Source organism: Streptomyces sp. NPDC008001 (genome assembly GCF_042958085.1).
In the GTDB taxonomy this organism is placed as follows: Bacteria; Actinomycetota; Actinomycetes; order Streptomycetales; family Streptomycetaceae; genus Streptomyces.
The window spans coordinates 230,159-287,388 of sequence record NZ_JBIBIZ010000001.1; the positions used below are offsets into that span (position 1 = coordinate 230,159).

The window sequence follows — 57,230 nt, forward strand, 5'->3', positions numbered from 1 at the left end:
GGGCCCCCCCCCCCCCCCGGGCGCCGGGGCCGCCGGCCCCCGGGGGCCGGGGGCCCCCCCCCCGCCGGGGCCCCGGCCCCCCCCCCCCCCCGGGGGGGCCCGGGGGGGGGGGGGGGCGCCCCCCCCCCCCCCCACCCCTCGTCACTCACCAGCCCGCTCAGGTGCGACGGCGCTTGAGCGCCTTCCGGATGAAGTGGATCGCCAGGGCGATCAGCGCCACGATGAGCACGATCACCAGGATCAGCACGATGATCAGGAAGATGCCGAGCTTCTTGAAGAAGCCCTTTTTCTTCTTCTTCTCCTTCTTCGGCTTCTTCGCCGCCGTCGTCACGTGGTCCTTCCCGGACCGGTGGTGCGAGGCCTGCAGCGCGTTCGCGGCGCCCGACTGCACAGCGCCCGTCTGCGCGGTGCCCGCGGCCGTGGTCACCTCGGCCCGGCCCTCGGCCGTGACGGCCGCGGCGGCCACGGCGGCCGGGCGGGCCTGCTCCACGGCCTGGGCCGAGGCGGGGGAGACCAGCAGGGAAGCACCCAGCGCCAGCGCCGCGACGACGGCCGCCCGGCGGGCCCGCTGCCACCGCCGCCGTACGACGGGCACCGCCGCACCCGCCCGCTGCTCGTCGTCCATCAGCTCAGCGTTCATTGACGCCCCCATCGGTGTTCCGGGTGTTCTTGCACATACAGATGCCCTCCGGCGGCACCGGCCACGGGGCCGCTCCGCCGGAACGCGGCCCCTATTATCTGCACACCGACAAGCGGCCCAGCAGGGCGCACGGAAGCTCTGGAACCAAACCGGAACGATCGGCTCCTGAGGCTGGGTCACTATCTCGCCGTATGGGCGGATTGGAGCTCCCCATGCCCCCCACGCGCCCCGCGGCCCGGCTGATGCTCGCGCCGCAGTACTCCTCCACGGCCGAACTGCTGGCGGCCGCGGCCCGGCGGCGCGGGATGCGGGTGGAGACCCTGCCCCGCGGCGCGGACATGGCGGACTCCCGGGACGGGGAGGACACAGAGGCCCACTACTACGGCGGCCCGCTCTTCGCCGCCCGGGTCCGCGACCGCCTGGGCCTGGGTCTGCTGGAGCCCGCTGGCGACTGGCTCGCCGAGCTGCCCCGTGCGTTCTCCGGCCGCGCGATCCGCACCGCCACCCTGGCCGAAGCCCGCGCACTCGCACGGCCCGCCTTCGTGAAGCCGCCCACCGCCAAGAGCTTCCCGGCCGCCGTGTACGGCGACGGCAGCGGGCCGCCCGCCGGGCCCGGACTGCCGCTGTGGACGCCCGTCCAGATCAGCGAAGTCGTCACCTGGCACTGCGAGGTGCACCTGTTCCTGCTGGACGGTGAGGTCCGTACGGGCAGTCAGTACGCCGTCTTCGGCCGTCTCGACGCCGTGCCGCTCGGCGGCCACCCGCAACGCGCCGAGATCCTGGACTTCGCCTCCCGGCTGACCGGGGCGGCCGGGCACACCCTGCCCAGCGCGGTCGTCGTCGACGCCGGCCTCATGTCGGCCGGGGGCGGCGCGCCCCGGTGGGCCGTGGTGGAGGCGAACATGGCCTGGTTCAGCAACTGCTACGCCGCCGACCCGTACGCGGCCCTCGACGTCGTCCTGCGCGCCGCGGGCCCGGCGTCCCGGGTGACCGAGCGGGACCGCCCCTTCAGTGGCTGAGACGGCAGCGGCAGTCACCCGCGACGGCCGGTACTGGCGCTACTGGCCGCCGTTGCGGGTCGCCTGCTCCTTGAGTTCCTTGTCCAGCCACTTCAGTACCACCGGGTACTCCTCGCGCCACGTCTGGAAGTTGTGGCCGCCCTCGTCGCGGACGAGCTTGTCGACCCTCACCGGTGGTTTGGCCTTCTGGGCGAACTTCAGGCTGGGGCCGTAGTTGTCCTCGTTCTTGCTGGTGCCCAGGAGCAGGGACACCGGCGGCGGGGGCATGTGCTCCAGGCGCCAGGTGAGGTCCTGCTCGTTCCGGTACGCCTTGCTGCCGGCGTAGAGGTCGCCCGTCTTGCCGTCCTGCCGGGCGAAGTAGTCGGCGGACAGGCCGGCTGCCGCGCCGTACCGGGCGGGATTGGTCATCGCGAGCTTCAGCGCGCAGTAGCCGCCCGTGGAGTTGCCGACGGCGCCCCAGCCGGCGGGGGAGCCGTCGGCGCGGTAGGCGTCGGTCACGGCCAGCGGCAGGTCCTGGTTGAAGAACGTGAGCGCCTGCGGGCCGCCCGGCACGTCCGTGCAGTTGGTGTCGCGGTCGGCGACCACCGAGGGCCGGACGAGCACGTAGATCGTCGGCCTGATCTCCTTCTTCATGATGGCGGTGGAGGCGACCTGCGGGATCTTCAGCTGCGTGATGAGGTTCTTGGAGACCCCCGGCTGGCCGGTGATCGCCACCACCACCGGGAACTTCTCCTTCTCGTGCTCCTTCTGGAAGTACTCCGGCGGCAGATAGGCGTAGCCGTCCATGCCCAGCCCGCTCACCGGGCCGCGGATCTCGATGCGGTCCACCTGGCCGGCCTTCTCGCGGGTCCCCTTGAGGCCGATGGACTCCTGGCCCTTAACGGTGAGCGCGGGCGGCCGCTTGCCGCCGTCCGTGCCGCGCTGCATGACCTGCTTGCTCGACGCGCGGCCCAGCAGCTCGTTCCAGGTGGAGTAGAAGCCGAACTCGTTGTTGGCGGCGACGAGGAGCACCGCGAGGATGCTGACCTGCGTCACCACGAGCAGGCCGATCCGGCCGGCCACCGCGAGCGGGCTCTTACGCGCAGCGCGCGGCCACAGCCACAGGACGAGCACGCTCACCGCGACGGCGATGAGCGCGAGGACGAGCAGGAACGTCTGGGACGTCAGGCCCACGGCAGTCACTCCTCTTGGAGGGTGGTCTCCAGAAGAGAGGGGGATACGAGCGGACGAGGTTGAGTCATTTAACGATGAATTTCAGTTTTTCACTGTATAGGGACATTGCGGAGTGCGCCCGCCGCCGACCTGCCGCCGCCGGCCTGCTACCCGCCCGCCACCGGCTCTCCGAGCAGCATCTCCTCGCGCTCCGGGTCCAGCCCCGGCAGCGGGCGGTCCGGCCGCTGCGGCGCCCGGCCGCCGATCCGCCGCAGCCACGCCCATGTGTCCGCCACGGTCTCCGCCGCGGGCCGGCAGTGCAGGCCCGCCGCAACGGCCTTGGAGGCGTCACCCATGTGCAGTACGTCGTAGAGCTCGCCGGGCGGGACCCACACCGGCAGGTCGGTCCACGGCTCGACGCCGGCGGCGAGGATCCGCTCGGGTGCGGTCCAGCGCAGCTCGGCACCGGAGCCCGTCACCCGGACGCACGCCTCCAGGAGCTCGCCCATGGTGGTGTGGCCGGGCGGGCTCACCAGGTTGTACGGGCCGCCGAGCCCCGCGCCGAGGGCGTCGAGGATCCATTCGGCGAGGTCGCGCACGTCGATGTACTGCAGCCCCAGACCGCGCGGGCCGGGGGCGAGGACGGGCCCGCCGCGGGCGATCCGCCCCAGCCACCACGGCAGCCGGCCCAGGTTCTCGCCGGGGCCGAGGATCAGCCCGGCCCGCACCAGCAGGGCCCGGTCGCCGAAGGCGCCGAGGGCGGCCAGCTCTCCGCCGCGCTTGGCCTCCGCGTAGGCCGCGTTGCCCGCGTCGTCCATGTGGTCCGCGTCCGGCGATCCGCCGACCACGGGCCACTCCTCGTCGTGTCCGGCGGGTGAGGGGTAGACGTACACCGAGCCGCTGGAGACGTAGGCGTACCGCCCGGCGCGCCCGGCCAGGAGCCGCGCCGCGTCCCGTACCGCCGAAGGCGCCCACGACCAGGTGTCGACGACGGCGTCCCACTCGCCGTGGGCGAGGGCGCGCAGGCCGTCCGGTGCGGTGCGGTCGCCGTGCAGGGACGCCGCCCCCTCGGGCGGGGCGTGCCGGCCCCGGTGGAAGACCGTCACCTGCCAGCCGCGGGACAGCGCCGCCTCGGTGACGGCCCGGCCCGCGAACTCCGTGCCGCCCAGTATCAAGAGCCTCATGCCCCCACCCTGCCTCTTGGACCCCGGCTCGGGGAAGAACCCGAGGGGAGCGGGACGGGCGATCGGCGCAGCCGGACGGGCGGTCGGACCGGCGGCCGGGACGGCGGTCGCATACGGAAGATCGCGGCGCGGAAGGAGGGCAACCTTACTTAGAGGGCGAGGAGTTGCTTCCGGTTGCGTCCGGGCTTGGCGAGCGATCTTGTGTGGCGAGATCACTTGCGGCGGCGGCCGGGGGATGTGGGCACTTATCAGGCGGCAAAGGCGAAAAGTCGGACGGCCGTCATCCGGCCGATCTCGGAACGCTCCGCCGCTCGCGGGACCCGTGGGGCGCCGGGGAGCGCGCGCCGGGGAGCCTGCGGCGTGCGCCCATGTTGCCACAGGTCACCGATGCCGCCGCGAAGTCCTGCGACGGAACGGCCCGTCCCGGTCGGCATGATCGCGCGGCGGCCAATTCCGGCCACTACTGCGCGAGTTCAGCCCGCCTCATGCCGAGTGGGCCAGCGAGACCTCCGGGCATGGCGCACTATATGCCTGGGCGGTCGAGAGACCGTTGAGGGACGCAAGTGCCTCTCGATCCGTGGCACCTGTGTGCCCGCCGCCCGCGCTACGCCGTGCGGTCCGGCTCCGGCCGTGCGGCTCGGTCACGGGCGTCGGTGTCCGGGGCCGTGGGGGGATCCGGCAGGCGGTCGGGTGGGGAGGCGCGACCGCCGTGGGGCCGTGCCATTGGGGATCAGTTGGGGATCGACACGATGTGCGGGCCGCGCCGCCGGCCCTGCGCACACGTGTCTTCGGACCGGGGGCCGCGCCGTGCGCGCCGCCCTCCTGGGGGGAGAATCCTATGGGTCGTCCGACCCGTCTTGCCGCAGTGCTGTCTGCGGCCGCTCTGCTCGCCGTCGCCGCTCCGGCCGGCGGCGCCCACGCCGCCGACCCGGCGCCGAGGATCGATCTGCAGGTCCTCGTCGTGGACGACGGCGGACCCGCCACGGAGGCGCTGCGCGCCGAGCTCGACGGCGCGGGAACGCCGTACACCAAGGTGGACCTGACGGACAGCAGCCGGAAGCGCATCGACGAGGCGTTCCTGAGCGACACCGTCGACGGCAGACCGCGGGCCAGGTTCCAGGGCGTCGTGCTGCCCAACGAGAACCCGTTCGGTGCGGGCTCGCCGGAGATGGCCGCCCTGGCCACGTACGAGAAGCGCTTCGGCATCCGGCAGGTCGACGCGTACACGTACGCGAGTCCCAAGGTCGGGCTCACCACCCCCCAGGACGGGGGAGGCTACAGCGGCCCGCTCGACGGGAAGACCGCCCAGGTGACGGCCGACGGCGCCACGGGACCCTTCGGCTACCTCAAGAAAAACGTTCCTTTCGAGGACAACGACACCGCCGTCAACGAGAGCTACGGCTATCTCGCCGCGCCCCTCGCGCAACAGGAACAGGGCGCCTCCTACACCAGCTACCTGGACGCGCCCATTCCAGGCAGCACCGCGCGCGGCTCGCTGATCGGCCAGTACACCCACGACGGCCGCAGCGAACTCGTCGTCACCTTCGTCGCCAACCAGTACCAGAGCCAGTTCCGGCTGGTCTCCCGCGGCATCGTGGAGTGGCTGACCCAGGGCATCCACCTGGGCGCCTCCCGCAACTACTTCGGCGTGCACGTGGACGACGTCTTCGCCTCCGACGACCGCTGGGACGCCAAGCGCAAGTGCACCCCCGGCGACGTCGACTGCCCCGGCAACCCCAGCCCCGACAGCCCGCCGATCCGGATGACGGCGGCCGACGCGCAGTACGCCAAGCAGTGGTCGCAGAGCCACAACCTGCCGCTCGACCTGGCCTACAACGGTGTCGGCAGCGAGGAGTACAAATCGGAGCACGGGGGGACGTACGACCCGCTCCTCGACCAGCTCCGCACCGACCAGAAGTCCTTCCGCTGGATCAACCACACCTACACCCACGCCTTCCTGGGCTGCGTGCAGAACACCACCGTCGTCCCCTGGAAGTGCGCCACCGACCTCCTCGGCAACGTGCGCTGGGTACCCCGCACGACGATCAGCGGCGAGATCGGCAACAACCTGGACTGGGCCGCGCGCCAGGGCCTGAGCCTCGACAGGGACGAGCTGGTGACCGGTGAGCACTCCGGTCTGAAGACCCTTCCCCAGCAGACGAAGGACAATCCCGAACTCGCCCCGTCCCTCACCCAGTACGGCGTCGGCTGGATAGGCAGCGACAACTCGCGCGAACCCCAGCAGCGCCAGGTGGGCCCCGCGCTCACCGTGCCGCGCTACCCGATGAACGTCTACTACAACGTCGGCAAGGCCATCGAGCAGACCGACGAGTACAACTGGCTGTACACGAAGAAGGCCGACGGCGGCAGCGGCACCTGCGAGAACTCGTCCACGACCACCTGCCTCAAGGCCCCGCTGGACGTCAGGAGCGGCTTCACCTCGTACATCGTGCCCCTCGAAGCGCGCATCGCCATGAGCCACGTCCTGGCCAACGACCCGCGGCCGCACTTCATGCACCAGTCCAACCTCGCCGAGGAGCGGATCGGCTACACCGTCCTGGAGAAGGTCCTCTCCGACTACTCCGCCCTCTACGCCGGCAACACCCCGCTGGTCAACCTCCGCATGCGCGACATCGGCGGGGAGATGAGCAAGCGGGCCGCCTGGAGCGCCGCGCTCGCCTCCGGCAAGGCCACCGCCTACCGCATCGGCAGCGTGGTCACCGTCTCCGCACCCGCCGGCACCCAGATCTCCGCCACCGCGCCCGGCGGCACCGTGCGCAGCGACACCAACTCCGCCTTCGGCGAGGCCTACGCCGGCCTGCGCTCCGGCTGGGCCGCCCCCGCCGCCGCCCAGACCCGGCTCGACCTCACCCTGCCGGCAGGCAGCACCCCGGCCGCCCGCGCGCTGACCTCCGCGACCGCCCGCGTACAGCCCCCGGCCGCCACCTCGCTCCCGGTTCCCCAGGGCGTCACCGGACGCGTGCCGTACGGCCCCGGGGCCGCCACCCGGCGCTGACCGGCCCGTCATGACTCCGTGCCGCACCACCCCTTGCACCGCCGACACTGGAGAGAACCGAGTTCTATGCACGGACCGCCTGCCGAAACGGCATCCGACACTCCCGCGGTGACGCTGCTCACCGAGGGAACGTACCCGCACAGCCATGGCGGAGTGAGCGTGTGGTGCGACCAGCTCGTCCAGGGCATGCCCGACGTCGACTTCCGGGTCATCGCGGTCACCGGCACCGGCCGCGAACCGCTGGCCTGGGAACTCCCGCGCCACGTCCGGGGGGTGGAGAGCCACCCCCTGTGGGGACCGCCGCCCCCCGGGCGCGCACCGCGCGGCCGGGACCTGCGCTCCTTCCTCACCGCCTACGAGCAGTTCCTGCTGTCCCTCCTGGACCCGGACCAGGAACGCCACTTCGCCCGCACCTTCTACCGCCTCGCCGACCACGCCCCCTCCGGCACCCTGTCGGCCGCCCTGCGCGGCGAGGCCGCGGCCCGCACCCTCGTCCGCGTCTGGAACCGCTCGCACCTGCACACGGCAGCCGCCCGGCCGACCCTGCACGACGCCCTGCTCGCCACCGACCTGCTGGAACACGCGCTGCGCCCGCTCGCCGCGAACCCGCCCGCCGAAGGCGTCACCCACGCCGTCAGCGGAGGGCTCGCGACGCTGCCCGGCCTGATCGCCCACCACCGGCACGGCACGCCCTTCCTCCTCACCGAACACGGCATCTACCTGCGCGAGCGCTACCTGAGCTTCCGGGCCGAGTCCTACCGGTGGCCCGTCAAGGCCCTCATGCTCGGCCTGTTCCGGCTCCTCGCGGTGGAGAGCTACCGGTGCGCCTCCCTGGTCACTCCCGGCAACCGCTACAACCGGCGCTGGGAGGAGCACGGCGGCACCCCGCCGGACCGCATCCGCACCGTCTACAACGGCGTCGACCCGGCGGCGTTCCCGCCCGCCGGGCCCGAGCCGGAGAACCCGACCCTCAGCTGGGCCGGGCGCGTCGACCCCATCAAGGGCCTGGAGACGCTCATCCGCGCCTTCGCGCTCGTCCGCAAGGAGATACCCGAGGCCCGGCTGCGGCTCTTCGGCGGCACCCCGCGCGGCGGCGAGGGCTACCGCACCGCCTGCGAGAAGCTCGCCGCGGAGCTCGGCGTCGGCGAGGCCGTCGTCTTCGAAGGACGCGTCGACGACATCCGCGACGCCTACGCAGCCGGCAACGTGGTGATGCTCTCCAGCATCAGCGAAGGCTTCCCCTTCACCCTCATCGAGGCCATGTCGTGCGGACGGGCCACCGTCTCCACCGACGTCGGCGGCGTCCGCGAGGCCGTCGGCGACACCGGCCTCGTCGTACCGCCCCGCGACGCCGACGCCATGGCCCGCGCCGCCCTCACCCTCCTGCGCGACCCCGCGCGGCGCGCGGACATGGGGGAGCGGGCCCGCCTGCGGGTGATCGAACAGTTCACCCTCCGGCAGACCATCGACGCCTTCCGCGACATCTACCACGACCTGGCCGGCACCCGCCGGTCCGGCCCCTTCGAACGTCCCCGGCACACACCGGTCCAGCCGGACCCGGCCGTCGCGGACGCCGAGAGACCCGTCATGGCCATGGCCGCGGGCGGTGCGGGATGAGCGGCTTACTGCGCCTCGTACCCGACGAGCCCGAGCCCGCCCACGACCTGGCGGCCGCACCCGTACCGGTGCGGCCCCGGCCGCGGCCCCGCTGGGCGGCCGACCCCGTCGACGAACTCGCCGAGGAACTGGCCGAGGTGTGCGCCGCGGCCGTCCACCCCGACGAGATCGCGGCCGTCCTGGAGGCCGACGGACTCACCGGCGAACAGATCACCGAACGCTACGGGCGCGCCGACGCCTTCGAGCTCGCCGCGGAGCTGTACGCACGCGTGCCCCGCAGCCACCCCGAGCCGGGGCCCCGCCCGGACCCCTGGAAGGTGCACCCCGGCCGGTTCGTCCTGCGGGCCCTGGTGTTCACCCTGCCCGGCTTCGGCTACTCCCTCGCCGCGCCCCTCATGGCCGGCGCCCGGGACGGCTACGGCCTGCCGCAGGGCACCACGGGGCTCGTCGCCTCCGCCCTCGTGGCCTGGGCGTGGAACCAGGCCCTCGCCCACCGCGCCTACCTGCGGCTGGCGACGGGCGGCCGCACCGCGGCCGCCCGCTGCCTGCAGTGGGGCGCCCCGCTCGGCGCCCTCCTGGCCGTGGCCGCCGCCACGGCCCTGCCCGGCCTGGCCGGGGTCACCGCCTTCGCGGCGGGCCAGGCCGCCTACCTCGCCGCGGCCACCGTCCTCCTGGTCCTCGGCCGGGAGAAGCTGCTGCTCCTCACCCTCGCGCCCACCACGGCCGGGGGAGCGGCACTCCTCTTCGTCCAGCCGCCCGCCGCCGTCCGGACCGGCCTGCTCCTGGCCACCGCCTGCGGCGTGCTCGGCACGGCCGCGTACGAGATCCTGCGCGCCCGCCGGGAAGGGAAACCACCCGCACAGCCCGCCCTGTCGCCACTCGCCTCCGTCCCGTACGGCCTGTTCGGCCTGGGCTGCGGCGTGCTGACGACCCTCGCCGCCCTCGGCGACGTCCTGCGCCGCACCCCCGGCGCGACCACCGCCGGAGCCGCCGTCATCGCGCTCACCCTCAGCATGGGCGTCGCGGAATGGCTGCTCTACCGCTGCCGCGGCACCGCCCTCGCGGCACTCGCCCGCTCCACCACCACCGCCGGACTGAAACTCGGCGCCGCGCGCATCCTGGGCCTGTGCGTCGCCGCCTACCTCGCGGCGCTCGCCGTGCTCTCCCTGGCCGCCGGGGCCCTGTGGCCCGACGGCCCGCCGGTCACGGCCGCACGGATGGCCGCCCTGCTCGCCCTGGGCACCGTTCTGTGGACCGGGCTGCTCCTCCAGGCCTTCGGCGTCGCCTGGCCCCCGGCCCTGCTCTGCCTCGGCGCGGCCGGCGCCGAAGCGGCCGCGCTCGCCCTGCGGTTCGCCGCTCCCGTCGCCACCCAGCTCGTCGTCTGTACGGCGGCGTCGGCCGGACTGCTGGCCGCCGCCGGCGCCCTGCTCGGCCGGATCACCGCGCACCGCTGACGCACCGTCCGCTCCGCCCGCTCGGCCCGGTTCCGCCCGCACCGCCCGCACCCTTCGCTGTCCGCCCGTTCCGCTCCGTCCGCTCCGCGCTCCGTCCGCTCCGCGCTCCGTCCGCACAGCGCTCCGCACGTTCCCGCTCCGCCGCGGCGCCCGCCGCGTTCCGCCCACGCAAGGGAGACACCCACATGTCCGCACCCGCACCCGTCGCCGTCACCGGCGCGGAAGGATTCATCGGCTCGCACCTGGTGGAAGCGCTCGTCGCCGCCGGCCACCGGGTCCGCGCGATGGTGCAGTACAACTCCTTCTCCTCCTACGGATGGCTGGAGACCCTCCCCGGCGAGGTGATGGACAACGTCGACGTCGTCCTCGGCGACGTGCGCGACCCCGGCTCGGTCCAGGGCCTCGTCACCGGCACGGAGGCCGTCTACCACCTGGCCGCCCTCATCGCCATCCCCTACTCGTACCGCGCGCCGCACAGCTACGTGGAGACCAACGTCACCGGCACCCTCAACGTGCTCGAAGCCGTCCGCCACCTCGGCATCCCGCGCCTGGTCCACACCTCCACCAGCGAGACCTACGGCACCGCGCAGACCGTGCCCATCAGCGAGGACCACCCCATCAACACCCAGTCGCCGTACGCCGCCTCGAAGGCCGGCGGCGACCGCCTCGCCGACAGCTACCACGCCAGCTTCGACGTGCCCGTCGTCACCCTGCGCCCCTTCAACACCTTCGGCCCGCGCCAGTCCATGCGCGCCGTCATCCCCACCGTCATCGGTCAGGTCGCCGCCGGAGAGCGCACCATCACCCTCGGCGACCTGCGCCCCACGCGTGACTTCAGCTACGTCAAGGACACCGTCGCCGCCTTCCTCGCCGTCGGCACCGCCCCCGCCGCCGACGTCGTCGGACGCACCTTCAACTCCGGCACCGGCGAGGAGATCTCCGTCGGCGACCTCGTCACCCTCATCGGCAAGATCATGGACGCCGAGCTGGAGGTCCGCGCCGACCAGGAGCGCATCCGGCCCGCCGCCTCCGAGGTCATGCGCCTGGTGTGCGACGCGACCCGGCTGCGCGCCGCCACCGGCTGGGCCCCCGCGCACACCCTGGAAGAAGGACTCGCCCGCACGGTCGCCTTCTTCCGCGACCCGCTGAACCTCGGCCGGTACAAGGCCGGCATCTACAACGTCTGACGCGGCGGCACCGCTCGCCGCCCGCACCGGCGTCACCCACGCAGAGAGGAACAGCACCCATGCATGTCGTCATTCTTGCCGGAGGCAAAGGCGTCCGGCTGCGTCCCTACACCACCGCCCTCCCCAAGCCCCTGGTGCCCATCGGCGAGGAGCACGCGATCCTGGAGATCGTGATGCGCCAGCTCGTCAGCTCGGGCTTCACCAGCTGCACCCTCGCCATCGGCCACCTCGGCCACATCATCCGCGCCTACGTCGGCGACGGCTCCCAGTGGGGCATACGCGTCGACTACGCCACCGAGGAGAGCCCCCTGGGCACGATGGGCCCCCTCCTCACCATGCTCGACCGGCTGCCCGAGCACTTCCTCGCCATGAACGGCGACATCCTGACCGACCTCGACTTCGGCGACGTGTACCGCACGCACGTGGCGTCCGGAGCCCCGCTGACCATCGCGACCTACGCCCGGCAGGTGAGCATCGACTTCGGCGTGCTGACCACCGAATCGGACAGGGTCGTCGGGTTCGCCGAGAAGCCCCGGATGGACTACCGGGTCTCCATGGGCGTCTACGGAGTCTCGCGCACCGCCCTCGCCCGCTACACCCCCGGCCTTCCGCTGGGCTTCGACGAACTGGTGCTGGATATGCTCGAGGCCCAGACCCCGCCCCGCGCGTACGACTTCGACGGCTACTGGCTCGACATCGGCCGGCCCGACGACTACGACCGCGCCAACCGGGAGTTCTCCCTGCACCGCGACATGCTGATCAAGGGAGTGTGAACGGCAGGCATGCGCATCATCGTCCTGGGCGGCACCGGCTTCCTGGGCCGGCACGCCGCCGAGCGCCTGCGCGCCCTCCCGGGTGCGCAGGTGCTCGCCGCCGGCCGGTCCCCCCGCGCGGACCTCCCCCTCGATCTGGCCCGCGCGGACGCCGGGCGGCTCGCCTCCGCGCTCCGCGAGGCCGCACCGCACGCCGTCGTCAACTGCGCGGGCGCCGTCGGCGGCAGCGCGGTCGGCCTCACCGGCGTCAACGCCCTGGGCCCCGCCGTCCTGTGCGCCGCGCTCGCCGAGGGCGCCCCCGAGGCCCGCCTGGTGCACCTGGGCTCCGCCGCCGAGTACGGGCCGGGCGACCGGGCCCGCACCGAGACCGACCCCGCGGCGCCGCTCGGCCTCTACGGCGCCGCCAAGCTCGCCGGCACCCTCGCCGTCACCGGCTCCGGCCTCGACGCCGCCGTCCTGCGGGTGTTCAACCCCGTGGGCCCCGGCGCGCCCGCCGCCTCGCTGCCCGGCCGCCTCGCCCGGCTGCTGCGCGACGCCCCGCCGGACGGCCGCGTCCGCGTCGGCGACCTCTCCGCCCACCGGGACTTCGTCGACGCCCGCGACGTCGCCGACGCCGTCGCCCTCGCCGTCACCGCGCCCGGGCCCCTGCCGCCCGTCCTCAACATCGGCAGCGGCACGGCCCGGCCCGTCCGCGCCGTCGCCGAAGGCCTGATCGCCGCCGCGGGCTTCCGCGGCCGGCTCGACGAGGACGGCGACGGCTCGCCCCGCTCCGCCGCCGTGCCCTGGCAGGAGGCCGACGTCTCCCTGGCCCGCAAGGCCCTCGGCTGGAACCCGCGCCGTCCGCTGGCCGAGTCCCTCACCGACCTCTGGGCCGAGACCCTGGGCCTGCCCGGGGAGCGCGTCCGATGACCCCGCCGGGGCCGCCGGGCGGCGGGCGGCTGCTCGTCCCGCTCTACGTCCACCCCGCGGCCGACCCCGCGGCCTGGGCCGCCCTCGCCGGCGCCGCGCCCCGGCTCCGCGGCGTCGTCCTCAACGCCGCCGACGGGCCCGGGCAGCGCCCCGACCCCGCCTTCGGCGCCGCCGCGGACCGCCTGCGCGCCGCCGGCGTCCCGCTGCTCGGCTACGTCGACACCGGCTACGGCCGGCGCGCGCCGCGGGCGGTCGTCGCCGACATCCGCCGCCACCGCCGCTGGTACAGCGTGGACGGCGTCTTCCTCGACCAGGTGCCCGTGACCGCCGCGCCGCTGCCCCACTACCGCCGGCTCGTGCTGCTCGCCAAGGCGCTCGGCGCGGGGACGGCCGTCCTCAACCCCGGCACCCATCCCCACCCCGGGTACGCCCGGATCGCGGACCTCCTCGTCACCTTCGAGGGCGACTGGGAGACCTATCGCCGGGCCGCCATCCCGCCCTGGACCGCCGACCATCCTCCGGCCCGCTTCTGTCACCTCGTCTACGGCGTCCCGCCCGGTGGTGCGGCCCACGTGGCCCGCACGGCGGACGGCCGCGGGGCGGGGGTGCACTGCGCCGTGCCGGGCGAGGGCACGAACCCGTGGCGCTCGCTGCCCTACCTGAACGAGGACCCGTCCCGGCCGGGTGGGCTCGGCCCCGGGAAGGGCGACGCCGGGGACGAGCCGGTCGCGGGCCGGCCGGTGCCGGGTGAGTCCTGGCGCGGGGCGGGCGACGGCGTACTGCCGGCGGACGGCGGCCCGCACGGGCCGGCCCTCTCCTCGGGCCGGGCGTCATCCCACGGGTGGGGTCCGTTCCGGCGCGGGGCGCCCTCGTTCCGGGCGCGCACCTGCGCAGAGCCGCTTCCGGGGAGGGCGCGGTGAAGCGGCGGCAGCGGTCGTGCGCCGCCCTGTTCGCGCTGCTCGTGCTGGCAGCCCTGGCCGGGTGTTCGGCCGGTGAGCCCGATGACGGGCCCGATGACGACCATGGCGACAGGCCCGCGCCCACGACATCACGTGCGCCCGGGTCCGGCTCCTCCGGCGGGACCGGCCGCCCGGGCGGCCCGCACTGGCAGCCCCGCCCCGGTCTGCGCTGGCAGTGGCAGCTCGACGGCAAGGTCGACACCGGTGCCGGCGTCCCCGTCTACGACATCGACGGCTTCGAGAACTCCGCCGGTACGGTCAAGGAGCTGCACGACCGCGGCGCCAAGGTGATCTGTTACGTCAACGCCGGCGCCTGGGAGGACTTCCGTTCCGACCAGAAGGCGTTCCCCAAGCGGCTGCTGGGCGAGCGGAACAAGGGCTGGAAGGGCGAGAAGTGGCTGGACATCCGCCGCCTGGACGAGCTCCGGCCGATCATGGCGGCCCGCTTCGACATGTGCCGTGAGAAGGGGTTCGACGCCGTCGAGCCGGATCTGACGGAGGGTTACCGCAACCGCACCGGCTTCCCGCTGTCCGGGGACGACCAGCTCGCCTTCAACCGGATGCTGGCCCGGCTCGCCCACGACCGCGGCATGGCCGTCGGGCTGAAGAACGACCTCGACCAGATCCCGGCCCTCGTGGGCGACTTCGACTTCGCGGTGAACGAGCAGTGCGCCGAGTTCGAGGAGTGCGAGAAGCTGACGCCGTTCATCAAGGGCGGCAAGGCGGTCTTCCACGTGGAGTACGCCCTGGAGCCGAAGGAGTTCTGCCCCACGGCGCAGCGGCTCGGCCTCAGCTCCATGCGCAAGAAGCTCGAACTGGACGCGTGGCGGGAGCCGTGCGGGTGACGGGCCCCGGCCGACCGGCCGGGCCGCGGCCGGCCTGCCGGGCCCGGTCCGCCGATCAGGCCTCGCCCACGTACACCCATCCGCCGTCCTCGCGCACGAAGCGGCTGTTCTCGTGCTGGGAGTCCGCGTGGCCCCCGGCCGTGTAGTGGGCGCGGAACTCCACCGTCCCCTCCTGGTGGAACGCCGTGCCGCCGGTCGTGCCCAGGATCTCCAGCCGGGTCCACCGCACGCCGGGGTCGAAGTCCAGGCTGCCGGGCCGGGTGGTGGAGTGCCAGGTGCGCAGGAGGTAGGCGGCGTCCCGGACGGCGAACGCGCTGTAGCGCGAGCGCATCAGCCGTTCGGCGGTCGGGGCCGCCTTCCGGCCGTCGTGCAGGGCGCCGCAGCAGTCGCCGTAGGCCGCGCCGAGCCCGCAGGGGCAGGGGGAGGCGGCGGTGACGGCGGGGCGGGGGGACCGGTTTCCGGAGGTTCTGGACATCCTCTGATTGTGCCTGGTCCCCGGCCCTGCCCGGCCCGCCCCGTCGTGAGCGGGCAGGGCTGCGGGGTGCCGCTCAGCCGGCCGCAGGGATGTAAGCGAGCCCGTGCGCGCCCGCCTCGGCCTTCCGGTCGACGTCCAGCGTGGTGATCACGGCCATCCGCTCCAGGTCCACCACGGTCACGGTGCCGGACACGACGTTGGCGACGTAGCCCACCCGGCCGTCCGGTGAGGAGGTGATGGTCAGCGGGAAGCGGCCGACCGGCACCTGTCCGGCGACCTCCAGGGAGCCCGGCGCGAAGACGGTGAGCACCCCGTCCTCATGGGCGCCCAGCACGCCGCCCTCCTCGCCCTCCGCCATCCGCAGCTCGCCGGCGAGGACCGCGCCGGTGACCGTGGTGTGCACCGGGAAGACCACGCCCTGCGTCGGCAGCACGCGCTCCACCTCGTCCGTGACGGCGTCGATCACCCGGATGCCGGGCCGGGCGGCGGGCGCCGTCCCGAAGTCGCTCTTGGGCGCGGCGACGTAGACGTACGCGCCGTCGCGGGAGACGTCCAGCCCCTCGCTGCCCGGCACCGCGACGCGCCCGGCGAACTCGTCCCGCTCCAGGTCCAGGACGGAGACGAACGGAGCCTCCTTGTTCGTGGACCAGCCGCGGCGGCCGTCCGGGGAGATCGCGAACCAGTGCGGGCCGTCGGCCATGACCGGGATCCGCCCGATGCGCCGGCGGGTGTCCGCGTCGAGGATCACGACGCCGCCCGGCGCCGTGTCCGTGGACTCGACGCTGACGTACAGCCGGGAGCGCTCCCGGTCCAGGGCGAGCCCGTGCGGCCCGTGGTCGGGCCCGAGGCCGACGGTGTCGATCACCTTCCGGGCGTCGGCGTCGATGACGGTGAGCTGCCGGGCGCGGCCCTGGTGGGCGCCGTAGTAACCGGACACGTAGGTGCTCGCGCAGTACAGCAGCCGGCGGTCCGGGTCGAAGCACAACTCGTGCGGCTGGGCGGGAACTTCGATGACGTCGAGCCGCTCGTACGTCGCGGCGTCGAAGAAGGTGACGGTCGGTCCGGACTGGCTCACGACGGCCAGGACGTCGCTGCGGTAACCCCTGGTGGTGTTCATGCCCGCATCCTCGGCCGCTTCCCGGGGGCCGTTCCAATGCCGTACGGGCAAGGATGCCTTGCCGCGCGCGCATTCGTGCTGCTCGCGACCGCCGCGGGACGCCGCTGCCGTGGCGGGCGTCACAGCACTTCCCGCCCGGCGGGGCCCGTACTTCCCGTCCCGCGAGCCCGCCATGTGACTCCGTAGGCGGCGCACTGCTGGCGGCGGCGCCCGGCTGCCGGAATCATCTGAACCCCCAACCGTGCCCCCGGGAGGAGTCACCCGTGCTCCACGCGTTCCGCGTACGATCCCGACCGCCGCTCGTCGCGGCCCTGGCCTCACTGCTCCTGACGCTGTGCTGCCCGCCGGCCTCTGCCGTTTCCGTCGCCTCCGCCGCGTCCGTCACGGCTCACGCCGCCTCCTACGATCAGCAGAGATGCGGCAACACCTCCGGCCGGGTGCTGCTCACGCTCGACGACTGGGCCTTCGACCGCTACGAGCGGGCCACCGAGGTCGGCGCCTACCTCCGGGGACGGGGGATCCGCGCGGCGTTCTTCCTCGTCAACGAGTACGCCTCGCAGCACCCGGAGGTCGCCCGGACCCTGCGCCGCCAGGGGCACTGGGTCGGGAACCACACCTGGTCCCACCCCCACTTGACCGGCCTGTCCGACGAGGCCGCCCGCCGGGAGATCCGCGACGGCGTCAGGAGCTCGCTGTTCCGGCCTCCGTACGGGGACTACGGCCCCCGCGAGACCCGCATCGCGGCGGCCCTCGGCGCCCGCGTGTGCACCTGGACCGTCGACACCCTCGACTGGGAGAACACGGACGGCCGCTTCCCCGACCCCGCCACGCTCCGCGCCCGGGTCCGCGACGCCCCCGCCGCGGACAAGCGCGGCGGCGTGATCCTCGGGCACCTCTTCAGCCGCTTCCCTGACGCGCTGCCCGGCATCGTCGACGACCTGCGGGCCCAGGGTTACTCCCTGTGCCGCAACACCGGTCCCACCACGCCGGTGATCGCGGACCCGCTGCGGTGCTGACCGTCCGCCGCACGACGGGGTGTCGCCTTGAAGCTGACAGGACTTCACCTAATGTGAGGAAACACTATGATCCTCACAATTGGCCGGAAGGCGCCCAGGTGGCGGCGGGCGTGAGCATGCCCGTCCGCCGGCTCCTGCGGCACGAGGGCGTGCCGGAGGCGGCCCGCCGCGCCCTGTGGGTGGTGGCGGCCGGCTGCCCGGGGTTCTACTTCTTCCGGTACGTCACCGGCGACCCCGTCATGGCCATGTACGCCATGTTCGGGGCGCTGCCGCTCGCCGTGTTCTGCCGCGTCCCCGGCCCCGCCCAGCAGCGCACCCGCACCCTGCTGGCCGCCCTGCCCGCCGGCTGGCTCCTCGTCACCGCCGGCACGCTCCTCGCCGTCAGCCCCTGGGCCGCGGCCGCCGGCATGTTCGCCGTCGGCTTCGCCGTCTCCTACTGCGGGGTCGGCGGACCGCGGCTGACCGGCCTCGCCATGGCCTTCCAGCTCTTCTACGTGCTGCCCTGCTTCCCGCCCTACGAGCCCGGCACGCTCGGCTCCCGGCTCGCCGGCCTCACCACCGGCATCCTCCTGACCGTCCTGGCCGAGCGGTTCCTGTGGCCCGAACCCGACCCGGTCCCCTACCGCGCCGTCCTCGCCCGGGCGGCGGCGGCCGTGGCCGACTACACCAGCGCCACCGCCTACCACCTCGAGGCGGGGGGCGGCGCACTGCCCGAACAGGAAGCGGCCGACCGCGCCCTCGCCGCCGCCCGCCCCTCCCGCGTGCCCGTCACCGAGCGCCCCGCCTCCCCCTCCGCGCACGACCGGGCCCTCGGCCACACCTGCGCGGCCGTCCGCCACGTGCGCGACCAGCTCGACCGCCTCGCCGACTGCCCCGGCCCCCTGCCGGCCGACCCCGCCGCCGTGACCCTGCTCCGCCACACCGAACTCTCCCTGCGGTCCGTCGCCGAGGAGCTCCGCACCGGCACCGCCGACGCCCACCCCGACCCGCTGCCCGCGGCCCTCGCCGCCTTCGACACCGCCCGCGCCGGCGACCTGCGGGGCGCCCCCACCGAGCGGCTGCGCCAGGACGCCGTCGCCCGGGCGGCCGCCGAAGGCACCCGGCTGGCCACCGAAGCCACCCGCATCGCCCTCGGCAACGGACCCCCCGCGCTCCACCCCTCGCACCCGGGGGCGGACGTCTTCGCGTACGCCACCACACCCCCGCACCTGCTGTGGTGGCGGCGCCTGCGCCTCCACCTCACCCCCCACTCCGTCCACCTGCAGAACGCGCTGCGCCTCGCCGGTGCGCTCGCCTGCGCCCGCCTGGTCGTCGGGGCCCTCGACCTGTCCCACGGCTTCTGGGTGCTGCTCGCGACCCTCAGCCTCATGCGCACCTCGGCGGCCGACACCCGCGCGGCCCTGCGCCCCGCCCTCACCGGCACGGTCGCCGGCGCGGCCGTCGCCGCCCTCCTGCTCTACGCGGTCGGGGACCACCCCCTCGTCTACGCCGTCGCGCTGCCCTTCGTCATCCTCGTCGGCTTCACCCTGGGCCCCCCGCTCGGACCCGCCTGGACGCAGGCCGCCTACACGCTCGCCTTCGTCCTCGTCTTCACCCAGCTCTCCACCGCCGACTGGCGGCTGTCCGAGGCGCGGCTTGTCGACGTGCTCGTCGGCTGCGCGATCGGCGCCCTCGCCGGCCTCCTGGCGTGGCCCCGCGGCGGGCGCGGCGAACTGGGCCGCGACATGGCCGACTTCCTCGCCGAGTGCGCGGTCGCCTGCCGCGCCGTGACCGCGCTGCTGGGCGACGACCGGCTCCAGCGCGACCGCGCCCAGGGCGATCCGCTGCACCCCGCCCGCCGGGCCATGCACCTCGCCGAGGCCTCCTTCGCCCAGTACTTGTCGGAGCGCATGCACCACGCCCGGCCCGGACCCCAGTGGGAAGCCGCCCTGGCCACCGGCCGCGCCGCCGTGCACGGCGCCGAGCTCCTGCTGATGACCCACCAGGAGGGCCTGCGGGTTCCCCTCCCGCCCGGCCCGGCCGCCGCGCTGACCGGGCTCGCGGGGCAGGTGGCGCAGGAGGTGCTGCGCGCCGCGGACTCCCTGCGCAGCAGCGGCCCGCACGAGCCCCGTACGACGGTCTCCCGCTACCCGGCGGAGGAGTCCGGCCCCCTGCACCGGGCCACCGACCGGCAGCCGGGCCTGAGCGATGCCCACGTCCTGCTCATCGTCGACACGGAGGCCTGGCTCACCGGTGTGGCCCACGACGCGGCGCGGACCCGGGCGGCACCGTCCCGGGCGGACGTGCCGGCCACCCGCCGGGGGGATCCGCAGAGGGCGATGGGGAACAGGAGGGCGTTGGGGGACAGAAGGAGATAGCAGGGGGAAGAGAAGCGGTGGCGCGGTCCGTCGCGCCGCCGGCCTCCGCCAGCCGGTCCGCGACCTGCCGGGCCTGGCGCACCACGTTCCGCAGGTGGTTCGCGAAGGGGATGCGGACGTGCGTGCCGACCCCCACCACCCACACGTGCTGCGGCGGCGCCCCCGGCCCGGCCCGGACCCGCAGGTCCGCCTCCAGACGGCGGACGGCCGTGCCCCCGGCGGGTACGCAACCCAGGTGGAGAGCCGACTTCTCCCGGTCCCAGTGGAGGAGTGGATTGCCGAACCCCGTGGCGTTGACGACGTGGTCGAACGTCTCCGGCGCGGCCCCCGGGACCTCCACCCGCCACACGCCGCCCTCGAAGGAGACGGCCCGCGGATACGGGCGGATCATTCGCAGCGCCCCCGAGTCGAAGTGCGCGAGCAGCCGCCGGGCGTTCACGGCGGCCAGGGCGGTCACGTACCGGCCGGTCAGCCGGGCGAACTCGGCCGACAGCTCCTCCACGCGGCCCTCGGGCAGTGCGGGGGCGAGCGCGATGACCTCCTCGATCAGGGGCACCATGACGTCCGGCCAGCCGCAGGCGCCCGCCTCGGCCAGGGCGGTCTCCTCGCGCAGCCGCTGCACGGGGTCGGAGGCGCGGGAGACCTGCCGGCGCAGCGGCCGCCGGCCGTACAGCCGCACGGCCTCCACCACGCACCGCACCAGCCGGTCCGCCAGGCACGGATCGGCCGGGTCGAGCCGGGAGATGCGCTCCAGCGGCGGGTACGCGTGCAGCGGCTCGGCCAGGGACTCGCGCACGGCGGGCAGCATGCCCGACGGTGAGGCGAGCGCCGCCCGGTGGCCGTCGCGGCACAGCAGCAGGGCCGCGTCGGTCGCCGACTGGTGGCTTCCGAGGACCAGTACCCGGGAGCGCGGGCGCAGGTGCTGCCGGATCCGGCGGGCCGGGTAGGGGCTGCCGAGGTAGCGCGGGTGGTGCAGGAACGCCGCGAAGCCGTCGGGGACGCGGGGCGTGGAGACGCCGGTGCAGACGACCACGTCGTCCGCGGCCAGTTCCTGCCCCGTGCTCAGCCGAACCCGGTGCCCGCCGCGGCCGTCCGCCGGGATGCTGATGCTCGCCGCCGCGGCCCGTACGTGCTCCACGGCGATGCCGGCCCGCCCGGCCTCTTCCCGCGCCCGGGCCCAGCGGTCCGCGCAGTACTCGGCCATCCGGGCGCGCGGCACGCAGTCCTTCGGGCTGCCGGTCCAGCCGCGCTCGCGCAGGTGCTCGACGAAGTCGCCGGGCCGGTCGGCGAGGAGCGAATTGAGCTCGGCGGCGGAGTTGCACAGCAGCAGCGGGTCCTCGTCCCCGAAGGCCAGCCCCCAGCCGGCCGGCCGGGGATCCACGAGCCGCACGGCCCGTACGGGGAGCGGCGGAGGACGGCCGGTGACCGCGCGCACCAGCTGCACCAACAGGCTGGTCCCGGCGACTCCACCCCCGATGACGACAACATCCCGGCCGCCAACACCCTCCACACGCACCGCCTCCCCGAACTCCCCTCCCGGCCTTCCGGGGCACCCTGCCCAGCCGGCCGGGCGGTGGAACCCGTACGGCGTGAGGCAGCGCTGTAAAACGGAGCGTGCAGCGACGAAGCGGTGCGCTTCGCCAGTCCGGACGTCGCCCCGGGACATCACCGAGGGCAAGAAGCAGTTGCGGGCGCAGTGTGTTTCGCGGCGGCCCGGCCGTGGGCCTACGGCTCCGCGATCAGTTCCATCACCGCCTTCAGGCCGTCCGTGGCCAGTGCGCGGCGCTGGCGGTCCGCTGCGGTGCCGCGGCGGAGGAGGCGGTGGACGAGGGAGCTCACCTGGCGGGTGTCGTCGGACTCCTCCAGGGACTGGCCGATGTGGACGAGGAGGGAGCGGACGACCTCCTCCGCGCCCCGGCGCCGGCCCTCGCGGTCCACGAGCACGCCGTCGAGGCCGTGCCGCGCGGCGTGCCAGTTCGCGGCGGCGAGCAGCTCCGGCAGGCAGGGAGTGGGGGGACGCCCGGCCTTCTCGTCGCGGATGGCGGTGGCGACCAGCCCGCGGACGATGCCGGCGAACATGACGGCGTCGTCGGCCCGCAACTGCACGTCCAGGCAGCGCACTTCGATCGTGGGATAGCGGTCCGACAGCCGCGCCTGCCAGTACAGCTGGCCGCGGTCCGCGATCGCACCGGCCGTCAGCAGCGCTTCGATGCGCTCCTCGTAGTCCGCGAGGCCGTCGAAGTACGGGGGCGGGCCGCTGACCGGCCAGCGGCTGTAGACCACGGTCCGCCAGCTGGAGAAGCCGGTGTCCTGGCCGTTCCACAGCGGGGAGTTGCCCGCCATGGCGACGAGGACGGGCAGCCAGGGCCGCACCCGGTTGAGGACCGCGACGCCCATCTCGCGGTCGGGGATGGCGACGTGGACGTGCATCCCGTGGACGAACTGCTCGTCCACGAGCTGGGCGGCACGCGTCCGCATCGCCAGATAGCGGGGGTTGCCCGTGACCGGAATGGGCTCGGGGCCCGAGCACGGCGCCGTCCCGCAGGCGGCGAGCCGGCAGCCCGACCGCTTGGCGGCGGAGCTCACCGCGTGGCGCAGCCGCAGCAGGTGCCGGCCGGCCTCGGCGAGATCGGAGCAGACCGGAGTGGCGACTTCCACCTGGGCCTGCAACAGCTCCGCCTGAACCTCCTGCTCGTTCACGACCGGATCCAGGTCGACCGCCGCCCGGACCTCATCGGCCAGGGGAACCGGCAGTGCGGTGGCCGGGTCGAGCAGAAGATACTCCTCCTCGATCCCTAGGGTGAGCATGCCGTAGGGCTACCCTCGGGCCCTCGCGGCGAACCGCACGCGCCCCGCCGCCACGGCTTTCTGACGCAAAGACGCCCTGCCACGTCCCCGGTCACCTCGCCTTTCGGGTCGCCCGGGTAACGCGGGGGTGACTCGAATCAGTTCTTCAACCGCCTTTTGATAAAAGGGATTTCCCGCCACTCGTGACGCCTGGGAACACCCCGGTTCCGGCGGTCGCCGGGAAGTGAAGAAGTTCACAGAAGCCCCTTTCGGCTCCGAATTCCGGCGTTCCGTGATGCAGGATCGTGCATCGAACAACAAGATCCCGTCACCGAGGCGGGCGACCCGGGCGGACGCCGAGTCCTGCCGCCGTACCGGGTGCGGAGCAGAAGCGAATGGATCGGCAGGAGCGGGAGACCCGAGCACGGCGGACCACGATGGCGGTGGTCCTTGGGGTGAAGCCACTGAAGTCATTTCAGACGGCCGGGCAACTTCGACAGCCCGAACCCGACAGGTCATCTTTCGCAGGCGGATGACGAAGGGTTTTGGCATGTCTGCGTTCCCCGGTATATCCACGCTCATGTCCCGCGCCGGTGCCGCCTCCGTGGTCACCGCCGCCACCGTGACCGCGTCCATGCTGCTCCCCGGCATGACGGCCGAGGCGAGTGCGGCCACCCCGGGCGCCGCCGCCCTGAAGGTCGCGGCCGCCAAGCAGGGCTCCCCGTACCAGTACGGCGCCGCCGGCCCCAACCGGTTCGACTGCTCGGGCCTGACGCTCTACTCCTTCAAGAAGGTGGGCAAGTCCCTGCCGCGCACCGCGGCCGACCAGTACAACAAGACCCGGCACATCTCGTCCGGCTCCCGCCAGGCGGGCGACCTGGTCTTCTTCCACTCGGGCAGCAACGTCTACCACGTCGGTATCTACGCGGGTAGCAACAAGATCTGGCACGCTCCGAAGCCCGGCACGAGCGTGCGGCTCGAGAAGATCTGGACCGGCAGCGTCTGGTACGGCCGGGTCAACTGACCCCGGCCGGCCCGGAGCTGCGGGGATCCCTCCCGGGGATCCCCGCAGCCGGTCAGGCGGGGGTCAGGGCAGCTGCGCCCCGAACGCCTGCAGCGCCGCCGGGACGGGCTGGAAGAACGTCTCGCCGCCGGAGGAGCAGTCACCACTGCCGCCCGAGGTGAGGCCCAGGGCCGTGCCGCCGTCGAAGAGGGCGCCGCCGCTGTCGCCCGGCTCGGCGCAGACGGTGGTGTCGATCAGGCCGTCGACCTGGCCCTCCTGGTAGTTGACGGTCGCGTCGAGGCCGGTGACCTGGCCGCCGTGGACGCCGGTGGTGCTGCCGCTGCGCTGCACCTGCTCGCCCACGGTCGCCTCTCCGGCGCTGCTGATGCTCTGCGTGCTGCCGTCGTAGAGGTCCACCTCACTGGCGTGGGAGGCGCCGGAGGCGTAGCGCACGAGCGCGTAGTCGTGGCCCGGGAAGGACGAGCTCTCCGTCGTGCCGATCCGGGCGCCGCCCTGCGAGGCGGACCAGGTCTGCGAGGCGTTGCCGCAGTGTCCGGCGGTGAGGAAGTACGGCCGCCCGCCCTTGGTGACGTTGAATCCCAGGGAGCAGCGCACGCCGCTGCCCCAGATCGCGTCGCCGCCCGCGACGAGCGGACGGAAGGCACCGGCCGTTCTCTTGACGGTGACCTTGTCGCCGAGGCTCGCGACGACCTTGTCGAGGCGGGCCTTCCGGGCGCCGGTGACCGTGCTGTCGGCGGTGACGACGACCTTGTTGAGGCGCGGGTCCACCGACCAGGCCGTGCCCGGAATGGCGGCGTCCGACTTCAGCGTCCGCTTGGCCGAGGCGAGTTCGGTCGCCGAGTGGCGCACGATCCTCGGCTCGGCGCCCGCGTCCCGGACCCGGGCCGCCGCGTCCTGGTCGACGACGCCGACGACGAGCCTGCCGGTCCTGGCGTCGTAGTACGAGCCCGCCGAGTCCGCGCCCAGGCCGGCGGCGATGTGCCGGGCGAGCTCCGCGGCCTGCGGCGAGGAGAGCTGACGGGGTGCGGGCGAGCTCGCGTGCGCGCTGGGAAGCGTCAGCGCCGCGGCCGCCAGGGCCACCATCGCCGCACCGGCGGTGGCCGTACGGCGCGTGGAGATGCGGGAACGTTTCACTCGTGGCCTCCTGTGGGGGAGTGCCCGGCGGCACGGTGGTGCCCGGGCGTGGAGGAGTGCATACGTCGTGCGCGGGGCGTACGTGGGCGTACGTGGGTGCGCACTGGTGAGGACACGGTGCGCGACAGGGCCGATGAGATCGCCGCGTCCATGTCAAGAGTGGGGTACGGGCGAGTATCCCGGTGCGGCGAGCGGGAGTTCAAGAGTGACATTCGGTCGCATGTGCGGCCCCGTCGGGAGGTCTCCGGCGGCTCACGGGCACCCGGAGGCGTCCTTCTGAACGGGGGTGACGCGCGCGGGCGGCGGCCGGGCGCCGGGCGGGCGGCGATGAGTGCGCCTGTCCGGTATTCGCTCTTCGTGGACCGCTCTTGGTGCGGCTCCGGGGCGTTCTTTGCCCGGTCTTAAGGCCTTGAGGCCGGGGGCCGCCGCGAACGGCGGAACCCCGGCCCCTCACGTCCGGCTACTGGGCCCCGGTCGTGTGCGTCGGACGGATCGGGCCGCTGCCTCCGTGCCCCTGGCCCCCGGCGGCCGCGCCCTCCACGTGCTCGACCGGCTGGTCCAGCTCGGTCGCCATCGCCTGCTCGGACGGCGTCGCCGCCTGGTCCGGGCCTGCGGCGGCCTGCTCGGCGGGGGCCCCGGTCTGCTCCAGGTGCTTGGGGTCCTCAGCGGTCATGTGAACTCCTGTGGGGAAGTGCGCTGCGATGCGCGGGGAACAACTGTTCCTGCAGTATGTATCGGCGGCATCAACGGACGATCAACGCCCCCTCACCGGGCGCGGCCGGCGGTCCGCAGGGGACCGCAACAGGCACCTGCTGCCGTACGGGACACTGAGGTACTGTCACCGCTGGCGCCGGACGGATCCGGCACGGCACGGTCGGGGGAGACATGCGGGACACAGCGGAGCCGTCCGCGGACCGGCTCCATTTCCAGCTGCTCGGCCCGGTTCGCGCGCTGGCGGACGGCCGCCCCGTGGACCTGGGAGCGCGCCAGCAGCGCGCCATGCTCGCCGTCCTCCTGCTGCGCGGCGGCGCCACCGTCTCCAGCGACGAGCTGATCGACGCCCTCTGGGGCGAGAACGCCCCGCCCCAGGCCCTCGGCACCATCCGCACCTACGCCTCCCGCCTGCGCACCCTCCTCGAACCCGGCCGCGCCGCCCGCACCCCCGCGACCGTCCTCGTCTCCGTGGCCGGCGGCTACGCCCTGCGCGTGGCGCCCGCGAACGTCGACGCCCTCGTCTTCGAACGCCTCCTCGCCGAGGCGACCGCCGCCCACACCGCGGGCGACACCGCAACCGCCCACGACGCCTACGCCGCCGCACTGGACCTGTGGCACGGCGCCGCGCTGGCCGGACTCCCCGGCCCGTACTGCGAACGCCAGCACGACCGGCTCTCCGAGGCCCGCCTCGCCGCCCAGGAAGGCCTCTTCGACTGCGCTCTGGCCCTCGGCCGGCACGCCGAAGTCGTCCCCGAACTCACCTCGCTCACCGCCGAGCACCCGCTGCGGGAGCGGCTGCGCGCCCAGCTGGTCCTCGCCCTCTACCGCTGCGGCCGCCAGGTCGACGCGCTCGCCGCCTACGCCGACGCCCGGCGGCTGCTCGTCGGGGAACTCGGCGTCGAGCCCGGCCCGGAGCTGGCCCGGCTGCACGCCCGCGTGCTGGCCGGCGACCCCGGGCTCGCCCTGCCCGCACCCGGGTCCCCCGACGCACCCGGCCCCGGCGAGGCCCGGCGCCCGGCCGGCGCCCCCTTCCAGCTGCCCGCCGGCATACCCGACTTCACCGGCCGCGAGGAGCTGGTGCGCGAGGTGCGGGGCGCGCTCACCGGCGCCGCCGGCCCCGCCGTGATGATCGCCGTCCTCACCGGCATCGGCGGCGTCGGCAAGACCACCCTCGCCGTCCACGCCGCCCACCTGGCCCGCCCCGACTTCCCCGACGGCCAGCTCTACGTCGACCTGCGCGGCACGTGCGCCGACCCCGCCGGCAGCGGCAGCGTCCTGGCTCACTTCCTGCAGGCGCTGGACGTCCCCGAGTCCGACATCCCCGACGACCTCGAACAGCGCGCCGCCCTCTACCGCTCCGTCCTCGCCGACCGGCGCGTCCTGCTCCTCCTCGACAACGCCCGCGACGCCGCCCAGCTCCGCCCGCTGCTGCCCGGCACCGCCGGCTGCGCCGTGCTCGTGACCACCCGGTCCCGGGCCGTCACCCTCGGCGGCGCACGCCAGTTCCACATCGGCGTGACCACCGAGACCGAGGCCCTCTCACTGCTGGCCGCCATCGCCGGCGAGGACCGCATCAACGCCGAGCCGCGCGCCGCGAAGGCGCTGGCCGCCGCCTGCGGCCACCTGCCGCTCGCCGTCCGCATCGTGGCCTCCCGCCTCGCCTCCCGGCCCGGCTGGACCGTCGCCTCCCTCGTCGCACGCCTCGACGACGAACGCCGCCGCCTCGACGAACTGCAGGCGGGCGACCTCACCGTCGAGTCCACGTTCCGGCTCGGCTACACCCACCTCCCGCCCGGCCAGGCCCGCGCCTTCCGCCTGCTGGCCCTCGCCGACGCCCCCGACCTGCCGCTCGCCGCCGCGGCCGTCCTCCTCGGCTGCGACGACTTCACCGCCGAGGACCTCGCCGAGGGCCTCGCCGACGCCGGCATGCTCGAGTCGTACGCCCCGGGCCGGTACCGCTTCCACGACCTCCTCCGGCTCTACGCGCGTCGCCGGGCCGAGCGCACCGAGTCGCCGGAGGAGCGCAGCGGCGCCCTCGCGCGCCTCCTCGACCACCTGCTCGCCACCGTCGGCAACGCCTCCCGCATCCTCGAACCCGACCACGCCCTCCACCGCCACCTCCACCCCGTCACCGCCCCCGGCCTCGACTTCGCCGACGCCGACGAGGCCCGCCAGTGGCTGCGCCGCGAGCACGTCACGCTTGCCGCCACCCTCTCCCAGGCCGTGCGCCAGCTGCCCCGGGCGCTGCGCCCCGCCGGCGACCTGCTCCTCACCTGGTCGGGCCTGATCGAGGGCCCCGCGTACCGCGACGAACTGCGCCGCCTGTCCGAGCTGACCGCCGTCGCCGCCGCCGAGGCGGGCGACCGGCGCGTCGAGGCCCGCGCGCGCTACGTCCTGGGCAACCTGCACTACCTCACCGACGTCTACGAGCACGCCGAGCGCGAACTGTCCGAGGCCCTGCGCCTCGCCGACGCCGCCGGCGACCCCATGTGCCGGCACCTCGCCGCCAACACCCTCGGCATCCTCTGCTTCGCCACCGACCGGCCCGCACGCGCCCTGCCCCTGCTGGAGCAGGCCCGCATGCTGTGCGACGTCCTGGGCGACCGGGGCAGCGAGGCCCGGGTGCTCGCCAACACCGCCCGCGTCCGCCTCGCCCTCGCCCGGCCCCGCGAGGCCGAACGTGACGCCGCCGAGGCCGTCCGCATCGCCGGGGCCACCGGCAACGGCCCGACCATCGCCCTGACCCTCTACCAGCACGGCTGCGTCCTCCACAAGACCGGCCGCCCCGATCTGGCGGGCCGTCAGCTCCGCGACGCCCTCGGCTACTTCATCGAGCAGCAGCAGCGCGGCTGGGAAGGCCTGGCATGGGCCCGGCTCGCCGAGTGCCGCCTCGCCGAGTGGCGCGACGACGACGCGGTCTCCTGCGCCGAGCAGTCTCTGCACATCGCCCGCGACCTGGGCAAGACCTACTGCCAGGGCCTGGCCCACGCCGTCCTCGGCCAGGCCCGGTCCCGCCTCGGCGACCCCGCCCACGGCCGCGAACACCTGCGCGAGGCCCTGACCCTCTTCGAGCGGCTGGGGGTCCCGGAAGCGGCGTGGGTACGGGAGCTGCTGGCGGACACGCCCGCCCCGCTGCACTGAGGCCCCGGCACACGGAGGGCCGTCAGTGCGCGGCGCGCGTGCCCGCCGGCCCGTTGACCGGCTGAACGGCAGGGCCCGGGTCCGGGAGGTTCTTGAAGAACTGGGAGGACTCCCGGCGGCGGATCCGGAACACCTCGTCGAGGAGGGCGTTCGCCGAGCGGGACGAAGCGTCGCCGCGGTCCGGGCCGATGCCCCCCGCCCGCCACTGGAGATACACGCGGGTGAGCTCGATCTCCGTCTCCCGCAGCAGTATCCAGGAGACGTCCCAGCGGTACAGGCTCTTCAGGGCGGTGGTGATCGCCACCAGGAAACCCGCGGCCGAAATGGCGCCGCTCTTGCCGGGGAAGTCGAGGGCGGTCAGCACCGGCAGGGCCGCGCCGACCAGGATCACGACCGCACCGCTCAGCCGGTAGAAGCGCCGGTGCCAGGCGGCGCGGACGTTGTAGAAGTCTATGACCTCCAGGACGTACCGCTCGGCGGCGTCGGTGAAGCCCGCCTCGGAGTTCCGCCAGCGGGGCGCAGAGAATCTCAGATTCGGTTTCCGCAACACATTTCCCTTGCACTCACAGGGCCGGCGACGACGGTCCCGACGTGTACGCCGACGGCAGGTATCCGGAGAAGAAGACGTTCGTCACCGACTCGCGCGCGGCCCGCTCCTGCTCCGGCGAATGGACGGTCCACCCGATGACGGGCAGTCCGCGCCGCTGCCAGAAGCGGAGGGCCCGCGACGGCAGGGCGTCCAGTTCGAAGCTGAGGAAGCCGGGACGGGAGACGGCGTTGGTGGCCATGGACCGGCCGACCGGGCGCAGGACGGGCGGCGCGGACCTGAGGGCCCCCGCGATCTGCCCCACCGGCACCCCGGGAAGCGCTCGCCGCAGCCGGAACACCGTCCGCGGGTCGAACGACTGCACGGCGACCGGGCCGTCGTAACCGCGGACGGTCCGCACCACGGCCCATTCCAGGCCGGCCGCACCGGCCACGCCCCAGCGGCGGACGTCCACCATGACGGGCACCCGCCCGGCCACCGCGGCGAACACCTCGGGCAGCGTGGCCGGCAGGGCGGCCGCCGCGGCCGACGAGGCGATCGCGCGCAGCTCGCCGAGGGTCAGGGACGTGACGGGCAGTGCGCGTCCGGACGGCAGGCGGACCGCCGCGTCGTGCACGACGGCGAGTGCACCGTCCTTCGTGAGCTGCACGTCGAGTTCGAAGGGCACGCCGTGGGCGACGGCGCGCCGGAACGCCGCCATCGAGTTCTCCGGCGGGCCGTCCGGGCCTCCGTACAGCCCCCGGTGCGCGATCGGCCGGCTCAGGTGCCAGGGAAGATCTCGCACGGGCGGCCTCCAGGACGGACGTCACGACGGAGTCGCAGGCCGGGGGGCGTCGCACAACCGCTGGAACGCCGCGAGCATGCGAGTCTCCGCCTGGGAGAGGGAGTTGTGCACACCCAGCAGGTGGTGGAGCTCCTCGAAGCGTACCCAGGCGTCGCGGTATCCGAGCCGGCGCAGCGCCTGGACCCGGTCGGGGGAGAAGGAGAGCAGCCCGGTGAGCGGCCCGAGCGGGCCGGGCGGGACGATGGGCACGCTCGGCCGGATGTCGATCCGGGTGACGCGGCTCGCCTCGTACGAGCTGACGACGGCGTCCGGGTGCAGGTGCACCACCACCACGACCTCGCAGTGCTCCTGCTCGGCGAAGGCGCGCACCGGGGTGCGGTCGCCCGGTCCGCCCAGCCCCCCGTCGAGGTAGGCGCAGCCGTCGACCACGCGGGAGGGGAAGATGAACGGCAGGGCGGCGCTGGCGAGCACGGCTTCCCGGATCTGGTGCTCCGGATAGCTGTTGAGGCGCAGGATGGCGCCCCGCGCGCCGCCCAGCCACCGCAGGATCTCCACGAGGTGGCGCAGCCGTACGGGGAGGGACTGCGTGCGGACGAGCGGGTACGCGGCCACCCACAGGGGGCGGCCGGCCCGGATCGCCGCGGCGTCCACCGCCTCGCCGACCAGTTCCTCCAGCAGGCCGACGCGGCGGCGCAGGCCCAGCAGCCGCGACGCGAGCAGCCGGGCCTGCCGGGCGGTGCCTTCCGCCGCCGCCCCAGCCTCGTCCAGCGGGAGGCCCTGGTCGGCGAAGGGCGTCACGCCCGACCGGGTGGAGAAGCGCTCCCAGAACTCGGCCAGGCGGCGGGTGCCGGTGGGCAGGTCCGGGGCGCTGACGAGCACGGCGCCGTTGAGGGCGCCGATGCTGGTGCCGGCGATGGCCGCGATCTCCAGGCCCATCTCGGCGAGGTAGTCGCACACGCCCAGTTCGTAGGCGCCCTTGGCGCCGCCGCCGGCCAGCACGAGCCCGATGCGCAGTGAGCCGGGCGAGGGGAAGACGGGCATCAGCGCCGGCGCCGCGGCCCAGTCGGAGGGAGCCGCCGCTCCGGGCGCGGGTCCGGCGGCCGCGGCGGCCACGTCCTCGGCGCGGGCCGCCCAGCCGGAGAAGGAGCGTTCGATGTCCTGCGCGTCACTGTTCAGCACGTCACTGCTCAGGGCGTCCGTGCCCTGCGCGTCACTGTCCTGTACGTCACTGTCCTGTGCGTCACTCACTGTGCATCACGTCCCGCACCGTCCTGTCCGCCGTATCCTCCGCCGCTCGCATCGGCTTCCGGGGCGTGCTTGCGGAGCCGGATCCGCCGCTGCCGCGCCTCCGCGAACTGCTCGGCCACGATGCGCCGTACGAGCTGCTCGACGCTCAGGCTGGAGGGGAGGAAGAGGTCACCGCTGCCGCTGCTGTCCCGCAGCGCGGCCCGCGCGGCGTCGTCGGGGTCCGAACCCGCCACGGCCAGCTCCGCCGCCCGGGCCAGGGCGGAGGTCAGCGGACCGGCCGCGTCCGACAGCTCGTCGGCCACCCCCAGGCCGAGGAGCTCGGCCACCATCAGCCGGTGGTTCCGGCTGGGCAGGTCGCGTACCACGGCGGTGAGCATGGCCGGAACCGACTTCACGCCCTCGAACCAGGGCACGGGCGGGTCCTGCAGCATGCGTTCCACCAACTGCCGCTGCATGAGCGTCTCCCCGCCCGTGAAGGCGTACGTGCCGGCCGGGCCGGAGGCCACCTCGCGGGCCAGCAGCACCGCGCCGACCAGCCAGGGCAGCTGCGGGTCGGGGCGGGGGTGGCGCCAGCGGCGGGCGGCGCGGTCCAGCGCCAGCCCGGCCTCCAGCGCCCCCAGCCGGCGCTCGTGGTCGGACAGGAAGCGGCCCGTGTCACCGGCCAGCCGGGCGAGGATCGCGCCGAGTTCGCCGATCGCGGCCGCCGACCACTGGCTGGAGGCCTCGACGCGCTCGATCCGCTTCTTGACGTCGTGCACTTCCTCGGAGACCTCGGCCACCACGAGGTCGGTCACCGTCATCCGCTCGCTGAGGTGCGTCAGCCAGCGCAGGGTGAGCTTCTGGGAGCTCAGCATCCGGTCCCGGACGGTCCGTTCGCGGATCCGGTCGCGGCCCGTCGCCCGGCTGAGGAGGCGGGCGAAGAAGCCCTCGCGGGCCGCGGAGCGGGTCAGGTCGTTGGCGGTGTGCAGGTCGTTGGTCAGTTCGAGGAGCAGCCGGTCGTCGACGAGCGGCACGCCGCGGGCCACGATCTCCAGGCTGAGCGGGTCGTCCGGAAAGGTCATGGTGCCTCGCCCGGGGCCAGGAAGACGAACGCCTTCAGGCGGTTCTCGGGGGCCTCGCCCTGGACGGCGTAGGCCGGGGCGACCAGGAAGCCCGGGGTGCCGGTGTCCTGGCGGTTGTAGGCCTGGTAGTCGTCCTCGGAGAGGGTGGTGACGTCGACGTCGAACAGCAGGGACGCGGGCAGTTCGACGTCGGCCATGTCCCGGACGATGCCGTTGGCGGTGTCGACGACCTTGCGGAGGCGGGAGTCGGTGCCCTCCGTCGCGTAGCCGCGGTGGGCGAGGGCGGCCTGCACGTCCACGGCCGTGGCGGGCTTGCCCTGCTGGGCCGGCGCGAACAGCATGTGCACGGTCTCGGCGACGGCGCGGGCCCGCGCGGCCGGCAGGCCGCCGGCTATCCGGTCCCACTGCCCGGCGTCCGCGGGGCACAGCTCCCGGGCCAGGTTGCGCAGGTCCTGGTCGACCAGGCGCTGGTAGCGCTCCTTGATCTGCGAGTGCCGCCGGTGCATGTCGCTCGGGGCCTCGCCGGTGGCGATGGCTTCCCGGACGCCCGCGGACCGCAGCCGGTCCAGCAGGACCTCCACCTGCCGCAGGCGCGTCTCCAGGTGGTCCACGCGCAGGGCCATGGCCGTCACCCCGTCCGAGACCTGGCCCACCGTCTCGCGCAGGCGCGTGAAGTCGCACTGCGACGAGCCGCCGCCCCTTCTCGGCTTCGCCGCCTGCTGCTCCGCCCGCCCGTCCAGGGCCTGCTGCCAGGACTCGACCGCCGCCAGCCGCTGCTGCAGGTCGTGGAGCTGGCCGAGCCACCACTCCTGCGAGTACTGGCCGCTGGTCGCCGTGCGCATGGCAGGCACTGCGGGATGCGGCTCCTGGGGCGCCTCGTGCTCATTCCACCCGTAGTCGTACATCGGCTCCGTCTCACCTTCCTGGCGCGGTGTCGGGGCGGTCGGCGCTGCCCCGGCCGTAGAGGTCGTCGAAGGCGACCTCGGCGCGGCGCGCGGCGCCGGACCGGCGGTCGCGCACCTCTACTTCGATCTCCGTGGTGCCGAACGAGAAGGCGACGTCCAGCGAGCGCTCGCTCGTGGGGAGACCGACCGACCCCGAGATGTCGGGCACGACCTTCCCGACGACCTCGCAGCCTTCCTCGTCGGTGTATTCCGGGTCGTGCGCGTATGTGGCGTGGATCGTCACCTGCACCGAAGTCCACTTGGGGAATACGGCGACGGTGCTCAGCGCCTTGTGGTCGCTCGGCACGAGGTCGCCGCGCCGGGCCATCACGACGAAGCGGTCGTTGCACTTCTCGTTGCCGTCGTCGTCGATGAAGAATTTCTCCTGCGGGTCGGTGCCGTGCCGGAACGGCATGCTGCACCCGAATCCGTAGGTGTATTTGGAGCGGCGGCCCCAGATGATGGACGGGTCGTAGGCGAAGTGCACCGCGCCGCCGAGCACGGCGACCGCCGGGTCCATCGGCGTGATCACGCGGACTTCGTGGCCGAAGCGCTTGGCGATCCGGTCCCGGAGATACGTCGACCGGGCGAAGCCGCCCACCAGCAGCATCTGTTCCCGCCCGACGGCCGGCCCGTCGCCGGACGCGGCGGCCCGCTGCCGTTCGATGGTCGAGAGGATCGGGCGCACCACGGATTCGAAGAGCGTGGTGACCTCGTGCGCGGTGATCTCGATGTAGTGCGTCTCCCCGGAGGCGAGGACCGTGAGCCGGGCCCTGGTGTCCGCGTCGAGGGCGTCCCAGATCTTGCCGGGAATGCTGATGAGCACCGTGTCCGTGATCACGGGGGTGCCGTCGGCGGCGGTCTCGGAGACGAGCCGGACCTTCTCGGTCTCCCATTCCGTCTCCAGCTGACCGACCTCCTTGGGGAAGGCGGCGACGAGCTGTTTGAGCTGCTGCTCGCCGAAGCGGTCGGCGAGGATGTCCGTCACGAAGGCGTGGTTGACGTAGGCGGAGCCCAGGCGGTCGCCGTCGGCGACGCGGGTCTCCTTGAGCTGGCCGGGGCCGACGCCCTCGGCGCGGATCTGGTAGCTGGTGATGTCGACGGTGCCGCCGCCGCAGTCCACGACCATGAACCGGCTGCCCGGGGTGTCGACCTCCAGCTGCCCTTCCGGGCGGTCCGGGCCGAGGACCGTGCCCGCGTTGAGTGCGCAGTAGACCGCCGCGGCCTCGGGCTCCTGCACCAGCAGCAGCCGCTCGACGTCCCCCGGAAGACCGGCGGTGACGGCCGCCGTCCGCATGAACTGGCGGTCGGCCTCGGTCCACATGGCCGGAATGGTGAGGCACCAGCGGATTTCATCGGCGGTATAGGCCGCACCGCCGACGGCATAACGGCCGATCTGGTCCAGCGCGGCCTGGCGGACGTGCGTGAGCATGGCGGTGACCAGACTCTTCACCGTGTCGCGCCGGGCGCCCGTCAGGATTCCCTGGAATTCCGGGATGTCGGACTTTCCCTCGCGCCCGTGAATGGCCATCTTGAACTTGCTGGCATAGCCGAAACCCTGGGGGTTTCCCCGGGCGAGTTCCCGGTCCCAGGCATTGCGCGCCTTTTCTCCGAACTTCACCGGAAGGCCGCCCCGGTTCACCAGGACGGCGCTGAGGTCCTTCGGGTAGGTGTGACCGCCCGACTGCGTGAACGGCTGGTAGACCACGACCCGGTGCCCTGCCGCGTCCTGCAGCGCAGAAACGGTCGCCCAGGCGAATCCGGTGCCGTGCGTTCCGAAATCGATCGCGACGATCACCTTGGGTTTGAAAGTCGCACCCCGCATTGACGGCGTCATGGGTCCCCCGAGCTCCGCACAGTTGCCGACAGGTGCTTGAGGGTACACGTCACCGTCGGTGGCCGGGAGTCCATTCGCAGAACGGGTTCCACTTCTCTCCGGGAGGGGCCCGGAGAATGGATTCTCTTGGTACTGCCACCTGTTGCGGGAAGCTCAAGGGAAGCTCAGGGAAAGCTCAAAGAAGGCTGTGGGAGGGGGGAAAGCGGGTGCGGGTTTCATAGATATATCCGTCTGATCTTCGGGGGGTTTCGGGTGCCGCCTGCGGGGCGCTATCCGGGCATCCCCCCGTTGATCTCCACGACTTGGCCGGTGAGGTACGCGGCACGGTCGGACACCAGGTACGCGACCAGGTCGGCCACCTCCTCCGGCGTCCCCGCCCTGCCGAGCGGGATCGCCTCCAGGTGGCGCTTCGTCACCTCGGCCGGGAGGTCCGCCGTCATGTCCGTCGTGATCAGGCCCGGGGCGACGACGTTGGCGCGGATGCCGTACTTCCCGCCCTCCCGGGCGAGCGAGCGCGTGAAGCCGATGATGCCGGCCTTCGAGGCGGCGTAATTGGCCTGCGCGGCGCTGCCGTGGACCCCGGCGACGGAGGACAGCGTGACGATCGCCCCCTTGCGGCGCTTCATCAGCGGGAAGACGGCCGCGCGGCAGACGTGGTAGGTGCCGCTGAGGTTGGTGTCGATGACCTCCCGCCACTCCTCGTCGGCCATCAGCGCGAGCGGCCGGTCGCGGGTGATGCCCGCGCACGTCACCACCGCGTCGGGCGGGCCCAGTTCGCGGGCGGCCGCGGTCACGAACTCCCGGGCCGCGGCCGCCTCCGCCACGTCCACCTGCCGGGCGTGCACCCGGGCGCCCGCCGCCCGGGCCGCCTCCGCGGCGGCCTCGGCGTCGTCCGACCGGGAGCGGTAGCAGAAGGCCACGTCGTAGCCGTCCTCGGCCAGCCGCGTCACCACCGCCCGGCCGATGCCGCGCGAGCCGCCGGTGACCAGCGCCACCGGCCGCCGCGCGGCACCGCCCGCCGTCCCGCCGCGCACGGCGCGGGCCGCCGCCGTGCTCATGCCGCGGACCGGTCCGCGAGCCGGTCCCGTACCAGCTCGCCGATCAGCCGGAAGGACCCCAGGTCCGCGAGGTCGGAGTCGTCGATGCGGATGCCGTACTGCTCCTCGATGCGGACGGCGATCTCCAGGGAGATCAGGGAGTCCACGTCGAGGTCCTCCTTGAAGCGGGCGTCGTCGGTGACTTCCTCGACGGGCAGTTCGAGGGCCTCGGCGACCACGGTGCGGAGCTCTTCGACGTCGAGGACGGACGTCTCGGACGGGTTGGTCTGAACGGTCATGTCGGGATCTCCAGTTCGGGATTCGGAGGGGCGGTACGGAAGGGAGGGGTGGTACGGAACAGGGAGGAGAGGGGGAGAGGGGGCCCGGGGGAGGGCCGGGCAGGTCAGGGAGCGGTGAGCAGCAGGGCCGCCGCGGCGTCGTCCGCCGGGCCCCCGGCGGAGGCCAGGACCGCGCCGCCGTCCTCCGCACGGCTGTCGAAGTACGCGACGGCCGCGGCGCACTGGAGCACGCCCAGGGCGCCGGAGCAGCGGCCGAGCCGCCCCGCGAGGCCGACGGCCGGCACGCCGCGGGGCACGCTGCCGGGCACGCCGCCGGCGTCCTCGCCGGTCAGCCACAGGCCCACGGAGGCCGGAGAGGCGCCGCCCAGTGCCGCGGCCACCGCGGCCGCCGGGTCCGTGCCGCGCGCGTACGCGCCCTCGCGGATGACCGCCCGGGGCCGGGCGCCACGCTCCCGGGCCTGCAGGACCAGGGCGGCGGCGCCGTCGAGGACCGGCTCGCCCAGCAGCTTGGTGACGGCGTCGCCCGACGGCTCCACGCCGATGACGACGACGGTCTCCGCACGCCCCGACGCGATGATTCCGCGCGCCCAGTGCACGGCGTCGAGCCCGCTGGTGGGCCCGTTGCACAGGGTGATGCTGGGGCCGCGCAGTCCGTAACGCATCGCCACGGACCCCGCGATGACGTTGCTGGACGTCTGCGGGAGACCGAGGGGGCTCAGACCGGTCACCGTGTCGCGGGCGATGACGTCCGCGAACGCGCAGACGCTGTCCAGGATGCCGAAGTTGGAGCTCACGACGACCGCCGTGGTGTCGCCGTCACCGGTGAACGCCCGGCCGTCGTGCAGGCCGGCGTCGCGCAGCGCCGGTTCGGCGGCGCGCAGGGCGAGGCGCGAGGCACGGTCCTTGTGCCGCATCTCCCGGCCCGTGAGACCGGTGCGGGGGTCGAAGCCGCCTTCCCGGGCGGCGCCGAGGAGTTCGTCGGGGAAGGCGATCCCGGGGACGGCGAGTCCCACGCCGGTGACGGCGGCCTCGCGGCTCCGTGCCGCACCGCTCGCCCCGTAGGCACTGCTCGTCCCGTACGCACCGCGGGTACTGGACGTGTTGTTCACCGGGCCACCTCCACTATCGCCGCGGCGTTGATCCCGCCGAAGCCGAACGCGTCGATCTGGGCCAGGCCGGTGGCGGCCGTGGCCGGCGTGTCCCGGACGAGCCGCAGCCCGGCGGCCTCGTCGACGGGGTCGGTGAGCCCGAGCACCGGCGGAACCCGGCCCTCCCGGAGGGCGAGCGCCGCGACGACCAGGCTCAGCAGCCCGGAGCCGCCCAGCGTGTGCCCGGTCATCGACTTGACGGCCGTCATCAGCGGCCCGCCCTCCCCCTGCCCGGCATCGTCCGCGGCGAAGATCCGCGCGAGCACGCCGGCCTCGGTCGAGTCGTTCTTGGGGGTGCCGCTGCCGTGCAGCATGACCAGGCCGATGTCCGCGGGCGTGACCCTGGCCCGCCGGTGGGCGTCGTGCACCACGCGGGTGATGCCCTCGGGGTCGGGGGCCGTGGGGTGGTGGGCGTCGCAGTTGATGCCGACGGCCCGCACGCGCGCGTGCACGCGCCGGCCGGGTGCTGACGCGGCCGGGGCGCGCTGCACGACGACGGCCACCGCGCCCTCGCCCATCAGCATCCCCTTGTGGGAGCGGTCGAAGGGGCGCAGCGCGTCCGGGACGTCGTTCTGCACCCGGTCCAGCGTCCCGAAGGCGCTCTCCCCGATGGCGTCCGTCCCGGCCACCACGACGGTGTCCGCCGCCCCCGCCTCGATGAGGTCGGTGGCCATGGCCAGTGCGTAGAGCGAGGCGGCGCAGGCGTTGGCGAAGGTGTACGTGCGGCCGGCTCCGAAGGCCGCGCGCAGGGCGGTGCCGAAGTGCAGGTCCGAGGGGGCCAGGGGGGTGCCCTCGCGCCACCAGAGCTCGGCGCTGCGCTGCTCCTGGAGGGTCGTGCCGACCAGGACCGGGACGCCGGCGAGGTCGTGCGGGAGGCCGGCGTCGGTCAGGGCCTGGGCGACGGCACGGCACAGCCAGCGGGTGGCCCGGCCCGGCTCGTCGGCGCCCGGGCGGGCGCGGTCGTCGACCTCGTAGGCCTGCCGGGCGCGGTACTTGGTGGTGTCGAAGGCGCGCAGCCCGGCGAGTCCGCTGCGGCCCGCGCAGAGCGAGGCGAAGATCTCCTGCGGGCTGCCGCCGATGCTCGCGACGGCGCCCATGCCGGTGATGTCCCAGGTCATGACCGTCCCATCCGTTCGCGCAGCCGGTAGGCGGCGAGCTTGCCCGTGGCCGTCGCCGGCAGGACGTCGACGAACTCGAAGCGGCTGGGGCGCTTGTACGGGGCGAGGCGGGTCCGGACGGAGGCGCGGATGGCGCGGCGGACCGTGTCCCGGTCGGTGCCCTTCTCGGTGACGGTGAAGGCCACCGAGCGCTGCAGGCCGTCGGTGTCGGGGGCGCCGACGACCACGCAGTCGCTGACGCCGTCGATGGAGCGGACCACGTCCTCGATCTCGCGGGGCACGACCTTGTAGCCGCCGAGGTTGAGGATGTCGTCGGCCCGGCAGAGGTACGCGATGCTGCCGTCGGGGTTCCGGCGGACGATGTCGCCGGTGTACGCGCCGCCCTCGCCGAACGTCACCGCGTCGGCGTCGGGCCGGTCGACGTAGCCGAGGGAGACGGTCGGCCCGGCGATGTGCAGCCGGCCGTCGGTGCCGTCGGGCACCGGGTTCCCGCGGTCGTCGCGGACGGTCACGGTCACACCGGGGACGGGCAGTCCGGCGAGCCCGTGCAGGGGCCGGTCCGCGGGCGTGGCGATGGCGACGTGCATGACCTCGGTCGCGCCCAGGCAGTTCATGACGCGCGCGCCGAAGGCGTCCTCGATGCGCCGGCTCAGCCCGGCGGGGCAGTGCTCGCCGGCGGTCAGGCACAGGCGCACGGACGACGGCGCCCCGGCGTCCGGGCGTCCGGCGGCGTCGAGGAGGCCCGCGTACAGGCGCGGCACCGAGCACAGCACGGTCGGCCGGTGGCGGCGCAGGGCGGCGCTCACCGACAGCGGGTCCACGGCCCCGCGCAGGACGACGGCGCTCGCCCCGGCGGCCAGCGTGCACAGCACCGAGCTGCCGAACCCGTAGCCGAAGGACATGCGGGCGGTGGACAGCACGACGTCGCCGGGCCGCAGGCCCAGCACGGAGCCGTACCCGTCGAGCATGGCGTGGATCCCGGAGGCGGAGTGCCGCACGCCCTTGGGCCGGCCGGTGGAGCCGGAGGTGTACTGGATCAGCGCCTCGGCGCCCGCGGGGCGGGGCACGGCGGGGACGGCCGGGCCGGGGCGGTGGGCGCCCGTGGCCCGGCCCGTCGCCAGCCCTTCGCGCACCTGCTCGCCCGTCAGGCGGGGGAGGCCGCCGAAGGCCTCCTGCAGGGAGCGCTGCTGGGCCGGGGCGGTGTCGAGGTGCACGACGCCCGCGCGGCAGTCGGCGGCGACGAACCGGATGTCCTCGTCGCCGAGCATCGGGCTGACCGGCACCGGCACGCAGCCGTGCCACCACAGCCCCAGGACGGCCACGACCGTGGCCACGGAGTCCTCGGCGACGACCAGCCCGCGGGTGCCGGCGGGCACGCCGTGCGCGCCCAGGGCCCGGGCGTAGCCCTGGGCCGCCTCGTGCAGACGGGCGTAGGACACGGTGCCGGCGTCCGGGTCGGTGTACGCGGTCCGCTCGCCGTGGCCGGCGGCGAGGTGCGCGCCGAGCAGGCGGTCCACCAGGGCCGGTGCGGCCGCTGCCGCCGAGGCCTCCGCGCCGGTGGAGGACTCCGACCTCCGGCAGCCCTTCGCGGCCAGCAGGTCCAGAGCGTCCTGGACGCTGTCCACACCGGCCGTCTCGTCGTCGCCGAGCGCGATCCCGAAGGTCTGCTCGATGCGCGCCGCGATCTCCACCTTCTCCAGGGAGTCGACCTTGAGCTCCTGGTGGAACGAGGCATCGGCCCGTACGTCCGCCACGTCGATGTCGAGGACGAACGCCACTATTTCGCGAAGCCGGTCGTCGGCATCGGATTTCCGGACAGGGGGCACGGTGTACTCCTTCTCGGGAACATACGGCTTCCGGTCACTGCGGATTCCGGAGCCGCCGGAGGACTTTCCCGAAGATAGCCATCCGCGGGGGCGGGCCGAACCCGCGGCGGGGGAGTCCGTCAAGTGGTGCTCACCAGCCCCAATGACCATCTGTGTGCGGCGACTTGACGGGCTATGCGGCGGCGGATGGCCGCCCGGCCGCCGGTGCGTCTAGCGTCGCCTGTCGGCGGGCACCACCGGCGGACCGCCGGATTCCGGCCGCCGGTCCGCACTGCCCCGGAAATTCCGCGGACCGTGGACGCATTCGCGTTCCGCACGGTGCGCCGCCCTCTTTGCCGGACCCTTTCCGAATAACCGAGGCCAGGTGAATGATGCCGCTCACTTCCCGTACGCTGCTTCCTCCGGAGGCGCGCCGGCGCCTCGTGGACCACCCGGGCCTCGGCGGCGGCAACGCGTGGCGCATCGCCGCCGAGACCAACCCCGCCGCCGACCTGCCGCTGATCGCCGCGGACGTGCCGCTGCTCAACACGGACGGCTGGCAGCAGACCGAGTTCAGCCTCCGCCAGCTCGACGCCCTCGCCGAGGCGTGGGCGGCCTGGTACCACGACCGGGGCGTCCGCCCCCGCGACCGCGTCGCCGTCTACATCGAGGACTCCTTCGAGGACCACCTCCACCTCGCGGCCCTGGCCCGCATCGGCGCCATCGCCGTCCTCATCAACGGCCGGATGAAACCGGAGCTCGCCCTCGGCCTCATCCGCCGCACCGCCCCCGTCGGCATCTACACCGACGCCCCGCGGCTGGCGCTCTTCGCCGGCCGCGAGCGCGAACTGCCCGTCGTCCGCTGGACCTGCACCCGCCAGGACGCCGGCATCCTCGGCCACCGCACCCTGCCCGCCGGGGCCGCGTACCGCCACGGCGCCGACGACCCCGTCGTCATCTGCCACTCCTCCGGCACCACCGGCAACCCCAAGCCCGTCGTCTGGACCCACGCGCAGAGCGTTGCCGGCGCCCGCTACCGGCTGGTCAACCCGCCCGGCCCCGAGGACTCCGTCGTCCTGGCCGCCTTCCCCCAGTCGCACTCCAGCGCCATCGCCTTCACCTTCCTCTCCGTCCTCGGCGGCCTGCCCACCGTCGCCTGGTCCGACCCGACCGGCCCCGGCCTCGCCCGCGGCTGCGCCACCTACCGGCCCGGCGTCGTCCTCGCCTTCAACGAGGCCCTCGCCCACCTCGCCACCCACCACCCCGACCCCGCGGACTTCACCTCCGTCCACATGTGGGTCAACCTCGGCGACTGCGGCCACGACGCCCACATGCGGCGGCTGATGGAGCTCGGGCACACCGCCGTCGAAGGCGGCGGCACGGTGCCCGGCTCGGTCGTCGACGACGGCCTCGGCTCCTCCGAACTCGGCTGGGCGGCGCTGCGCCGCGAGATCACCCCCGCCAGTCCGCCGCGCGCCCGCCACCTGGGCCGCCGCGTCCCCCTCTCCGAGGTCGCCGTCCTGCGCGAGGACGGCAGCCACGCGGCCCCCGGCGAGGTCGGCCTGCTCGGCGTCCGCGGCGACTCCATCGCCCGCGGCTACTGGAACGACTCCGACACCACCTACCGCTCCACCCTCGCCGGCTACTGGCTCTCCGGCGACCTCGTCCACCGCACCGAGGACGGCGAGTACTTCCACGTCGACCGCGCCGTGGACCGGATCCGCACGGACGCCGGAGACGGCTACTCGGCCCTGATGGAGGAGGAGATCCTGCTGGGCCTGGAGGAGGTCGCCGACTGCGCGGTCGTCGCCGGGCACGACCAGGACCGCACGGTGCCCGTCGCCCTCGTCCGGCTGTTCGGCGGGGGCGGGGACGCCGCGGACCTCCTGCGCCGGGCCAACGACGTCCTGGACCGCATCGGCCAGCCCCGGCTCGCCCTGCTGGAGGTCGCGGCGTCCCCCGGCGACATCCCCCTCGGCCCCACCGGAAAGGTCCTCAAACGGCAACTGCGCGAGAAGTACCTGGCCGTGCACACCTACCGGCCGGCCGATCCCGCCGCCGTCGCCAGGGTGCCCGCCCCCGAGGCGGTGAGCGTCCGGTGACCACCGCCCCGCCCCGGACCCCCGGCCCCCTCGGCACACCGCCCGAGGACGCCGTCGCCTGGATCAACGACGCGGGCAAGGACACGCTCGCCGGCCTGATGGGGATCACCTTCCACGAGGCCACGCCCCAGCGCCTGGTCGCCACCATGCCCGTCGCCGGGAACACCCAGCTCTACCGCATGCTCCACGGCGGCGCCTCGGCCGTGCTCGCCGAGTCCCTGGGCTCGATCGGCGCCGTCCTGCACGCCGGCGAGGGCCACATCGCCGTGGGCGTCGACCTCAACGCCACCCACCACCGCGCCGTCCGCACCGGCACCGTCACCGGTGTCGCCACCGCACTCCACCTCGGCCGCACGACGGCGACCTACGAGGTCGTCATCTCGGACGAGGCGGGCCGGCGGGTGTGCACCGCCCGCATCACCTGCGCCGTCCACGGCCGGCGCAGGGACCGCTGACCACCGGCACCACACCAACACCCCCGGACCGCACGCACCGACAGCCCCCGGACTGCCCCCACCGGCACACCCCCGTCCCACCACCCGTACCGACCACAGGTCCGCGAACCGCGCCGCCCGCCCCCGTGCCCGGCGCCGAGGAGCCCCATGACCGACCAGCTCGCCCCGCCCACCGTGACGGAGGCCACGACCACACCGACCGTACGCACCGGACCCATCCTCCTCGTCCTGCTGTCCGCCATGTTCTTCGCCCAGTTCGACTTCTTCGTGGTGAACGTCGCCGCGCCGTCGCTGGAGGAGAGCATCCACGCGGGGCCCGCCGCCCTCGAACTCGTCGTCGGCGGCTACGCCTTCGCCTACGCGGCCGGCATGATCACGGGAGGCCGGCTGGGGGACAAGTTCGGCCACCGCCGGCTGTTCGTCACCGGCACGATCGCCTTCGGGATCACCTCACTGCTGTGCGGCATCGCCGCCACCCCCGGGCAGCTCGTCGGCGCCCGGCTGGCCCAGGGCCTCGCCGGCGCCATGATGGTCCCGCAGGTGCTCGCCGTGATCACGGCCCACTTCCCCGACGAGCGCAAGCCCAAGGCCATGGCCTGGTACGGCGCCGCGGCCGGCCTCGGCTCCATCGCCGGCCAGGTCCTCGGCGGCGCCCTGATCGCCGCGGACTTCGCCGGACTCGGCTGGCGGAGCATCTTCCTCATCAACGTGCCGTTCTGCGTGGTCATCGCGGCCACCGCCCTGCGCGTCCTGCCCGTCCGGACGCAGCGGCGGCGCATCGGGCTCGACCCCGCCGGGGCGGCCGGCGTCTCCCTCGCCCTCGCCCTGCTGCTCGTACCGCTGACCATGGGCCACAGCTCCGACTGGCCGGTGTGGACCTGGATCAGCATGGCCCTGGCCGTGCCCGTCGCAGCCGTCACCCTGCGCTGGGAACAGGCCCTCCGGCGCCGCGGCGGCGACCCGGTGCTCGTCTTCCCGCTCTTCCGCAGCCCCTCCTACCGCGGCGGCGTGGTCGCGAGCATCGCGTTCATGGTCTACTTCGGCAGCTTCATGTTCACGCTGACCCTGCTGCTGCAGTCCGGCCTGGACCTCGGCCCCTTCCAGGCGGGCCTCGTGTTCTCCCCGATGGGCATCCTCTTCACCGCCACTTCGATGATCGGCGGCAGGCTCACCCGCCGCTGGGGCATGAGCGCCCTCGTCGTCAGCAGCGGGGTGATCGCCCTGGGCCTGGTGGCCCTGGCCGTACGGCTGGCCGTGGCCGGGTCCGGTACGGGCCTGCCGTGGATCGTGCTGTGCCTGTGCCTGGTCGGCGCCGGCAACGGCGTCGTGCTGCCCGCCCTGTTCGGCGCCGCGCTGATGCGGGTCCGCCCCCAGGACGCCGGCATCGCCTCGGGCATCCTCACCACCACCCAGCAGTTCTCGAGCGCCGCCGGCGTCGCCGTCATCGGCGCGGTGTTCTTCGCCGTCGCCGGCAAGCACGCCACCGGTGCGAGCTGGGCCCACGCCATGGCCTGGTCCACCGCCGTCAGCGTGCTGATGGTCCTCGTCGTCATGAGGATGACGTGGACGTTCCGCCGCTTCGCCGGCGGCGAACGGCCCGCCGAGGCGCCCGCCGCCCACGTCTGACCACCGCCGCACGCCCCCGTCCGTCGCGCTCAAGTCGGCCAGTTGTCGACTGCCGGGCGGCACACCGTGCCACGACACTGCCGGATGAATCCCATGGCCGAGTACCGCGTACCGAGCGAGGGAGACATCCGGTGATCCACCTGAACGAGACCCTGGCCCTGCAGAGCGTCGAGGAATTCCTCACCACGGCGGAGCGGGAACACCTCCTCAAGATCATGGACAGCGAGATCGCGGCCACCGGATGGCGGCCCCGGCACCAGGCCGACGTCCTCCGGGCGCCCGCGCCCGCCCAGGAGATCCTGCGCGCCGCCACGGCCCGCTCGCTGCACGTCCTGCAGCGGGTGCTGCCCTCGGTGACGGCCGACGGCCGCTGGGACTATGCAGAACTGACGGAAGGTCAGTACATTCCCACGCACGTCGACGGCATCCCCGACCCGGGCACCCCGCCCCGGCGCATCGGGCGCATCGGAGTGGTCGTCCAGCAGGCCGAGGCGGGCGGCGAGTTCTACATCGAGACCACCGCCAGCCCGGCCGTGTGGACCGGGACCGTCGTCGGCGAGGCCGAGGGCTACGCCCCCGGCACGCCCCTGACGCACCGGCTGCCGCACGTGCATGACCACGGTGCCGTCCCCACGTGGCTCGAAGAGGTCCCCACCACCCGCTGGGTCACCCCTGCCCCGCCCGGCGCCGGCCTCGCCTACGGCGCGCAGGTCCTCCACGGCGTCCAGCCGGTGCGCGCCGGACGGCTGCGGAAGTTCGTCACGAACCTGCTGGACGCCCCGGCGGTCCGCAGGTAGCGGCGGTCCGTCCTCTCCGCGAGGAAAGGCCCGGCCCATGCCCCTCCGCAACCCTCCGCTGAACGGCCCGGCTACGGACGGCCGCTGACCGAGAGCCGGCCGCCCGGGCCCTGGGGGCTCATGCTTAGGGTGGATGGTGACCAGGTCGTTTCACCGTTAGGAGGCATGGAATGAAACAGGCCCCGTTCGGCGTGCTGTTCACTGCGCTCGCAGTGCTCGGGACCGCACTCGTGTCCTTCGCGTTTCAGTTGCGCGCAGAGGGCTACGAACAGTACGTCCAGGATGTTGCCTACGTGGCCGGCACGGCGTACTTCACCGCGATCATGACTGTGGTGATGTGGGTGCGTGCTCGCCGGACGCCCTTGAGCTGAGGGCCCCGCCCCCGGCGGGTTCATGGCCGGAACTCATCCGTCTCCCGCCGTGAACCCGCCGTCGCGCGCGGGCGCGCTCCCGTCAGTCCGCTCCCAGGAGCGCGGCGAGGGGCAGGGCGGCGATGTCCTCCGCGGGCCGCGAGACGTACAGCGTGGTGTGGAAGTAGCCCTCGCTCTCCCGGCCCCTGGGGTCCTCGCCCGTGGCCTCGACGGCCGCGATCGCGTAGCGCTGCTCCTCCGGCCCGCTGAAGTGGCGCTGCGGGAACGTGCGGGCCGTGTACTTCTCCGTGCTCAGGCCGTGCGCGGCCAGGGCGTCGGCGATCGGGGCGTACGAGGCGGTCCGGAGCACGAAGGAGGCCACCCAGGCCGGTTCGTCAGGCCCCGCCGTGAGCGCCTTGAGCGTTCTGGCCGAGAGGAACGTGGTCCCCCCGGTGATGGTGATGAGCCGGGCCCGCCGCGCCTCCCGCAGCAGCTCCCGGCTGGGCTCGGCCGTCTCCAGGTTCTCGGCGAAGCCCTCGTCCAGGAGCCCGACGGCCCGGCCGTAGGAGACGGCCTGCGCGGCCACGTCGATCCCGACGACCCGCGCGGCCCCGGGCCTGCGCCGCGCCGCGAAGTACGCCCGGTCGTCCTCGACGAGCTCGGCGGTCGTGAGCGGTGCGATCTCCGGCGAGGTGTAGCGCCGGTAGAGCTCGTCCAGCGTGACGTCGTGGTTGAGGAGCGCCGCGTTGATGCCGTAGGAGCAGCAGATGTCGACGACCGTCAGCGGCTCGCTCGCGGCCGTGCCCCTGCGGGTCTCGGCCATGCGCCGGAAGACGGCCTGGGCATGATGCGGTGTCTGGTACTCCAGAGGTCCCAGCACCGTGAAGTACGCCCGGGGGTCGGGCTGGTCGTAGATCTTGTCGAACGAGGTCATCCCGGAGGTCATCGTACAAATCCTCTCGCCCCTGAGGCCGGCCGGAGACCGCCCCGCTACAGGTAGAGCCTCCGGGGCCGAAAAGGGAACAGGGCAGGGGGCAAATCCGGCCAATTCCGATGATCATCGTGCTCTGTGCCTCCCGGGACACGGGGTGCCCGAGGGATGAAGCGGGTGCACGTCTACAGTGACCGCTCCGAACCGGTAAGTGTGAGATAAGCGAGCGTGTGCGTGTCAGTCGAGAAGCCCGTGCCCGGAAGGCGCGGCAAGAACGCTTCCCCGCAGGAGCCCGAAGGCTGGCGCACCGGCCCCGCGTGGCAGGAGATGAACGGCAAGGCCGCCCGTAAGCGGCGGATCCTCGGTGCCGCAGGCGTCGCGGCCGCCGCCGTGGCCACCCTGGCCGTGCTCCGGCCCGAGCTGGTCCTCTCCCGGATACCCGGGGCCGGGGACCCGGGGAGGAGCGACGCGAAGACGGCCTCGCACGGCACCCCGGCGCCCCTGGCCCCCGAGACCGCGCGTCCCAGCGGCGCTCCCGGCAGCACCGACGGCGTCGCCACCCCCGACCGGCCCTTCGCCGGCTCGCCGGCCGAGCGGTACGCCGACGGCGCCGCGGGGATCGTCCTGCCGGAGGCCCGGGCCGCGGGGACGATGTCGCGCGAACAGGTCGCCGCCGGCCTCAAGCTGACGCGGGACTTCCTCGTCGCCGCCAACCTGGACCCGGCGGTCATCCGCGGCGAGCGCCCGGCCGCCGCCCTCGCCCTGCTCGACCCGCACCAGGACGACCTGGTCACCGACGCGACCACCGCCCTGAGCAAGCCGAGCCGGGATCACGACCCGCTCACCCTCTTCAGCCGCTTCGACGGCAGCGAGGTGCGCATGGTGGGGGAGACCGTCAAGACCCGCGGCCGGATGACCTTCGCGGAGCACAAGGACGGCTCCGTGGCCGTGCACGCCGACTACACCTTCGTCTACCCCCTCATGAAGAAGGAGCGCGGCTCGCGCGAGGTCGTGCGCACCGTCGTGCGCCGCGTCCTGGACACCGAACTCCTCGACCCGGAGCGCTTCCGGGTGACCCCGGGCAAGCTCACCTTCAGCAGCTACAACGTGGACATCGGCAACTCCGCCTGCGGCGTCTACGACGGGTTCATGCACCCCGGATTCCACGAGGGCGTCCCCTCCGGGCCGGCCCCCTCCGGCCCCGCCGTCGACCCGTACGACCGCAGCCGCGACCTGGACACCGGCGCGGGCGGCCCGGGCGAGTCCCCCGAGCCCGGCAAGGCGGGGAACAGGGACCAGTGCGGGACCGTCACGCGGACGTGACCCCGGGGAGCCCGCCGTTGCCCTGCGCAGGGCGGTCGCGTCCGGCGGCCGCCTGCCGGTCCCGGATCGCCCGGGCCTCCAGCAGGCAGGCCCGGGCCCGTTCGGTCTGGCCGATGAGCTCCAGGGCGCGGCCGAGCACGTCCAGGGCGCCGGCCGACTGCCATTGGGATCCGAGGCCGCGCAGCACGGACAGGGCCAGTTCGGCCAGCCGCACGGCCTCCTCGGGACGCCCGACGGCCACGTGGAGCCCGGCCGTCCGGTAGAGCGTCACGCCCTCCCACCACAGCTGCCGGCTCTCCCGGAAGATGCCGAGCGCCTCCGTCAGCCGGTGCAGGCCTTCCTCCGGACGGCCGGCCTCCGCCAGGGCCAGCCCCAGCGAGTACAGGCCGTTGGCCAGCCGCCAGGAACCCCCGGCGCCCCGGTAGACGGCCACGGCCCGCTCCGCCAGCTCCACCGCCCGCGCGGCGTCGCCCAGACCCACGTGGACCCGGGAGAGGTTGGCGAGGGCACTGGCCTCGCCGATCCGGTTGCCGTCGGCACGGAAGTGGCTGATGGCCCGGTCGAAGTGCTCCTCGGCATCCCGGTAGCGCTGCTGGTAGATGGCGACGATGCCGAGCTGGTTCGCGGCGTAGCAGCGGATCAGCAGCGGGTCGCCGGTGGTGTCGCCGAGGAGCACCGACCCGCGTGCGTACGCGTCGGCCTCCTCCATCTGCCCCGCGAACCTGTGGGCGTGGGCGAGGACGATGCACGCCCGGCCCTCCGCCTGGGCGTCCCCGGCCGCGTGCGCCGCGGCGAGCACGGCCTCGGCCGTGTGGACATAGGCGCTGCCGCTGAGTCCCGTCTCCACGAGGTCCTTGGCGGCGAGCAGCAGGTCGGCCGCCCGCCGCAGGGAGCCTTCCGTCGCCCGGAGGCGCACGCAGGCCAGGATGCAGTCGGCTTCTGCAGCCAGCCAGCCGGCGGCTTCCCGGCCATCCTTCAGGGCGGCACCGGGCACCGCGGTGCGCGCCAGGTGGCCGACCAGCCGGTCCCCGGGCCGTTCGAGTGCATAGGCGCGGGCCGCGGTGGCGAGGTAGAAGTCGAGCAGCCGGGAGAGGGCGGCCTCGCCCTCGCCGGGTGGGTGTTCGTCGCGTTCGGCGCATGCACGCGCGTAGAGGCGTACGAGGTCGTGGTAGCGGTAGCGGCCGGGTGCGGCGGACTCCAGCAGGGAGGTGTCGACGAGCGATTCCAGGAGTTCTTCGGTGGCGTCGGTGTCCAGGTCGAGGACGGCTGCGGCGGCGGCCAGGGAGATGTCGGGGCCGTCGGCGAGTCCCAGCAGCCGGAAGGCGCGGGCCTGGGCGGGTTCCAGCTGTCCGTAGCCGAGTTCGAAGGTGGCTTTGACGGCGAGGTCGCCGGCGCGGAGCTCGTCCAGGCGGCGGCGTTCGTCGCCGAGTTTCCGGGCGAGTACGGAGACGGTCCAGGTGCGGCGGGCGGCGAGCCGGGAGGCGGCGATGCGGATGGCCAGCGGCAGGAAGCCGCATGCCGCGACGACGTCCGTCGCCGCATCCCGCTCGCTGTCCACGCGCTCCGCACCCACGATCCGCGTGAAGAGCGCGAGCCCTTCGCCGGAACCCATCACGCCGAGGTCGACGATCCGCACGTCGGCGAGACCGGTCATGCGCGTCCGGCTGGTGACGAGCGCGGCACAGCCCTCCGTGCCGGGCAGCAGCGGGCGGACCTGGGCGGCGTCGCGGGCGTTGTCCAGCAGGACCAGGACGCGGCGGCCGTCGAGGGTGGAACGGAAGAGCGCGGCACGCTCCGCGACGCCGTCGGGCACCGCGGCCCCCGGGACACCCAGGGCGCGCAGGAACCACCCCAGCACCGCCGCGGGCTCGGCGGGCTCCGGCCCCGCGCCCCGCAGATCGGCGTAGAGCTGCCCGTCGGGGAAGTCGTGGCGCACGGAGTGGGCCGCGTGGACGGCGAGCGTGGTCTTCCCCACGCCGCCCGTGCCGGTGACGGCCGGGACCGCCGGGCCGTGTCCCGGGCCGGGGGTCAGCAGGGCACGGATCTCCGCGACGCGCGCTGTACGACCGGTGAAGTGCGCGATGTCCGCGGGCAGTTGGGCGGGCCGGATGAAACCCTCGGGAAACCCCGCCGCCTTCCGGGCTGAGCCCGCGACGACCATGAGGCCGGCGTCGGCGTTGAGGATGCGCTGCTGGAGTTCGGACAGTTCGGGGCAGGGGTCGACGCCGAGTTCGTCGGCGAGGAGGCGACGGGTGTCGGCGTAGACGGCGAGGGCCTCGGCCTGGCGGCCGCTGCGGTACAGGGCGAGCATGAGCAGCTCGCGCAGGCGCTCGCGCAGCGGGTGGGCGGCGGTCAGAGCGGTGAGCTCCGAGACCGCCTCGGCGTGGCTGCCGACTTCCAGGTCCAGGTCCAGCCGGGTCTCGATCAGCGACAGCCGCCACTCCTCCAGGCGCGTGCGCTGGGTCTCGGCGTACGGGCCGGGCAGCCCGGCGAGCGGCTCGCCGTCCCACATCCCCAGGGCCTCGTTGATCAGGTCGCGCGCACGGTGGCGGTCACCGGAGGCGCGGGTCTTCTCGGCCTCGGCCACGAGGTGCTCGGCCCGGTCGATGTCCAGGCAGCCCAGGCCGACCCGGACGGCATAACCCCCCGACTCGCTCACCAGGACGTCCTGCCCCAGGGACTTCCGCAGCCGCGAGGCGTAGGTGCGCAGCGCGGCGAGAGCGGCGTGCGGCGGTTCGTCACCCCACAGCGCGTCCACCAGCTCGGGCGCGGTGGCGGTCCGGCCCCCGCGCAGCAACAAGGCGGCCAGGAGCGCCCGCTGCTGCGGCGAACCGGTGTTCAGCAGCTCCCCGCCGCGGCGAGCGCGGACGGGTCCCAGCACGGCGAAGCGCAAGGGCTCCTGCGGCGTCCGCGCGCCCCCCATCCCGTGCCCCCTCGTCGACCGACGCGACTGCCGGCACGGGGTCGTCGCGGCACCGGCACCGTGCCGATGGCGTGAGCATATGACTTCGGGAGGTTTGGGAAGGTGCAGCCACCCGTCCGAGCGACGGGAAGTGGCCATCCGCGGTACGGGGTCCGCCCGGGGAACCGCCCGGTCGAGCGGCCGGAAGGGGTCGGAGCCGGGCAACTGATGCCCTTTCAGGCGGGACGATGCCACGATTTGATCACTCGACTGTCACAGGAGCCCCACCGGGCTCTTCTTTGGCCGGAATCCGCCCGGTGGTGGGGTAGAAATGTGCACGTCAAGCACAGGAAATGTGCACGTCAAATGATTCATCATTCATCACGGGGGATCCATCATGCGTCGTAAGCTCGCCACTGCTGCCGTTGTCATCGCACTCGCGGCCACCGCCACCGCCTGCAACGGCGACGGCACCGACCCCGCGGCGGACGCCAGCGCGCCGGCCGGCAAGAGCCCCGCGCCCAAGCAGCCGGACCCGGCGCAGGGCCAGGGCAGCACGGGCCAGGGCGGCGACAAGGGCCAGGGCAACGGGGACAAGGGCGGCGACGCCCACGCCATGGGAGGCAAGCTCACCCTGAAGGGGAAGAAGGCGGGCGAGCAGCTCGACGTCACCCTGAAGACCCTGGCCGACCCGGCCCACAGCGACAACAAGTACCTGCAGCCGTCCGCCGGCAAGCGCTGGGTCGCCGCCCAGTTCGAGCTCGTCAACACCGGTACGGCCGCGTACTCGGACAGCCCCTCCAGCGGGACCAAGGTCATCGACGAGCAGGGCCAGGCCTTCACCCAGACCATGGGCAGCGTCACCGAGGGCCCGAAGTTCCCGGTCACCGTGAACCTCGCCCCGGGTGCCAAGGCCCTCGGGTGGGTCACCTTCGCGGTCCCCGAGAACTCCAAGCCGGCCAAGGTGCAGTTCACGCTGGACGGCGGCTTCGCCAACGAGACGGGCGAGTGGACGCTGAAGAAGTAAGGCCCGGGGAGCAGGGGCAGGAGCAGGGCCCGGGCAGCCGGGCGGTGACGTCCGGCGTCAGCCGGTCGACAGGGAGCCCGCCGCTTCCGTGAGCGCGTCGAGGACCGGCCGGATCAGCGGGTGGTCCTCGGCGCCCCGGCGTACCGCGGCGAACACGCGCCGGGTCGCGGCCGGGCCCTCGACGGGAAGGACGACGGTGTCCTTCAGCTCCATGCCGCGCAGCGCCGAGCGCGGCACGAGGGCCACCCCGGCCCCGGCGCCCGCCAGGGCCACCACGGCGCGGAAGTCGTCGGAGGAGTGCACGAGCCGGGGCTGGAAACCGGCCAGCTCGCAGGCCAGGACCATCACGTCGTGGCAGGGGTTGCCCGGGTAGGGGCCGACCCAGTCGCAGTCGGCCAGCTCGTCCAGGCCCACGTGGGGGCTCTGCGCCAGCGGGTGGGACGCGTGGAGGACGGCGTCGAACGGCTCGGCGTAGAGCGGCACGCGCACCAGCCGCCGGTCGTCCGCGTGCGGCGCGCCCCGGTACTCGACGGCGAGCGCCACGTCGGCCTCCCCGTCCAGCACCATGGGCAGGCTCGCGTCGCCCTCCGCGTCGCGCACGCGGAGCCGGATGCCGGGGTGGCGGCCGGCGAGGAGGGCGATGACGGGGGCCAGCACCTCGGCGATGCCCGTCGCGAACGCCGCGACGGTGAGCTCTCCGGCCGTGCCGCCCGCGTAGGCGGCGAGCTCGGCCTCGGCCCGCTCCAGCTGGGCGACGACCTCGTGGGCGTGGGCCAGCAGGATCTCGCCCGCCGCGGTGAGCCGCACGCCGCGGCCGCTGCGGGTCAGCAGGACGTGGCCGGTCTCCTGTTCCAGCGCGGCGAGCTGCTGGGAGACGGCCGAGGGGGTCAGGTACAGCGCGGCGGCCGCGGCGGTCACCGTACGGTGGTCCGCCACGGCCCGCAGGACGCGCAGCCGCCGGGGGTCGATCACCCCACTATTTTGCCAGGAACGGCTGGTAACCCCGGTGGGGGCCCGGGCCGGGCCCCCACCGGGAGACCGGGGTGTCAGCCCCGCAGCGCCTTGCGCGCGTCGATGAACGCGGCGACGGCCCGCTCCACGTCCGCGGTGGAGTGCGCCGCGGACAGCTGGACCCGGATCCGGGCCGCGCCCATCGGCACCACCGGGTAGGAGAAGCCGATGACGTAGACGCCGCGCTCCAGCAGCAGCTCCGCCATCCGGCCGGCCTCCGCCGCGTCACCGATCATGACGGGGGCGATGGCGTGGTCGCCGGGCAGGATCTCGAAGCCCGCCTCGGTCATCTTCGTGCGGAACAGCTCGGTGTTGGCCTTCAGCTTCTCCCGCAGGTCGCCCGCGGACTCCAGCAGGTCGAGGACCTTCAGGGAGGCGGCGGCGATGACCGGCGCGAGGGAGTTGGAGAAGAGGTACGGGCGCGAGCGCTGCCGCAGCAGGGCCACGATCTCGGCACGGGCGGCGACATAGCCGCCGGAGGCGCCGCCGAGGGCCTTGCCGAGGGTGCCGGTGATGATGTCGACGCGGTCCATGACGCCGTGCAGCTCGGGGGTGCCGCGGCCGCCGGCGCCGACGAAGCCGACGGCGTGCGAGTCGTCGACCATCACCATCGCGTCGTAGCGGTCGGCCAGGTCGCAGATCTCGCGCAGCGGCGCGACGTAGCCGTCCATGGAGAAGACGCCGTCGGTGACGATCAGCTTGCGGCGCGCCCCGCCCTCGGCCGCCGCCTGCAGCTGCTTCTCCAGGTCGGCCAGATCGCGGTTGGCGTAGCGGAAGCGGCGGGCCTTGGACAGGCGGATGCCGTCGATGATGCTCGCGTGGTTGAGCGCGTCGGAGATCACCGCGTCCTCGGCGCCGAGCAGGGTCTCGAAGACGCCGCCGTTGGCGTCGAAGCAGGAGGAGTAGAGGATCGTGTCCTCCTGGCCGAGGAACGCCGACAGCCGCGCCTCCAGCTCCTTGTGGACGTCCTGCGTGCCGCAGATGAAGCGCACCGACGCCATGCCGTAGCCCCAGCGGTCGAGGGCGTCCTTGGCGGCGGCGACGACCTCGGGGTGGTCGGCGAGGCCCAGGTAGTTGTTGGCGCAGAAGTTCAGGACGTCGCCGGGGGCGCCGCCGGCGGTGACGCTGACGGAGGCGCTCTGCGGGGTGCCGATCACGCGCTCGGGCTTGAAGAGGCCGGCGTCGCGGATCTCGTCGAGGGTGGCGCGGAGGTCGTCGCGGACGGACGCGTACATGCGGGGGACTCCTTACGGAAGACCTTGTGGAGAAGAGGGGCCGCCGACCGGGGGCCGACGGGCGGTGCGACCGGGGTCAGGCGGTCCAGTCGAGGATGATCTTGCCGCTGCGGGCGGTGGCGGCCTCGTCGAAGGCCGCGTCGAAGTCCTTGTACGAGTACTTGCCGGTGATCACCGGGCTGAGGTCGAGCCCGGCCTCCAGCAGCACCGTCATCGCGTACCAGGTCTCGAACATCTCCCGGCCGTAGATGCCCTTGACGGTGATCATCGAGGTGACGATCTTCGCCCAGTCGACGGGGAACTCCTGGGCCGGCAGGCCCAGCATGGCGATCCGGCCGCCGTGCGTCATGTTGTCGATCATGTCGCGCATGGCCTCGGGACGGCCGGACATCTCCAGGCCGATGTCGAAGCCCTCGCGCAGGCCCAGCAGACGCTGCGCGTCCGCGATCCGGGCGTCGGAGACGTTGAGGGCCAGGGTCGCCCCGGCCTTGCGGGCGATCTCCAGGCGCGGCTCGCTGACATCGGTGATGACGACGTTGCGGGCGCCGGCGTGCTTGGCGACGGCCACGGCCATGATGCCGATCGGGCCCGCGCCCGTGATCAGCACGTCCTCGCCGACCAGCGGGAAGGAGAGCGCGGTGTGCACGGCGTTGCCGAACGGGTCGAAGATCGCGGCGACGTCGAGGTCGACCTTCGCGCGGTGCACCCAGACGTTGGAGGCGGGCATCACCACGTACTCGGCGAACGCGCCGTCGCGGCCCACGCCGAGGCCGATCGTGCTGCGGCACAGGTGGCGGCGGCCGGCCAGGCAGTTGCGGCACTTGCCGCAGACCAGGTGGCCCTCGCCGCTGACCAGGTCGCCCTCCGCGATCTCCTGGACGTCCGCGCCGACGGCCGCGACCTCGCCGACGAACTCGTGGCCGAGCACCAGCGGGGTGCGCACCGCGCCCTGGGCCCAGCCGTCCCAGGAGCGGATGTGCAGGTCGGTGCCGCAGATGCCGGTGCGCAGCACCTTGATCAGGACGTCGCCGGGGCCGTACTCCGGCTCCGGGACGTCCATGAGCCACAGCCCGGGCTCGGCCTTGTGCTTGACGAGTGCCTTCATGGCTGCGGCTCCAGGCGTGGGGAGATGATTCTTTTGCGCGCACCAATGTGCCGAGTGGGGACCGTGAAGTCCATCGAGGTTTTCTTAAGCAGGGCAACAGCAGAGCTTCATGCGGTGCGCACGGGCCTTCCGGACATCACCCTTACGGGCGACGGTGAGGGAAGTGCCCCGTTCGTACGGGCCCGGTGAAGAGCCCTCGCCGGACGGCCCGCCGGCAGTACGGTCCGGGTGCGCGCCGAAGCCTTGGGGGGACCATGCGCAAGAACCTGCTCGCCGCCGCAGCCGCCGTCACCGCCGCCTGCTGCCTCGCCCTCACCGCCTGCAACGACGACACGAAGGGGACGACGGGAAGCAGCTCCGGTGAGCGGCCCCAGCAGACATCGCCGGGCACCGGCACGTCGTCCGGGCCCCCGCCGTCGGCCGCGGACGGCGCCAAGGGGGCCGCGCTCGCGTTCGGCGAGGCCTCGCGCACCGTCGGGGCGGGCACCGTCGGCATCCTGGAGATCACCCCGACGACCGTCGTCTACGCCAAGGAAGGCGGCCGGGTGACCCCGCAGCACGGCACGTTCGCCGTGGTGACACTGAAGGAGGCGTCGCTGAGCGCCAACCCCGCCGACGAGGAGGCGCCCGCGAAGGGCGGCGGCTGGCGCTGGGTCGCCGCCGACGGCCGGTCCGTCCCCGCGGGCAACGACAACGCCGCGCGGGTGGTCCTGGAGAAGTACCGGCACTCCGGCGGCATCCCGCCCGGGGCCTCCCAGGTGCGCGCCAAGGTCTTCGACCTCACGCCCGCCCAGGCCAAGGGCGGCACGATCGTCTACACGGACGGCACGAAGAGCGCCGACCGCTGGACGGTCCCGGCCACGGACACCGGCCCGCAGGTCGCGGAGGTGAAGCAGCAGCTGAAGCCCTGACCGCCCTGGCGGCACTGCCATCACCACCACGGCCGTCACCACGGGTCACCGCCACCGCTCACGCGCCCCTTACCGGCTTCCGGAAGCCGGCGAGGACCTTGCCCTCCGTGCTCAGATAGCCGCGGTCGTAGTCGAAGCGCGGAGGGTCGGCGAAGGTGAGGTAGAGCCACTTGAAGTTCTCGGCGAACACGTACGCCGGGCAGTGGTCGCCCTTGGCCATCGGCCGTTTGGTGACGTCGGTCAGCACCGTGTAGCCGCCCGGCACGCGGTGGTGCGTCCTGAGGTTCCGGAAGTAGCGCCACGCCGTCGTCCGGTAGTACGGGTCGCCGGTCCGCCAGTACAACTGGAAGGCGCAGTTGGCGTATTCGGGCCGCAGATCGTTGCGCGGGCTGAGGGCCCGGAGACTGCTGTAGTCGATCTCCTCGGGGACGATCTCGTACTTGTCGAGGACGGCCGTCCAGGACCGGTAGTGGTCCGCGGCCAGTTCGTTGGCCCCGCCGACCGGCAGCACGGCGACGGACAGTGAGGACGCCCGGCGGCTGATGAGCTCGCCGGTGCGGAAGTCGACGTGTTTGAACCAGAGCCGGTCGTCCACCCGCTCCGCCTGGTGGCGGCGCATGGCGTCCGTGAACATCCGGAACCAGTTCCGGCAGTCCGCGTCGCCGAACATCTCCCACGCGCCCCACAGGTATTCGTAGAAGGAGTCCGCCGGCGGGTTCACGGCGATGCTCTCCCGGTCGGCCCACCGGCCGGTCTCCACGTTCATCCGGGTGGCGAGCAGGTCGAGCGACGACCGCCGCCGGACGACCGCGCGCAGGGCCCCGTCGGCCGCCCGCCGGTACCGGGCGTCACCGGTGAGCCGCGAGAGCGTCCCGAACTCCAGCACGTTGGTACCGATCTCCGCGACCGGCAGCGTGGCGCCCGAGACGCGTCCCGTGCGCAGGTTGACGTACCGGTACGGCATGCCGGTGGGGGACGCGGTGAAGGCGGGCAGCAGCCGGTCCGCGAGGTCGGTGCAGCGGTGGAGCAGTTCCCGCTCCCCGGTGGCGAGGTAGGCCGAGAGGAGGCCGCCGACCAGCCGGATGGCGGCCTCGAAGACCTGGAAGT

46 protein-coding genes, 1 pseudogene and 1 riboswitch (1 of these 48 cut by a window edge) are annotated in these 57,230 nt (G+C 73.9%); of the genes and pseudogenes, 21 read left to right on the top strand and 26 right to left on the bottom strand.

Translation table 11 applies throughout. The annotated features are described in order from the left end of the window. Nucleotides 1-157: 157 nt before the first annotated feature. On the bottom strand, nt 158-640 hold the full coding sequence (locus ACFZCD_RS01030; protein ID WP_391826508.1) for a hypothetical protein: 483 nt from the start codon (nt 638-640) through the stop codon (nt 158-160). Between the two features lie 212 nt (nt 641-852). On the opposite strand from ACFZCD_RS01030, the gene ACFZCD_RS01035 reads away from it, so the two are divergent. Further along, the gene (locus ACFZCD_RS01035) at nt 853-1,659 is read left to right on the top strand and encodes an ATP-grasp domain-containing protein (RefSeq protein ID WP_391826510.1); all 807 of its coding nucleotides are present in this window, start codon (nt 853-855) and stop codon (nt 1,657-1,659) included. Nucleotides 1,660-1,698: 39 nt separating this feature from the next. Here ACFZCD_RS01035 and ACFZCD_RS01040 read toward each other — a convergent pair whose 3' ends face one another. Next, complete coding sequence (locus tag ACFZCD_RS01040) at nt 1,699-2,832, bottom strand: alpha/beta hydrolase (protein WP_391826512.1); 1,134 nt, start codon at nt 2,830-2,832, stop codon at nt 1,699-1,701. A gap of 146 nt (nt 2,833-2,978) precedes the next feature. Continuing rightward, a complete protein-coding gene (locus tag ACFZCD_RS01045) occupies nt 2,979-3,995 on the bottom strand; it encodes an NAD-dependent epimerase/dehydratase family protein (protein WP_391826514.1) in 1,017 nt (338 codons plus the stop codon). Between the two features lie 838 nt (nt 3,996-4,833). On the opposite strand from ACFZCD_RS01045, the gene ACFZCD_RS01050 reads away from it, so the two are divergent. The 8 genes from ACFZCD_RS01050 (at nt 4,834) to ACFZCD_RS01085 (ending at nt 14,755) form a co-directional block, all read left to right on the top strand. Further along, on the top strand, nt 4,834-7,011 hold the full coding sequence (locus ACFZCD_RS01050; protein WP_391826516.1) for a hypothetical protein: 2,178 nt from the start codon (nt 4,834-4,836) through the stop codon (nt 7,009-7,011). A gap of 66 nt (nt 7,012-7,077) precedes the next feature. Further along, entirely contained in the window at nt 7,078-8,628 is a 1,551-nt protein-coding gene (gene pelF / locus ACFZCD_RS01055; RefSeq protein ID WP_391826518.1) for a GT4 family glycosyltransferase PelF, read from the top strand. Beyond that, nucleotides 8,625-10,082 carry a hypothetical protein gene (locus tag ACFZCD_RS01060; RefSeq protein ID WP_391826520.1) on the top strand — a complete coding sequence of 486 codons (1,458 nt, stop codon included), beginning with the start codon at nt 8,625-8,627 and terminating at the stop codon, nt 10,080-10,082. Before pelF ends, ACFZCD_RS01060 begins: the two co-directional genes overlap by 4 nt. Nucleotides 10,083-10,267: 185 nt before the next feature. Next, nucleotides 10,268-11,269 (top strand): SDR family NAD(P)-dependent oxidoreductase, encoded by a 1,002-nt coding sequence (locus ACFZCD_RS01065; protein WP_391826522.1) that lies wholly within the window; start codon nt 10,268-10,270, stop codon nt 11,267-11,269. Nucleotides 11,270-11,328: 59 nt separating this feature from the next. Further along, nucleotides 11,329-12,042, top strand: coding sequence for an NDP-sugar synthase (locus ACFZCD_RS01070; protein WP_391826523.1), 714 nt, complete (start codon nt 11,329-11,331; stop codon nt 12,040-12,042). Between the two features lie 9 nt (nt 12,043-12,051). Beyond that, nucleotides 12,052-12,951, top strand: a complete 900-nt coding sequence (locus ACFZCD_RS01075) for an NAD-dependent epimerase/dehydratase family protein (protein ID WP_391826525.1) — start codon at nt 12,052-12,054, stop codon at nt 12,949-12,951. Next, on the top strand, nt 12,948-13,871 hold the full coding sequence (locus ACFZCD_RS01080) for a spherulation-specific family 4 protein (protein ID WP_391826527.1): 924 nt from the start codon (nt 12,948-12,950) through the stop codon (nt 13,869-13,871). Before ACFZCD_RS01075 ends, ACFZCD_RS01080 begins: the two co-directional genes overlap by 4 nt. Next, nucleotides 13,868-14,755 carry an endo alpha-1,4 polygalactosaminidase gene (locus ACFZCD_RS01085; RefSeq protein WP_391826529.1) on the top strand — a complete coding sequence of 296 codons (888 nt, stop codon included), beginning with the start codon at nt 13,868-13,870 and terminating at the stop codon, nt 14,753-14,755. The genes ACFZCD_RS01080 and ACFZCD_RS01085 overlap by 4 nt, the downstream gene beginning before the upstream one ends. A gap of 55 nt (nt 14,756-14,810) precedes the next feature. Here the strand turns inward: ACFZCD_RS01085 and ACFZCD_RS01090 are convergent, their stop codons facing one another. Next, complete coding sequence (locus tag ACFZCD_RS01090) at nt 14,811-15,230, bottom strand: YchJ family protein (RefSeq protein ID WP_391826530.1); 420 nt, start codon at nt 15,228-15,230, stop codon at nt 14,811-14,813. 73 nt (nt 15,231-15,303) lie between these two features. Continuing rightward, the gene (locus ACFZCD_RS01095) at nt 15,304-16,347 is read right to left on the bottom strand and encodes a YncE family protein (RefSeq protein WP_391826532.1); all 1,044 of its coding nucleotides are present in this window, start codon (nt 16,345-16,347) and stop codon (nt 15,304-15,306) included. Between the two features lie 263 nt (nt 16,348-16,610). On the opposite strand from ACFZCD_RS01095, the gene ACFZCD_RS01100 reads away from it, so the two are divergent. Together ACFZCD_RS01100 and ACFZCD_RS01105 are read left to right on the top strand one after the other, a co-directional pair. Continuing rightward, complete coding sequence (locus ACFZCD_RS01100; protein WP_391826533.1) at nt 16,611-17,363, top strand: polysaccharide deacetylase family protein; 753 nt, start codon at nt 16,611-16,613, stop codon at nt 17,361-17,363. Nucleotides 17,364-17,479: 116 nt separating this feature from the next. Then, entirely contained in the window at nt 17,480-19,720 is a 2,241-nt protein-coding gene (locus ACFZCD_RS01105; RefSeq protein ID WP_391827908.1) for an FUSC family protein, read from the top strand. 1,024 nt (nt 19,721-20,744) lie between these two features. On the opposite strand, the pseudogene ACFZCD_RS01110 reads toward ACFZCD_RS01105, so the two are convergent. Beyond that, nucleotides 20,745-21,386 (bottom strand): annotated as a pseudogene (locus ACFZCD_RS01110) (FAD/NAD(P)-binding protein); the annotation flags it as partial. A 59-nt stretch (nt 21,387-21,445) separates the two neighbouring features. After that, complete coding sequence (locus ACFZCD_RS01115) at nt 21,446-22,528, bottom strand: glutamate--cysteine ligase (protein ID WP_391826535.1); 1,083 nt, start codon at nt 22,526-22,528, stop codon at nt 21,446-21,448. 336 nt (nt 22,529-22,864) lie between these two features. Then, nucleotides 22,865-23,054, top strand: a riboswitch (cyclic di-AMP (ydaO/yuaA leader). A 3-nt stretch (nt 23,055-23,057) separates the two neighbouring features. Between ACFZCD_RS01115 and ACFZCD_RS01120 the strand changes: the two genes are divergently transcribed. Beyond that, the gene (locus ACFZCD_RS01120) at nt 23,058-23,531 is read left to right on the top strand and encodes a C40 family peptidase (protein ID WP_391826536.1); all 474 of its coding nucleotides are present in this window, start codon (nt 23,058-23,060) and stop codon (nt 23,529-23,531) included. Between the two features lie 63 nt (nt 23,532-23,594). Here the strand turns inward: ACFZCD_RS01120 and ACFZCD_RS01125 are convergent, their stop codons facing one another. Beyond that, the gene (locus ACFZCD_RS01125) at nt 23,595-24,665 is read right to left on the bottom strand and encodes a S1 family peptidase (protein ID WP_391826538.1); all 1,071 of its coding nucleotides are present in this window, start codon (nt 24,663-24,665) and stop codon (nt 23,595-23,597) included. Nucleotides 24,666-25,125: 460 nt separating this feature from the next. Continuing rightward, nucleotides 25,126-25,338 carry a hypothetical protein gene (locus tag ACFZCD_RS01130; protein WP_391826540.1) on the bottom strand — a complete coding sequence of 71 codons (213 nt, stop codon included), beginning with the start codon at nt 25,336-25,338 and terminating at the stop codon, nt 25,126-25,128. Nucleotides 25,339-25,550: 212 nt separating this feature from the next. On the opposite strand from ACFZCD_RS01130, the gene ACFZCD_RS01135 reads away from it, so the two are divergent. Further along, nucleotides 25,551-28,520, top strand: a complete 2,970-nt coding sequence (locus ACFZCD_RS01135) for a BTAD domain-containing putative transcriptional regulator (protein WP_391826542.1) — start codon at nt 25,551-25,553, stop codon at nt 28,518-28,520. Nucleotides 28,521-28,542: 22 nt separating this feature from the next. On the opposite strand, the gene ACFZCD_RS01140 is transcribed toward ACFZCD_RS01135, so the two are convergent. The 11 genes from ACFZCD_RS01140 to ACFZCD_RS01190 all read right to left on the bottom strand — a co-directional run bounded on the left by ACFZCD_RS01140 (nt 28,543) and on the right by ACFZCD_RS01190 (nt 40,369). Beyond that, nucleotides 28,543-29,067 carry a DUF4231 domain-containing protein gene (locus tag ACFZCD_RS01140; protein WP_391826544.1) on the bottom strand — a complete coding sequence of 175 codons (525 nt, stop codon included), beginning with the start codon at nt 29,065-29,067 and terminating at the stop codon, nt 28,543-28,545. 16 nt (nt 29,068-29,083) lie between these two features. After that, a complete protein-coding gene (locus ACFZCD_RS01145) occupies nt 29,084-29,851 on the bottom strand; it encodes a glycerophosphodiester phosphodiesterase family protein (protein ID WP_391826546.1) in 768 nt (255 codons plus the stop codon). 21 nt (nt 29,852-29,872) lie between these two features. Further along, the gene (locus ACFZCD_RS01150; protein WP_391826548.1) at nt 29,873-31,099 is read right to left on the bottom strand and encodes a patatin-like phospholipase family protein; all 1,227 of its coding nucleotides are present in this window, start codon (nt 31,097-31,099) and stop codon (nt 29,873-29,875) included. Then, nucleotides 31,096-32,160: a hypothetical protein gene (locus ACFZCD_RS01155; protein WP_391826550.1), complete on the bottom strand. Its 1,065-nt coding sequence runs from the start codon at nt 32,158-32,160 to the stop codon at nt 31,096-31,098. Before ACFZCD_RS01155 ends, ACFZCD_RS01150 begins: the two co-directional genes overlap by 4 nt. Then, nucleotides 32,157-33,002: a hypothetical protein gene (locus ACFZCD_RS01160; RefSeq protein ID WP_391826552.1), complete on the bottom strand. Its 846-nt coding sequence runs from the start codon at nt 33,000-33,002 to the stop codon at nt 32,157-32,159. Before ACFZCD_RS01160 ends, ACFZCD_RS01155 begins: the two co-directional genes overlap by 4 nt. A gap of 73 nt (nt 33,003-33,075) precedes the next feature. Beyond that, entirely contained in the window at nt 33,076-34,929 is a 1,854-nt protein-coding gene (locus ACFZCD_RS01165; RefSeq protein WP_391826554.1) for an Hsp70 family protein, read from the bottom strand. Nucleotides 34,930-35,210: 281 nt separating this feature from the next. Then, nucleotides 35,211-35,999, bottom strand: coding sequence for a 3-oxoacyl-ACP reductase FabG (fabG, locus tag ACFZCD_RS01170; RefSeq protein ID WP_391826556.1), 789 nt, complete (start codon nt 35,997-35,999; stop codon nt 35,211-35,213). Next, on the bottom strand, nt 35,996-36,277 hold the full coding sequence (locus ACFZCD_RS01175; RefSeq protein ID WP_391826558.1) for an acyl carrier protein: 282 nt from the start codon (nt 36,275-36,277) through the stop codon (nt 35,996-35,998). The genes fabG and ACFZCD_RS01175 overlap by 4 nt, the downstream gene beginning before the upstream one ends. Before the next feature lie 104 nt (nt 36,278-36,381). Then, a complete protein-coding gene (locus ACFZCD_RS01180; protein WP_391826560.1) occupies nt 36,382-37,386 on the bottom strand; it encodes a beta-ketoacyl synthase N-terminal-like domain-containing protein in 1,005 nt (334 codons plus the stop codon). Further along, a complete protein-coding gene (locus ACFZCD_RS01185; RefSeq protein ID WP_391826562.1) occupies nt 37,383-38,543 on the bottom strand; it encodes a beta-ketoacyl-[acyl-carrier-protein] synthase family protein in 1,161 nt (386 codons plus the stop codon). Before ACFZCD_RS01185 ends, ACFZCD_RS01180 begins: the two co-directional genes overlap by 4 nt. Further along, nucleotides 38,540-40,369 carry an AMP-binding protein gene (locus ACFZCD_RS01190; protein WP_391826564.1) on the bottom strand — a complete coding sequence of 610 codons (1,830 nt, stop codon included), beginning with the start codon at nt 40,367-40,369 and terminating at the stop codon, nt 38,540-38,542. The genes ACFZCD_RS01185 and ACFZCD_RS01190 overlap by 4 nt, the downstream gene beginning before the upstream one ends. Nucleotides 40,370-40,740: 371 nt before the next feature. On the opposite strand from ACFZCD_RS01190, the gene ACFZCD_RS01195 reads away from it, so the two are divergent. The 5 genes from ACFZCD_RS01195 (at nt 40,741) to ACFZCD_RS01215 (ending at nt 45,699) form a co-directional block, all read left to right on the top strand. Next, complete coding sequence (locus ACFZCD_RS01195) at nt 40,741-42,450, top strand: AMP-binding protein (protein WP_391826566.1); 1,710 nt, start codon at nt 40,741-40,743, stop codon at nt 42,448-42,450. Next, nucleotides 42,447-42,905, top strand: a complete 459-nt coding sequence (locus tag ACFZCD_RS01200) for a hotdog fold thioesterase (protein ID WP_391826568.1) — start codon at nt 42,447-42,449, stop codon at nt 42,903-42,905. The genes ACFZCD_RS01195 and ACFZCD_RS01200 overlap by 4 nt, the downstream gene beginning before the upstream one ends. 147 nt (nt 42,906-43,052) lie before the next feature. Further along, on the top strand, nt 43,053-44,531 hold the full coding sequence (locus ACFZCD_RS01205; protein ID WP_391826569.1) for an MFS transporter: 1,479 nt from the start codon (nt 43,053-43,055) through the stop codon (nt 44,529-44,531). 131 nt (nt 44,532-44,662) lie between these two features. Next, nucleotides 44,663-45,328 (top strand): hypothetical protein, encoded by a 666-nt coding sequence (locus ACFZCD_RS01210; RefSeq protein ID WP_391826571.1) that lies wholly within the window; start codon nt 44,663-44,665, stop codon nt 45,326-45,328. Nucleotides 45,329-45,498: 170 nt separating this feature from the next. Beyond that, the gene (locus ACFZCD_RS01215) at nt 45,499-45,699 is read left to right on the top strand and encodes an SCO3870 family protein (RefSeq protein WP_391826573.1); all 201 of its coding nucleotides are present in this window, start codon (nt 45,499-45,501) and stop codon (nt 45,697-45,699) included. A gap of 82 nt (nt 45,700-45,781) precedes the next feature. On the opposite strand, the gene ACFZCD_RS01220 is transcribed toward ACFZCD_RS01215, so the two are convergent. Next, nucleotides 45,782-46,624, bottom strand: a complete 843-nt coding sequence (locus tag ACFZCD_RS01220) for a hypothetical protein (protein ID WP_391826575.1) — start codon at nt 46,622-46,624, stop codon at nt 45,782-45,784. A gap of 237 nt (nt 46,625-46,861) precedes the next feature. Here ACFZCD_RS01220 and ACFZCD_RS01225 point away from each other — a divergent pair, with 237 nt between their 5' ends. Continuing rightward, entirely contained in the window at nt 46,862-47,932 is a 1,071-nt protein-coding gene (locus tag ACFZCD_RS01225; protein WP_391826577.1) for a hypothetical protein, read from the top strand. Here the strand turns inward: ACFZCD_RS01225 and ACFZCD_RS01230 are convergent. Further along, nucleotides 47,919-50,855 carry a BTAD domain-containing putative transcriptional regulator gene (locus ACFZCD_RS01230; protein WP_391826579.1) on the bottom strand — a complete coding sequence of 979 codons (2,937 nt, stop codon included), beginning with the start codon at nt 50,853-50,855 and terminating at the stop codon, nt 47,919-47,921. The genes ACFZCD_RS01225 and ACFZCD_RS01230 overlap by 14 nt on opposite strands. A gap of 376 nt (nt 50,856-51,231) precedes the next feature. Between ACFZCD_RS01230 and ACFZCD_RS01235 the strand changes: the two genes are divergently transcribed. Next, nucleotides 51,232-51,861: a DUF4352 domain-containing protein gene (locus ACFZCD_RS01235; protein ID WP_391826581.1), complete on the top strand. Its 630-nt coding sequence runs from the start codon at nt 51,232-51,234 to the stop codon at nt 51,859-51,861. 57 nt (nt 51,862-51,918) lie between these two features. On the opposite strand, the gene ACFZCD_RS01240 is transcribed toward ACFZCD_RS01235, so the two are convergent. The 3 genes from ACFZCD_RS01240 to tdh all read right to left on the bottom strand — a co-directional run bounded on the left by ACFZCD_RS01240 (nt 51,919) and on the right by tdh (nt 55,212). Beyond that, a complete protein-coding gene (locus ACFZCD_RS01240) occupies nt 51,919-52,833 on the bottom strand; it encodes a LysR substrate-binding domain-containing protein (RefSeq protein WP_391826583.1) in 915 nt (304 codons plus the stop codon). A gap of 74 nt (nt 52,834-52,907) precedes the next feature. Beyond that, the gene (locus tag ACFZCD_RS01245) at nt 52,908-54,107 is read right to left on the bottom strand and encodes a glycine C-acetyltransferase (protein WP_391826585.1); all 1,200 of its coding nucleotides are present in this window, start codon (nt 54,105-54,107) and stop codon (nt 52,908-52,910) included. Nucleotides 54,108-54,183: 76 nt separating this feature from the next. Further along, nucleotides 54,184-55,212 carry an L-threonine 3-dehydrogenase gene (gene tdh, locus ACFZCD_RS01250; RefSeq protein ID WP_391826587.1) on the bottom strand — a complete coding sequence of 343 codons (1,029 nt, stop codon included), beginning with the start codon at nt 55,210-55,212 and terminating at the stop codon, nt 54,184-54,186. A 254-nt stretch (nt 55,213-55,466) separates the two neighbouring features. Here tdh and ACFZCD_RS01255 point away from each other — a divergent pair, with 254 nt between their 5' ends. Next, nucleotides 55,467-56,123 carry a hypothetical protein gene (locus tag ACFZCD_RS01255; protein WP_391826589.1) on the top strand — a complete coding sequence of 219 codons (657 nt, stop codon included), beginning with the start codon at nt 55,467-55,469 and terminating at the stop codon, nt 56,121-56,123. Nucleotides 56,124-56,181: 58 nt separating this feature from the next. On the opposite strand, the gene ACFZCD_RS01260 is transcribed toward ACFZCD_RS01255, so the two are convergent. Continuing rightward, a protein-coding gene (locus tag ACFZCD_RS01260) for a glycoside hydrolase family 47 protein (protein WP_391826591.1) crosses the window boundary here: on the bottom strand, nt 56,182-57,230 show its 3' portion. 481 nt of this gene lie beyond the right edge of the window; the window shows 1,049 of its 1,530 coding nt (coding positions 482-1,530); its start codon lies off the right edge, out of view; the stop codon is at nt 56,182-56,184.

Coding starts and splice junctions, on each gene's coding strand:
- ACFZCD_RS01075 (WP_391826525.1), top strand. CDS start 12,052: ATGCGCATCATCGTCCTGGGCGGCACCGGCTTCCTGGGCCGGCACGCC.
- ACFZCD_RS01165 (WP_391826554.1), bottom strand. CDS start 34,929: ATGCGGGGTGCGACTTTCAAACCCAAGGTGATCGTCGCGATCGATTTC.
- ACFZCD_RS01220 (WP_391826575.1), bottom strand. CDS start 46,624: ATGACCTCCGGGATGACCTCGTTCGACAAGATCTACGACCAGCCCGAC.
- ACFZCD_RS01160 (WP_391826552.1), bottom strand. CDS start 33,002: ATGCGCACGGCGACCAGCGGCCAGTACTCGCAGGAGTGGTGGCTCGGC.
- ACFZCD_RS01080 (WP_391826527.1), top strand. CDS start 12,948: ATGACCCCGCCGGGGCCGCCGGGCGGCGGGCGGCTGCTCGTCCCGCTC.
- ACFZCD_RS01070 (WP_391826523.1), top strand. CDS start 11,329: ATGCATGTCGTCATTCTTGCCGGAGGCAAAGGCGTCCGGCTGCGTCCC.
- ACFZCD_RS01130 (WP_391826540.1), bottom strand. CDS start 25,338: ATGACCGCTGAGGACCCCAAGCACCTGGAGCAGACCGGGGCCCCCGCC.
- ACFZCD_RS01095 (WP_391826532.1), bottom strand. CDS start 16,347: ATGAACACCACCAGGGGTTACCGCAGCGACGTCCTGGCCGTCGTGAGC.
- ACFZCD_RS01245 (WP_391826585.1), bottom strand. CDS start 54,107: ATGTACGCGTCCGTCCGCGACGACCTCCGCGCCACCCTCGACGAGATC.
- ACFZCD_RS01060 (WP_391826520.1), top strand. CDS start 8,625: ATGAGCGGCTTACTGCGCCTCGTACCCGACGAGCCCGAGCCCGCCCAC.
- ACFZCD_RS01135 (WP_391826542.1), top strand. CDS start 25,551: ATGCGGGACACAGCGGAGCCGTCCGCGGACCGGCTCCATTTCCAGCTG.
- pelF (WP_391826518.1), top strand. CDS start 7,078: ATGCACGGACCGCCTGCCGAAACGGCATCCGACACTCCCGCGGTGACG.
- ACFZCD_RS01155 (WP_391826550.1), bottom strand. CDS start 32,160: ATGACCTTTCCGGACGACCCGCTCAGCCTGGAGATCGTGGCCCGCGGC.
- ACFZCD_RS01115 (WP_391826535.1), bottom strand. CDS start 22,528: ATGCTCACCCTAGGGATCGAGGAGGAGTATCTTCTGCTCGACCCGGCC.
- ACFZCD_RS01065 (WP_391826522.1), top strand. CDS start 10,268: ATGTCCGCACCCGCACCCGTCGCCGTCACCGGCGCGGAAGGATTCATC.
- ACFZCD_RS01185 (WP_391826562.1), bottom strand. CDS start 38,543: ATGACCTGGGACATCACCGGCATGGGCGCCGTCGCGAGCATCGGCGGC.
- ACFZCD_RS01255 (WP_391826589.1), top strand. CDS start 55,467: ATGCGCAAGAACCTGCTCGCCGCCGCAGCCGCCGTCACCGCCGCCTGC.
- ACFZCD_RS01090 (WP_391826530.1), bottom strand. CDS start 15,230: ATGTCCAGAACCTCCGGAAACCGGTCCCCCCGCCCCGCCGTCACCGCC.
- ACFZCD_RS01230 (WP_391826579.1), bottom strand. CDS start 50,855: ATGGGGGGCGCGCGGACGCCGCAGGAGCCCTTGCGCTTCGCCGTGCTG.
- ACFZCD_RS01215 (WP_391826573.1), top strand. CDS start 45,499: ATGAAACAGGCCCCGTTCGGCGTGCTGTTCACTGCGCTCGCAGTGCTC.
- ACFZCD_RS01105 (WP_391827908.1), top strand. CDS start 17,480: ATGCCCGTCCGCCGGCTCCTGCGGCACGAGGGCGTGCCGGAGGCGGCC.
- tdh (WP_391826587.1), bottom strand. CDS start 55,212: ATGAAGGCACTCGTCAAGCACAAGGCCGAGCCCGGGCTGTGGCTCATG.
- fabG (WP_391826556.1), bottom strand. CDS start 35,999: ATGAGCACGGCGGCGGCCCGCGCCGTGCGCGGCGGGACGGCGGGCGGT.
- ACFZCD_RS01035 (WP_391826510.1), top strand. CDS start 853: ATGCCCCCCACGCGCCCCGCGGCCCGGCTGATGCTCGCGCCGCAGTAC.
- ACFZCD_RS01030 (WP_391826508.1), bottom strand. CDS start 640: ATGAACGCTGAGCTGATGGACGACGAGCAGCGGGCGGGTGCGGCGGTG.
- ACFZCD_RS01045 (WP_391826514.1), bottom strand. CDS start 3,995: ATGAGGCTCTTGATACTGGGCGGCACGGAGTTCGCGGGCCGGGCCGTC.
- ACFZCD_RS01235 (WP_391826581.1), top strand. CDS start 51,232: ATGCGTCGTAAGCTCGCCACTGCTGCCGTTGTCATCGCACTCGCGGCC.
- ACFZCD_RS01195 (WP_391826566.1), top strand. CDS start 40,741: ATGCCGCTCACTTCCCGTACGCTGCTTCCTCCGGAGGCGCGCCGGCGC.
- ACFZCD_RS01050 (WP_391826516.1), top strand. CDS start 4,834: ATGGGTCGTCCGACCCGTCTTGCCGCAGTGCTGTCTGCGGCCGCTCTG.
- ACFZCD_RS01205 (WP_391826569.1), top strand. CDS start 43,053: ATGACCGACCAGCTCGCCCCGCCCACCGTGACGGAGGCCACGACCACA.
- ACFZCD_RS01120 (WP_391826536.1), top strand. CDS start 23,058: ATGTCTGCGTTCCCCGGTATATCCACGCTCATGTCCCGCGCCGGTGCC.
- ACFZCD_RS01175 (WP_391826558.1), bottom strand. CDS start 36,277: ATGACCGTTCAGACCAACCCGTCCGAGACGTCCGTCCTCGACGTCGAA.